The organism is Pseudomonas asturiensis (genome assembly GCF_900143095.1).
Taxonomy (GTDB): Bacteria; Pseudomonadota; Gammaproteobacteria; order Pseudomonadales; family Pseudomonadaceae; genus Aquipseudomonas; species Aquipseudomonas asturiensis.
Map to the genome: position 1 here is coordinate 1 of NZ_FRDA01000021.1, position 57,671 is coordinate 57,671.

The 57,671-nt window shown below is 58.7% G+C and carries 52 protein-coding genes and 2 tRNA genes (1 of these 54 running past the window's edge); 24 read left to right on the plus strand and 30 right to left on the minus strand.

Going from position 1 to position 57,671, the window contains the following annotated elements:
- Positions 1-92: 92 nt before the first annotated feature.
- The 6 genes from msrQ to BUB69_RS25055 form a co-directional block, all read right to left on the minus strand.
- Entirely contained in the window at positions 93-713 is a 621-nt protein-coding gene (gene msrQ / locus BUB69_RS25030) for a protein-methionine-sulfoxide reductase heme-binding subunit MsrQ (RefSeq protein ID WP_073172116.1), read from the minus strand.
- On the minus strand, positions 713-1,726 hold the full coding sequence (gene msrP, locus BUB69_RS25035; protein WP_073172120.1) for a protein-methionine-sulfoxide reductase catalytic subunit MsrP: 1,014 nt from the start codon (positions 1,724-1,726) through the stop codon (positions 713-715). Before msrP ends, msrQ begins: the two co-directional genes overlap by 1 nt.
- 63 nt (positions 1,727-1,789) lie before the next feature.
- A complete protein-coding gene (gene pssA / locus BUB69_RS25040; RefSeq protein WP_073172123.1) occupies positions 1,790-2,647 on the minus strand; it encodes a CDP-diacylglycerol--serine O-phosphatidyltransferase in 858 nt (285 codons plus the stop codon).
- A gap of 147 nt (positions 2,648-2,794) precedes the next feature.
- Positions 2,795-3,811: a ketol-acid reductoisomerase gene (gene ilvC, locus BUB69_RS25045; RefSeq protein ID WP_024689077.1), complete on the minus strand. Its 1,017-nt coding sequence runs from the start codon at positions 3,809-3,811 to the stop codon at positions 2,795-2,797.
- 46 nt (positions 3,812-3,857) lie between these two features.
- Entirely contained in the window at positions 3,858-4,349 is a 492-nt protein-coding gene (gene ilvN / locus BUB69_RS25050; protein WP_004879902.1) for an acetolactate synthase small subunit, read from the minus strand.
- 2 nt (positions 4,350-4,351) lie between these two features.
- Entirely contained in the window at positions 4,352-6,076 is a 1,725-nt protein-coding gene (locus BUB69_RS25055) for an acetolactate synthase 3 large subunit (protein WP_024689078.1), read from the minus strand.
- Between the two features lie 398 nt (positions 6,077-6,474).
- On the opposite strand from BUB69_RS25055, the gene BUB69_RS25060 reads away from it, so the two are divergent.
- Positions 6,475-6,906, plus strand: coding sequence for a DUF4124 domain-containing protein (locus BUB69_RS25060; RefSeq protein WP_073172126.1), 432 nt, complete (start codon positions 6,475-6,477; stop codon positions 6,904-6,906).
- Positions 6,907-6,918: 12 nt separating this feature from the next.
- Here the strand turns inward: BUB69_RS25060 and BUB69_RS25065 are convergent, their stop codons facing one another.
- Genes BUB69_RS25065 through mrcB form a run of 3 tightly spaced genes read right to left on the minus strand, consistent with a single transcriptional unit; the run spans position 6,919 to position 10,335 of the window.
- A complete protein-coding gene (locus BUB69_RS25065; RefSeq protein ID WP_073172129.1) occupies positions 6,919-7,248 on the minus strand; it encodes a YqcC family protein in 330 nt (109 codons plus the stop codon).
- Positions 7,248-7,958, minus strand: a complete 711-nt coding sequence (locus tag BUB69_RS25070; RefSeq protein ID WP_245825326.1) for a tetratricopeptide repeat protein — start codon at positions 7,956-7,958, stop codon at positions 7,248-7,250. Before BUB69_RS25070 ends, BUB69_RS25065 begins: the two co-directional genes overlap by 1 nt.
- 55 nt (positions 7,959-8,013) lie before the next feature.
- Positions 8,014-10,335 carry a penicillin-binding protein 1B gene (gene mrcB, locus BUB69_RS25075; protein ID WP_073172135.1) on the minus strand — a complete coding sequence of 774 codons (2,322 nt, stop codon included), beginning with the start codon at positions 10,333-10,335 and terminating at the stop codon, positions 8,014-8,016.
- A 131-nt stretch (positions 10,336-10,466) separates the two neighbouring features.
- Between mrcB and BUB69_RS25080 the strand changes: the two genes are divergently transcribed.
- Positions 10,467-12,005: a bifunctional aminoglycoside phosphotransferase/ATP-binding protein gene (locus tag BUB69_RS25080; RefSeq protein WP_073172138.1), complete on the plus strand. Its 1,539-nt coding sequence runs from the start codon at positions 10,467-10,469 to the stop codon at positions 12,003-12,005.
- Positions 12,006-12,101: 96 nt separating this feature from the next.
- Positions 12,102-12,446, plus strand: coding sequence for a pentapeptide repeat-containing protein (locus BUB69_RS25085; protein ID WP_073172141.1), 345 nt, complete (start codon positions 12,102-12,104; stop codon positions 12,444-12,446).
- 345 nt (positions 12,447-12,791) lie between these two features.
- On the opposite strand, the gene deoC is transcribed toward BUB69_RS25085, so the two are convergent.
- Positions 12,792-13,562, minus strand: coding sequence for a deoxyribose-phosphate aldolase (deoC, locus tag BUB69_RS25090; RefSeq protein ID WP_073172144.1), 771 nt, complete (start codon positions 13,560-13,562; stop codon positions 12,792-12,794).
- Between the two features lie 259 nt (positions 13,563-13,821).
- Between deoC and BUB69_RS25095 the strand changes: the two genes are divergently transcribed.
- On the plus strand, positions 13,822-14,160 hold the full coding sequence (locus BUB69_RS25095; protein WP_073172146.1) for a Rieske (2Fe-2S) protein: 339 nt from the start codon (positions 13,822-13,824) through the stop codon (positions 14,158-14,160).
- Between the two features lie 29 nt (positions 14,161-14,189).
- Here BUB69_RS25095 and sfsA read toward each other — a convergent pair whose 3' ends face one another.
- Both sfsA and BUB69_RS25105 read right to left on the minus strand, forming a co-directional pair.
- Positions 14,190-14,903, minus strand: coding sequence for a DNA/RNA nuclease SfsA (gene sfsA / locus BUB69_RS25100; RefSeq protein ID WP_073172149.1), 714 nt, complete (start codon positions 14,901-14,903; stop codon positions 14,190-14,192).
- Positions 14,903-16,075 (minus strand): pyridoxal phosphate-dependent aminotransferase, encoded by a 1,173-nt coding sequence (locus tag BUB69_RS25105; protein WP_073172151.1) that lies wholly within the window; start codon positions 16,073-16,075, stop codon positions 14,903-14,905. Before BUB69_RS25105 ends, sfsA begins: the two co-directional genes overlap by 1 nt.
- 350 nt (positions 16,076-16,425) lie before the next feature.
- On the opposite strand from BUB69_RS25105, the gene dksA reads away from it, so the two are divergent.
- From dksA to BUB69_RS25200, 19 genes are all read left to right on the plus strand, one after another.
- The gene (gene dksA, locus BUB69_RS25110; RefSeq protein WP_073172154.1) at positions 16,426-16,866 is read left to right on the plus strand and encodes an RNA polymerase-binding protein DksA; all 441 of its coding nucleotides are present in this window, start codon (positions 16,426-16,428) and stop codon (positions 16,864-16,866) included.
- A gap of 166 nt (positions 16,867-17,032) precedes the next feature.
- Positions 17,033-17,920, plus strand: a complete 888-nt coding sequence (gene gluQRS / locus BUB69_RS25115; protein ID WP_073172158.1) for a tRNA glutamyl-Q(34) synthetase GluQRS — start codon at positions 17,033-17,035, stop codon at positions 17,918-17,920.
- A gap of 98 nt (positions 17,921-18,018) precedes the next feature.
- A complete protein-coding gene (locus BUB69_RS25120) occupies positions 18,019-18,195 on the plus strand; it encodes a hypothetical protein (protein ID WP_004879930.1) in 177 nt (58 codons plus the stop codon).
- Positions 18,179-21,133 carry a sensor histidine kinase gene (locus tag BUB69_RS25125; protein WP_122697099.1) on the plus strand — a complete coding sequence of 985 codons (2,955 nt, stop codon included), beginning with the start codon at positions 18,179-18,181 and terminating at the stop codon, positions 21,131-21,133. The genes BUB69_RS25120 and BUB69_RS25125 overlap by 17 nt, the downstream gene beginning before the upstream one ends.
- Positions 21,134-21,155: 22 nt before the next feature.
- Positions 21,156-22,589, plus strand: coding sequence for a sigma-54-dependent transcriptional regulator (locus BUB69_RS25130; protein ID WP_073172166.1), 1,434 nt, complete (start codon positions 21,156-21,158; stop codon positions 22,587-22,589).
- 26 nt (positions 22,590-22,615) lie between these two features.
- On the plus strand, positions 22,616-22,966 hold the full coding sequence (locus BUB69_RS28695) for a hypothetical protein (RefSeq protein WP_141121909.1): 351 nt from the start codon (positions 22,616-22,618) through the stop codon (positions 22,964-22,966).
- A gap of 323 nt (positions 22,967-23,289) precedes the next feature.
- Positions 23,290-24,693 (plus strand): polynucleotide adenylyltransferase PcnB, encoded by a 1,404-nt coding sequence (locus BUB69_RS25140; RefSeq protein ID WP_073172173.1) that lies wholly within the window; start codon positions 23,290-23,292, stop codon positions 24,691-24,693.
- A complete protein-coding gene (gene folK / locus BUB69_RS25145) occupies positions 24,686-25,207 on the plus strand; it encodes a 2-amino-4-hydroxy-6-hydroxymethyldihydropteridine diphosphokinase (RefSeq protein WP_240033491.1) in 522 nt (173 codons plus the stop codon). The genes BUB69_RS25140 and folK overlap by 8 nt, the downstream gene beginning before the upstream one ends.
- Before the next feature lie 233 nt (positions 25,208-25,440).
- The gene (panB, locus tag BUB69_RS25150) at positions 25,441-26,241 is read left to right on the plus strand and encodes a 3-methyl-2-oxobutanoate hydroxymethyltransferase (RefSeq protein WP_073172179.1); all 801 of its coding nucleotides are present in this window, start codon (positions 25,441-25,443) and stop codon (positions 26,239-26,241) included.
- On the plus strand, positions 26,238-27,089 hold the full coding sequence (gene panC / locus BUB69_RS25155) for a pantoate--beta-alanine ligase (protein WP_073172182.1): 852 nt from the start codon (positions 26,238-26,240) through the stop codon (positions 27,087-27,089). The genes panB and panC overlap by 4 nt, the downstream gene beginning before the upstream one ends.
- A gap of 7 nt (positions 27,090-27,096) precedes the next feature.
- Positions 27,097-27,477, plus strand: a complete 381-nt coding sequence (panD, locus tag BUB69_RS25160; RefSeq protein ID WP_024685480.1) for an aspartate 1-decarboxylase — start codon at positions 27,097-27,099, stop codon at positions 27,475-27,477.
- Positions 27,478-27,674: 197 nt separating this feature from the next.
- Positions 27,675-29,339: a glucose-6-phosphate isomerase gene (gene pgi, locus BUB69_RS25165; RefSeq protein WP_024685479.1), complete on the plus strand. Its 1,665-nt coding sequence runs from the start codon at positions 27,675-27,677 to the stop codon at positions 29,337-29,339.
- Positions 29,340-29,537: 198 nt separating this feature from the next.
- Complete coding sequence (acs, locus tag BUB69_RS25170; protein WP_073172185.1) at positions 29,538-31,475, plus strand: acetate--CoA ligase; 1,938 nt, start codon at positions 29,538-29,540, stop codon at positions 31,473-31,475.
- 50 nt (positions 31,476-31,525) lie between these two features.
- Positions 31,526-32,392, plus strand: coding sequence for an oxygenase MpaB family protein (locus BUB69_RS25175; protein ID WP_073172188.1), 867 nt, complete (start codon positions 31,526-31,528; stop codon positions 32,390-32,392).
- A 125-nt stretch (positions 32,393-32,517) separates the two neighbouring features.
- The gene (locus tag BUB69_RS25180; RefSeq protein WP_073172191.1) at positions 32,518-33,696 is read left to right on the plus strand and encodes an acetyl-CoA C-acetyltransferase; all 1,179 of its coding nucleotides are present in this window, start codon (positions 32,518-32,520) and stop codon (positions 33,694-33,696) included.
- A gap of 521 nt (positions 33,697-34,217) precedes the next feature.
- A complete protein-coding gene (locus tag BUB69_RS25185; protein WP_073172194.1) occupies positions 34,218-34,676 on the plus strand; it encodes an REP-associated tyrosine transposase in 459 nt (152 codons plus the stop codon).
- 423 nt (positions 34,677-35,099) lie between these two features.
- Positions 35,100-36,116: a class I SAM-dependent rRNA methyltransferase gene (locus tag BUB69_RS25190; protein WP_073172198.1), complete on the plus strand. Its 1,017-nt coding sequence runs from the start codon at positions 35,100-35,102 to the stop codon at positions 36,114-36,116.
- Positions 36,117-36,225: 109 nt separating this feature from the next.
- Positions 36,226-39,216, plus strand: a complete 2,991-nt coding sequence (locus BUB69_RS25195; RefSeq protein WP_073172201.1) for a DUF748 domain-containing protein — start codon at positions 36,226-36,228, stop codon at positions 39,214-39,216.
- Complete coding sequence (locus BUB69_RS25200) at positions 39,176-39,550, plus strand: DUF2845 domain-containing protein (RefSeq protein ID WP_073172204.1); 375 nt, start codon at positions 39,176-39,178, stop codon at positions 39,548-39,550. The genes BUB69_RS25195 and BUB69_RS25200 overlap by 41 nt, the downstream gene beginning before the upstream one ends.
- Positions 39,551-39,688: 138 nt before the next feature.
- Here BUB69_RS25200 and BUB69_RS25205 read toward each other — a convergent pair whose 3' ends face one another.
- The 16 genes from BUB69_RS25205 to rlmE form a co-directional block, all read right to left on the minus strand.
- Entirely contained in the window at positions 39,689-40,042 is a 354-nt protein-coding gene (locus BUB69_RS25205; protein ID WP_073172207.1) for a BON domain-containing protein, read from the minus strand.
- A gap of 288 nt (positions 40,043-40,330) precedes the next feature.
- Positions 40,331-42,436 carry a polyribonucleotide nucleotidyltransferase gene (gene pnp / locus BUB69_RS25210; protein WP_073172210.1) on the minus strand — a complete coding sequence of 702 codons (2,106 nt, stop codon included), beginning with the start codon at positions 42,434-42,436 and terminating at the stop codon, positions 40,331-40,333.
- A 175-nt stretch (positions 42,437-42,611) separates the two neighbouring features.
- Entirely contained in the window at positions 42,612-42,881 is a 270-nt protein-coding gene (rpsO, locus tag BUB69_RS25220; protein ID WP_024684882.1) for a 30S ribosomal protein S15, read from the minus strand.
- A gap of 159 nt (positions 42,882-43,040) precedes the next feature.
- The gene (gene truB, locus BUB69_RS25225; RefSeq protein WP_073172216.1) at positions 43,041-43,958 is read right to left on the minus strand and encodes a tRNA pseudouridine(55) synthase TruB; all 918 of its coding nucleotides are present in this window, start codon (positions 43,956-43,958) and stop codon (positions 43,041-43,043) included.
- Positions 43,959-43,961: 3 nt separating this feature from the next.
- Positions 43,962-44,378: a 30S ribosome-binding factor RbfA gene (gene rbfA / locus BUB69_RS25230; RefSeq protein WP_073172219.1), complete on the minus strand. Its 417-nt coding sequence runs from the start codon at positions 44,376-44,378 to the stop codon at positions 43,962-43,964.
- A gap of 159 nt (positions 44,379-44,537) precedes the next feature.
- The gene (gene infB, locus BUB69_RS25235; RefSeq protein WP_073172223.1) at positions 44,538-47,069 is read right to left on the minus strand and encodes a translation initiation factor IF-2; all 2,532 of its coding nucleotides are present in this window, start codon (positions 47,067-47,069) and stop codon (positions 44,538-44,540) included.
- Positions 47,070-47,096: 27 nt separating this feature from the next.
- The gene (gene nusA, locus BUB69_RS25240) at positions 47,097-48,578 is read right to left on the minus strand and encodes a transcription termination factor NusA (protein WP_024684878.1); all 1,482 of its coding nucleotides are present in this window, start codon (positions 48,576-48,578) and stop codon (positions 47,097-47,099) included.
- A 59-nt stretch (positions 48,579-48,637) separates the two neighbouring features.
- On the minus strand, positions 48,638-49,096 hold the full coding sequence (gene rimP, locus BUB69_RS25245; protein WP_024684877.1) for a ribosome maturation factor RimP: 459 nt from the start codon (positions 49,094-49,096) through the stop codon (positions 48,638-48,640).
- 130 nt (positions 49,097-49,226) lie between these two features.
- A tRNA-Met gene (locus tag BUB69_RS25250) sits at positions 49,227-49,303 on the minus strand.
- Positions 49,304-49,399: 96 nt separating this feature from the next.
- Positions 49,400-49,485, minus strand: a tRNA-Leu gene (locus BUB69_RS25255).
- A 45-nt stretch (positions 49,486-49,530) separates the two neighbouring features.
- Positions 49,531-49,911, minus strand: a complete 381-nt coding sequence (secG, locus tag BUB69_RS25260) for a preprotein translocase subunit SecG (RefSeq protein WP_004879981.1) — start codon at positions 49,909-49,911, stop codon at positions 49,531-49,533.
- Positions 49,912-49,915: 4 nt separating this feature from the next.
- On the minus strand, positions 49,916-50,671 hold the full coding sequence (gene tpiA / locus BUB69_RS25265; protein WP_073172229.1) for a triose-phosphate isomerase: 756 nt from the start codon (positions 50,669-50,671) through the stop codon (positions 49,916-49,918).
- Positions 50,672-50,737: 66 nt separating this feature from the next.
- Positions 50,738-52,081 (minus strand): phosphoglucosamine mutase, encoded by a 1,344-nt coding sequence (glmM, locus tag BUB69_RS25270; protein ID WP_073172232.1) that lies wholly within the window; start codon positions 52,079-52,081, stop codon positions 50,738-50,740.
- Between the two features lie 16 nt (positions 52,082-52,097).
- Positions 52,098-52,949 carry a dihydropteroate synthase gene (gene folP, locus BUB69_RS25275; protein WP_073172235.1) on the minus strand — a complete coding sequence of 284 codons (852 nt, stop codon included), beginning with the start codon at positions 52,947-52,949 and terminating at the stop codon, positions 52,098-52,100.
- Between the two features lie 8 nt (positions 52,950-52,957).
- On the minus strand, positions 52,958-54,862 hold the full coding sequence (gene ftsH, locus BUB69_RS25280) for an ATP-dependent zinc metalloprotease FtsH (RefSeq protein WP_073172237.1): 1,905 nt from the start codon (positions 54,860-54,862) through the stop codon (positions 52,958-52,960).
- Positions 54,863-55,055: 193 nt separating this feature from the next.
- The gene (rlmE, locus tag BUB69_RS25285) at positions 55,056-55,706 is read right to left on the minus strand and encodes a 23S rRNA (uridine(2552)-2'-O)-methyltransferase RlmE (RefSeq protein WP_004879989.1); all 651 of its coding nucleotides are present in this window, start codon (positions 55,704-55,706) and stop codon (positions 55,056-55,058) included.
- 104 nt (positions 55,707-55,810) lie between these two features.
- Here rlmE and BUB69_RS25290 point away from each other — a divergent pair, with 104 nt between their 5' ends.
- A complete protein-coding gene (locus BUB69_RS25290) occupies positions 55,811-56,119 on the plus strand; it encodes a YhbY family RNA-binding protein (protein ID WP_024688916.1) in 309 nt (102 codons plus the stop codon).
- A 164-nt stretch (positions 56,120-56,283) separates the two neighbouring features.
- Here BUB69_RS25290 and greA read toward each other — a convergent pair whose 3' ends face one another.
- Positions 56,284-56,760, minus strand: a complete 477-nt coding sequence (gene greA, locus BUB69_RS25295; protein ID WP_024688915.1) for a transcription elongation factor GreA — start codon at positions 56,758-56,760, stop codon at positions 56,284-56,286.
- Positions 56,757-57,671, minus strand: partial view of a carbamoyl-phosphate synthase large subunit gene (gene carB, locus BUB69_RS25300; protein WP_073172240.1) — the end only. Its footprint extends 2,307 nt past the window's final position; the window shows 915 of its 3,222 coding nt (coding positions 2,308-3,222); the start codon falls outside the window, past its right edge; its stop codon occupies positions 56,757-56,759. The genes greA and carB overlap by 4 nt, the downstream gene beginning before the upstream one ends.

A 57,671-nucleotide genomic window follows, 5' to 3' on the forward strand; every position in this document is an offset into this window, starting at 1 on the left:
TAACTCATTGAATCTCAAGGCTTTTTCGTTTCCGTCTGCGCCGGAAGTGGGGCGAATTATAGACACATCACAGAGCGCGTCAACAGCTAATTTCAGGTTTTTACCGGCCGATTTGTCCTGAGTGCACCGAGACGGGGGATTCGCCTAGCAATCATTGGGATTCTAAGGATCAGCAGCCCGCCTCCGATGGCCGCATATAAGGCCCACTCCTTGAGATCGGCACGGACAATCCAGAACATATGCAGCAAACCCAAGCCAAGAATCACGTAGGTCAGCCGATGCAGCTTCTTCCATCGCGCGCCCAGTCGACGCTGACTATAGCGATTAGATGTCACTGCCAGCGCCAGCAGACAGAGAAATGCGAGCGCGCCAACAATGATGTAGGGCCGCTTGACCAACTCCACACCCAATTGCCCGAAATCCAGCCCCAGAACAAAAAGCGTGTACATGGTCATGTGCAACACGACGTAGGCAAAGCACCAAAGCCCTAATTGCCGGCGTACCACGATCCAGAAAGGCCAGCCGCTCAATCGCTGCAGCGGCGTCATGGCCAACGTGATCAGCAACAGTATCAGCGCCCCTAACCCGAAGTTCTCAACCAGCGCCTTGCCCGGATCAGGACCGAGCGCAAATATCCAGGCCTGATAGAGCCAGAGAACGGGCGCAACGCATGCAGCCAGAAATACGCAGAGACGCAGCAAGGGATAACGCATCAATAGTCCTTCCGCAGATCCATGCCGGTATATAGAGAGGCGACCTCTTCCTCATACCCGTTGAACATCTTCGTATCCCGGACATTAGGACTGAACAGACCGCTCGGCAGCCGCCGCTCACGGGCCTGTGTCCAACGGGGGTGATCCACAGTCGGGTTCACGTTGGCATAGAAGCCGTACTCATTGGCCGCAATGCTTTGCCAGGTCGTCTTGGGCTGCTCGCTGACCAGACTGATGCGCACAATCGACTTCACGCTCTTGAAGCCATACTTCCAGGGCACGACCAATCGTAGCGGCGCGCCATTCTGATTGGGCAACTCTCGCCCATACATGCCCACCGCCAGGATCGCCAGCGGGTTCATCGCCTCATCCAGACGCAGCCCTTCTACATAAGGCCAGTCGATAAGGGCGAAATCGGAACGCTGCCCCGGCATGGACTTGGAATCTTCCAGCGTCTCGAAACGAATGTACTTGGCCTTCGAGGTCGGCTCTACCTGCTTGAGCAAAGCCGAGATAGGAAACCCGATCCAGGGAATAACCATCGACCAGGCCTCGACGCACCGCAGACGGTAGATGCGCTCTTCCAATTGATAAGGCTTCATGAAGTCTTCGAGGGCATAGCGACCCGGCTTGCCGACCTCACCATCAATCACCACGCTCCATGGCTCGGTCTTCAGGGAGCCCGCGTTTTTTGCAGGATCGCCCTTGTCCGTCCCGAACTCATAGAAGTTGTTGTAGTGGGTCGCATCCTTGAAGGGTGTAATCGCCTCATCTCTGACGTTAACCGCCTGCCACTTCGTCGCGGGCAGTTTGTCGGCAAACCAGCCTGGCGCTTTGCCTGCTTCGACATCGGCGTAACGCGAGGGGTCGGCGGCACTGGCCCAGCGCGGCAAGGCACTCACCGCCAATCCGGCAAGCGAACTGGCCAATAGCGTGCGGCGAGAAAGGTAAATGGATTCAGGCGTTACGTCGGACTCTTTGGAGTCGGACGCAGAAGGAAGCTTGATTAGCATGATGACTCCGCAGCCTAGGGGAACTGATGCACCAATAGACTACGGAGTATGGGGGAAATTAGATCAATTTGAGGATTTGTGACGACGAAGGCGCAACAAATACTGAGCAGGGCCGGATAGCGCGTAGCCGAGGAATATCAGCAGCAGAATGCGAGGCGGATCACTGAATACCACCGCGAATACCAAAACCACTGCAAGAATGGCAACGAACGGCACGCGTCCTCTCAGATCCAGCTCCTTGAAGCTGTTGTACTTGATGTTGCTGACCATCAGCATGCCAGCACCGGCTACCAGCAGCGCGACCAGGAACGACAGCTTGGACCCTTGAATGCCGAAGTCACTGAACGCCCAGACAGTACCCGCCACCACACCTGCCGCAGCCGGACTGGCCAGACCGATGAAGTAGCGCTTGTCGGCCTTGCCCACTTGCGTGTTGAAGCGCGCCAGACGCAACGCCGCGCCTGCGACATAGATGAAGGCAACCATCCAGCCGACCTTGCCCATATCCCCGAGCGCCCAGCCGAATGCCAGCAAGGCAGGAGCCACACCAAAGGCGACCATGTCGGACAGCGAATCGTATTCGGCGCCGAAGGCGCTTTGCGTATTGGTCATGCGCGCCACACGACCATCAAGCCCATCGAGCACCATGGCCACGAAGATGGCGATGGCGGCAAAGGCAAAATACTTGCTGGCTCCAGCCGCATCGCCAGCACTCAAGGCACTTTGAGCGCTCATGGAACTGATGATGGAGTAGAAGCCCGCAAACAGATTCGCGGTAGTGAACAGGTTCGGCAGTAGATAGATACCGCGATGACGGACCTTGCGCCCTTCGGCGTCGTGCCCTTCTTCAACGTGTTCATCGATGGGTAGCAGACTTTCAGCGTCAGAGGCCTTGATCGGCTCTTCAGGACGTTCGCTCATGGACATTACCTTGCAGCGGTTTGAAAAGGTTCGACAGATGTCTGCGACGAGGGTTCGTCCGCAAACGATGCAGCTTTATACCAGAGCCTGACCCCATAACGAAAAAACGCGGCCCATTGGCCGCGTTTTTTCATGAACCGGAAAAGATCAGTTCTTTTCTTTGTCGACGATTTTGTTCGCCGCGATCCAAGGCATCATCGAGCGCAGTTTCTCGCCGATGATTTCGATGCCGTGCGCTGCGTTGTTACGACGCTTGGCGGTCATCGATGGGTAGCCGGTCGCGCCTTCGCTGATGAACATCTTGGCGTACTCGCCGTCCTGGATGCGCTTCAGAGCGTTACGCATGGCCTGACGGGATTCGGCGTTGATGACTTCCGGGCCGGTCACGTACTCGCCGTATTCGGCGTTGTTGGAGATCGAGTAGTTCATGTTGGCGATACCGCCTTCGTACATGAGGTCAACGATCAGCTTCAGCTCGTGCAGGCACTCGAAGTAGGCCATTTCTGGCGCGTAACCGGCTTCAACCAGCGTTTCGAAGCCAGCCTTGACCAGCTCGACAGTACCGCCACACAGAACAGCCTGCTCGCCGAACAGGTCGGTTTCGGTCTCGTCCTTGAATGTGGTTTCGATGATGCCGGTACGGCCGCCACCAACGCCCGAAGCGTAGGACAGAGCGACGTTCTTGGCGTTGCCCGAAGCGTCCTGGTAAACCGCGATCAGGTCAGGAATACCGCCGCCCTTGACGAACTCGGTACGCACGGTGTGGCCTGGAGCCTTCGGCGCGATCATGATCACGTCCAGGTCCGCGCGTGGCACGACCTGGTTGTAGTGAATGGCGAAACCGTGGGAGAAGGCCAGCGTTGCGCCCTTCTTCAGGTTTGGCTCGACTTCGTTCTTGTACAGCTGGGACTGGAATTCGTCCGGGGTCAGAATCATGACCAGGTCGGCAGCAGCAACGGCGGAAGCAACGTCAGTCACTTTCAGGCCATGAGCTTCAGCTTTGGCGACAGTGGCCGAACCTTTGCGCAGGCCAACAGTGACATCAACGCCGGAGTCTTTCAGGTTGCACGCTTGAGCGTGGCCCTGAGAACCGTAACCGATGATGGCAACTTTCTTGCCCTGGATGATCGAAAGGTCGCAGTCTTTGTCGTAAAAAACTTTCATGGAATTCCCCTGTTATCTTGGCCGTTCAGGCCATTTGCTTAATGAGTTAAACGCTCAGCACTTTGTCGCCACGGGCAATGCCCGTCACGCCACTGCGTACTGTTTCCAGGATGGCGGCGGTGCCGATGGCCTGAATGAAGCTGTCCAGTTTGTCGCTCGTACCGCTCAACTGCACGGTATAGACGCTGGCGGTCACGTCGACGATCTGCCCGCGGAAGATATCCGTGGTGCGTTTGATCTCGGCACGCTGCGCACCGGTGGCCTTGACCTTGACCAGCATCAGCTCACGCTCGATGTGCGCGCTTTCCGAAAGGTCGACCAGCTTGACCACTTCAACGAGCTTGTTGAGGTTTTTGGTGATCTGCTCGATCACCTCGTCATGGCCCACGGTGGTCAGCGTCAGACGCGACAGGGTCGGGTCCTCGGTCGGCGCAACCGTCAGGCTTTCGATGTTGTAGTTACGCTGCGAGAACAGCCCGACGACACGAGACAATGCACCCGGTTCGTTTTCCAGCAGTAAGGAAATGATGTGCCGCATGATTATGTCCGCTCCGTCTTGCTCAACCACATATCGCGCATGGAGCCGTCCTTGATCTGCATCGGATAGACGTGCTCGGTTACATCGACCTGGATGTCGAGGAAGACCAGACGGTCTGTCATGGCAAAGGCTTCTTCCATCTTCGGCTTCAAATCTTTCAGATCAGTGATGCGCATACCGACATGGCCATAGGCTTCGACCAGCTTGACGAAGTCAGGCAGCGATTCCATATAGGAATGCGAGTGACGTGCGCCATAGCTCATGTCCTGCCACTGGCGAACCATGCCCAGCACACCGTTGTTGAGCAGGATGATCTTCACAGGCAGACCGTACTGCAGGCAGGTCGACAGCTCCTGGATGTTCATCTGGATGCTGCCTTCGCCAGTCACACACGCAACGTGCGCATCCGGGAAGTTCAGTTTGACGCCCATGGCTGCCGGGAAACCGAAGCCCATCGTGCCCAGGCCGCCAGAGTTGATCCAGCGATTAGGCTTGTTGAAACGGTAGTACTGAGCCGCGAACATCTGGTGCTGCCCCACGTCCGAGGTGACGTAGGCGTCGCCCTTGGTGACTTCGCACAGTGTTTCGATCACGGTCTGCGGCTTGATCACCGAGCCATCGCCGCGGTTGTACGGGAACAGGTCGCCACCGGCGCGCCATTCGTCAATCTGCTTCCACCAGGCAGCAACGGAGGCTTTGTCCGGGGTCTCGCCGATTTCCTTCAACGTGGCGACCATCTCGGTCAGTACGCTTTCGACAGGGCCCACGATTGGCACGTCGGCCTTGATGGTTTTGGAGATCGATGCCGGATCGATGTCGATATGAATGATCTTGGCATTCGGGCAAAACTTGCTCGCTCCATTGATCACTCGGTCATCGAAGCGCGCACCGACTGCCAGGATCACGTCGGTGTGGTGCATCGCCAGGTTGGCGGTGTAGCTGCCGTGCATGCCAAGCATGCCGACGAACTGACGATCCGTGCCCGGATAGCAACCCAGGCCCATCAAGGTGTTGGTGACCGGCGCATTGAGCAGTTGAGCCAACTCGGTCAGCGGCGCCGAACCGTTGCCCATCACCACACCGCCGCCGGCGTAGATGATCGGACGCTTGGCGGCCAGCAGCATCTCGACTGCCTTGCGGATCTGGCCGGAGTGGCCACGAACCGCCGGGCTGTAGGAACGCAGCTTGGCTTTCTTGGGGAAAACGTATTCGAATTTCTCGGCCGGGTTGGTCATGTCCTTCGGAATATCGACGACGACAGGACCAGGACGGCCGGATTGCGCCAGGTAGAACGCTTTCTTCAGGACTTCCGGGATTTCCGAAGCGTGCTTGATCATGAAGCTGTGCTTCACGATCGGGCGGGAGATACCGATCATGTCGGTCTCCTGGAACGCGTCGGTGCCCACCAGCGTACTGGCAACCTGACCAGACAGAACCACCATCGGGATGGAGTCCATGTAGGCCGTTGCAATACCGGTAATTGCGTTGGTTGCTCCCGGACCGGAAGTCACCAGCACCACGCCCGCCTTGCCGGTTGCACGGGCATAGCCGTCGGCCATGTGCGTGGCAGCCTGCTCGTGACGAACAAGGATGTGGCTTACGGCCGGTTCTTTGAACAGCGCGTCGTAGACATGCAGAAGGGCACCACCCGGGTACCCGTAGATGTGCTCAACGCCTTCGTCACGCAAAAAGCGGACGATCATTTCAGCGCCAGATAAAAGCTCCACGTTGTTCACCTCTAAAACGCCAGAATACCGCCCACTCCGGGACGGGTCTTTATAGGTTTACTGCCAAGCAGAGCATGAGCGACGGTGGTCGCCGACTACGTCAGCACTGACTGAGCAAGTATTGGGATATCCCTGAGTGTTGCGGAACATTCCCACCCAGCGCGAGGTAACGCGTTGCGGGTGTTACAGGTCGGCGCGGGTGTGCGCCTCATGATCTACCGAGAGGGTCTGCTTCTGGCAGTCCTTCTACAGCGAACTTTGGATTGTTGTGATTCGCCCTCCTCAAGTCAAGTCATCGTTGAGCTTTCTTGCGACCAAGTTCCTGAAATTGCACTGTTTCAGACGCACGCGCACCGTTATGGTAGCGTTTGGGGGCATAGACATTTCAAGGAAACACCATGCAATGGATGATATTCGCTGCCGCACTGGCAATGTCAGCGAGCGCAACCACTCAGGCAGCGCCCATCTACAAGTGGGTAGACGCCCAGGGCGTGACGCATTTCGACGCCCAGCCACCCACCGGCAAAGACGCGCAACAGATCAATGTGCAGACACCCCAGCCTGCCGTGACACCTGCGCCACCTTCAGCACCTAAACGTCCAATCGACACGCAGCAGCGCGCCGCCGACGAAAAGGTGCGGGCACAGGTGAAAGCCGAGGAAGCGAAACGGGAAGAGAACTGCGCGACCCTGCGCACCAATCTCGCGCAGTTGCAAATCAATCCGCGGGTGCGCGAGCAGGTGGACGGTGAAACCAGGCGCCTGACGGACGAAAACCGCAAGACCCGTATTGCCGAGACCGAAAAGACCCTCTCCGAGTACTGCAACTAGGCCGTGGCCCGGTCAACGGGCTTCGGTGATCAACTGGTCGAATCGAGCCAGGCTTTGTTGCAGCAGGCGGGTTTCACCCAGACGCCCGGAATAGACCATCTCGGCCATTTCCAGAATGCCTGAGGCATTGGGCAGCGGAAGATCACGTTCGAGTATGATTTTCATCCTCGGCAGGAAAATCCACTGCAACCACTGCGCGAACTCAAGGGTGTCCACACAGAAAGGCTCCTGACTGGACAGCGCCTGTTCGCTGGGCGGCGTGGTATCCCACCAGCCCAGCACACGCAGTTCTCGCTCGATCAGCAACAACTGCTCTGCGACTTCAGGAAAACGCTTGTCCATCAGCGAGCCTTTTGACGCGCCAGCGCGGCGCCAGCCGAATCACCCTGCTTCTCGCGGGATTGAGCGATCAGCTCCCACAAGCTTGCCTGAAGACTCGCACGCCCGTTGGCGTAAGTCAGACCACGGCGAGCCAACTGCTCAGCCTGAGCGGCGTCGCCCTGGGCCAGCCGCACCTGCGCAAGGCGATAAAGCACTTGCGGCTCACGAGGGGCCACGCGTTGCGCACGCTCAAGGCTCGACGAAGCGCCGTTGAGATCACCGCCACTTTGTTGCTGCTGCGCAGTGGTCAGCAAAGCCAGCACAGGGCCATCAAGCTGCTCATCCTCGGAAAGCCCGCCGCCGCTATTACCGGATGGAATCCCGCTTGGCGCAGAGGCCGCAGGAATGCTGTAACTGTTGTTGTTCATCGGCGCGGAGTTGATCGGCGGCTGATTCACAGGCGCAGTGTCGACAGGCTGGCTATCCACGCTGAAAGGCGCCTGACTGGCCGGCGCTGAAAAGCTCTGCCCCGAATCGCTGCCACCTGCGCCCGGAACCATCACCACCACACCCGAATCCTGAGGCACGGCCTGAGGTTGCTGGGTCTGTACGGTGTTGGTCCGGTTCACGCCGCTACGGGATGCCGAAACACGCTCGCCGTTGGAGACTTTCGAGCTCGAATCCACAACCGGAATCGAGCCGCGTTGCACGCTGGCACAGCCGTTGAGCAATGCCAGAGCTGTTAAAGCGGGTATCCACCATTTATTCACTTCAAACCCTCATTGCTTAGTTCAACCAACCCTTGACCCAGTCCATCACCTCAGTGGCAGGTGCCGGAGTGCCGCCACATGTGGCGCCGGGCTGGGGTTCACTGCCGCGAATATACGGCATCTGTACAGCATTCGGGCAGCTGGCATCCGATCCCTGACCAGTCTGGGCGTTGACCCAGGCCTGAACCACGTTGTCCGGCATCGCCATGTCCAGCGGCAGTGGATCGGCTTTGCGCATGAAACTGGTCCAGACCTGCAAGGCACCAGTGGCACCGGTAAACGGCGTCTTGCCGTTGTCGTCGCGCCCCATCCATACCACGGCCAGTAAGTCCTGGCTGAAGCCTGCGAACCAGCTGTCACGAGAATCGTTACTGGTGCCGGTCTTGCCCGCCAGGTTCAACGAACTCGGCAATACGCTGTAGACCGACTTGCCGGTACCTTCACGCATGACGCGCTGCATTGCATTCTGGACCAGATAAATGGCACCCGGATCGAAGCGTTGTTCGATCTGGAACGGATAGCGCTTGAGCGGCTCGCCTTCGGCAGTCAGCACGCTGCGAATACCGCGCATTGGCGTGTTGAACCCGCCACTGGCGATGGTCTGGTACATGGTGGCGACCTCCATCGGGCTCAACCCGCCAGCCCCCAGCAGCATGGACGGATAGGCAGGCCACTCGCGCGTCACGCCAAGCTTTGCAAGGGTCTTGAAGACGTTTGGAATCCCCAGATCCAGACCCAGCTTGGCAGTGGACAGGTTGTAGGAATGCGCCAGCCCCTGATAGAGGAAGATATTGCCGTGGGATTTGCGATCGTAGTTCTGCGGCTTCCAGATCTGGCCATCCGCGCCCTTGACCTGGAACAGCTCGTCGGCGATCCAGCTGGTCAACGTGTACTGGCTCGGGCGCTCCAGCGCAGTCAGATAAATGGCTGGCTTGACCAGCGAGCCAATCGGACGGACCGCATCAATGGCGCGGTTGAAGCCCGCAAACCCGGCCTGACGACTGCCGAGCAGGGCTTGAACTTCACCGGTTTCAGGGTTGGTCACAACCATCGCGGCTTCGACTTCGTCCGCCCCCTTGCGCCCGGACAGACGCTTGAACGTATCGTCCATGGCCGCCTGAGACTTCATCTGCAGGATCGGATCGAAGCTGGTAAAGATACGCAGCCCTTCCTCGGTCAAGTCTTCATCGCGATAGTCTTCGCGCAGTTGACGCTTGACCAGATCCAGGAAGCCGGGGAACGAGCTGTCGGCCAGAGAGCCGGTCTTGGTCACGCCCAAGGGCATTTTCTTGGCGGCAGCCACGACGTCGGCCGTGGCAACGCCCTGCTGCTCGAACAGATCGAGGACCAGATTGCGGCGCTCAAGCGCTCGTTCGGGGTTGCGACGCGGGTTATAGAAGGATGGCCCCTTGACCAGTCCGACCAGCATCGCGACTTGATGAATTTTCAGTTCCGACAACGGCTGGCTGAAAAAATACTGGCTGGCCAATCCGAAGCCGTGGACCGCGCGCTGACCGTCCTGGCCCACGAACACCTCGTTGAGGTAAGCCTCCAGAATTTCCTGCTTGCTGTAATGAATCTCCAGCAAGACGGCCATCATCGCTTCGGTCAGCTTGCGCGTGAGGCTGCGCTCGTTGGTCAGGTAGAAGTTCTTGACCAACTGCTGGGTCAGCGTACTGCCGCCCTGACGCATCTGGCCTTGCGAGGTATTGACCCAGATCGCGCGGGCAATCGACTTGGGCGATACACCGAAGTGATGATAGAAATCGCGGTCTTCGACCGCCACCAGCCCATCGAGCAGATAAGGCGGGGCCTGATCGAGCTTGATGAGAATCCGGTCTTCCAGGTTTTTCGGATACAGGCCGCCAATCAGCAGCGGCTCGAGCCTTGCCACGGCGAGCTTGCCGCCGTTGCCCGATGACAAATCAGCGACATAGTCGCCTGAGAAACGCACACGAACCTGCTGTGCCGGGTCCGTTCCTTCATAGAACTGAAAACCTCGGGTATTCAGGTCGACGGTGTTGCCGTTGACCGCAGCCGCGCCCGGACCATTGGCTACGCTTTCGCGACGATAACCCAGCGCATCGAGTTCGATGAGAAAGTCATCGCGGCTCAGCTTCTGGCCGACGAACAGCTCCAGCGGCCGCGCATAGACCTTCGCGGGAATCGTCCAGCGCTTGCCGGAGAATTTCTCCTGAACAATCGCATCAAGGTAGATAGCCAGACCGGCCAGGAGCACCAGGCCGACAATACTGAGCTTCAACGCCCAGCCCAGCCACTTGCGCAGGCTGCCGGACGGTTGTTTTTTTGCGGGACGGGAAGTACGGGATCGAGTCATGGGCGCGGATTATACGCACTTTGCAAGGCTTCGACAGACACCCGACTCGCCGGTTTGCAGCCTTGCGTCAAGCGGCCATAATGGCGGCATAGAGCAGTTACATTTTTGAGTCCATTCTTGAAGGATCGTCCGTGAGCCAGTCTCTCATCGCAGCCCTGCAGAACCCCGCCCTCTTCCCCCATCCGGTTGAAGAGTTTCAGGTCATCGAAACGCACATTTCCTGGGTCCTGCTCACCGGACCTTACGTCTACAAGTTCAAGAAACCGGTCAACTTCGGCTTTCTCGACTTCACAACGCTGGCGCTGCGTGAACACTTCTGCAACGAAGAACTGCGTCTGAATCAGCGTCTGACCGACGATCTTTACCTTGAAGTAATACCGGTCACCGGCTCGGTCGAAGCCCCACAACTGGGCGGCAGCGGTGAAGTCATCGAATACGCCCTCAAGATGCGCCAGTTTCCGCAAAGCGGCCTGCTCAGCACGCTGCAGGCCAATGGAGAGCTGACAACCGGGCATATCGACGAGCTGGCAGCGCAGATTGCCGGGTTTCACCTGAAAGCTCCGCACGTGACCTTCGAGTCGGAACTGGGTTCGCCTGAAAGCGCGATGGCGCCAGTCGTGCAAAACTTTGAGCAAATTCGTCCTTTGATCAGCGAAAAATCTGATCTGACACAGCTGGATGCTCTACAAGCCTGGGCAGAGTCGAGTTTCGAGCGCCTCAAACCTCTGCTGGCACAGCGTAAAACGGACGGTTTCATCCGCGAATGCCACGGTGATATTCACTTGGGCAACGCCACGCTGATCGAAGGCCGGGTGGTGTTGTTCGACTGCATCGAATTCAACGAACCGTTTCGCAAGACCGACGTTTACGCAGACATCGGCTTTCTGGCCATGGACCTGGAAGATCGCGGCCTGAAGTCGCTGTCTCGGCGCCTGATCAGCCAATATCTGGAAAAGACCGGCGATTATGAAGGTCTGGAGTTGCTGAACTTCTACAAGGCTTATCGGGCCATGGTGCGTGCCAAGGTTGCGCTGTTCAGCCAACCTGCCGACGCCGATGGTGTGCAGCGCGCAGCAACCCTTCGCCAGTACCGCAACTACGCGAATCTGGCCGAAAGCTACAGCGCCATCCCATCGCCTTTTCTGGTCATCACCCATGGCGTATCCGCTGTCGGCAAAAGCCACGTCGCGATGCGCCTGGTCGAATCGCTGGGTGCGGTACGCCTGCGCTCGGACATTGAACGCAAGCGCATGTTCTCCCAGGAAAGCTCGGCACTCTATGGCGAGCAGGCCAGCAGCGCGACGTATGCCCGCCTTCACGAGCTGGCCGGCAAGACGCTACGCGCCGGGTTCTCGGTGGTGATTGATGCAACCTACCTTAAACATGAACAGCGTAAAGCCGCTGCCAAGGTCGCCGAGACCACGGGCGTTCCGTTTCTTATCCTCGACTGCGAGGCCCCGGATGCGGTAATCGCGGGCTGGCTTGAGCAGCGCCAGGCGCAAAACGATGACCCTTCGGATGCGACGATGGACGTCATCAAGGCCCAGCAAGCCAATCGCGAGCCACTCACCGCTGAAGAAATCGCCTGCAGCAAACAGGTGGCGACCCATCAGAGCGGCGACCTGGATCAACTGATCGAGCACTTGCGCCAACGCCTTCCAGGGCTCTGAGTCGCCGGCTCAGCCGTTGGGCAGGTAATGCTTCACGGCTAAACACTGGTGGCGATATACTGGCGCCATAATTCCAACGCAACCCTCGAGGCCATCATGAGCCAGCCCAAACAGATCGACTCACCGCTTTACATGATGTTGCGTAAAGACGACGTCGAAGGCTTCAACCAGGAGAGGCCGAAGACCGGCACGATCGACATGGCCGGCGGCGATTTTCGGGGTCTGGATCTGCGTGAACTGGACACCACAGGCATCGACTTCACCGACGCCTACTTCCGTTCCGCCGATCTGCGTGGCCTGGATCTGCGCAATACGCCGATGGAGGGCGCGAGCATCGCCCACGCTCAGATTTCGGGGGCATTTTTCCCGGCTGAGCTGACGGCTGACGAGATTCTGATGTCGGTGAATTTCGGTACCCGTCTGCGCTACCGCACTCGCTGAGCCCAATAGGTCCTGCCCCGGCATGCGCAACGCATGCCGGGGCAGCGCGGCTGCGTGTACCTTTACCTTGCAAACCTCTCTGCTTCAACGCTCCCTGATCCACTACCCGACCAGCGCCGTGCTATTGCACAGGTCTTGAGCTGACGGCCGCGCGCTGGAAAACAGGTGTTGACTTAGAAATGAGAATCGTTATGATTATCACATCCGGTCGCGAGACTGGACGATACCTGAAAGACCTTGGTTCGGACTTTCAGATTATCTCCTCATCAGGCTAATCACGGTTTTTGACCCGGCTTTTTGCCGGGTCTTTTTTTGCCCGCGAAATAGCCCCAGTCCACCGCCCCTTCAGTTGGCCGACTGATGCACACCCAGGTGTACCAGCAGATCATCCAGCAGACTCGACGCCCCCAGACGTACGCGATCAGCGCTTGTCCATTGTGCGCCGAAACGTGCCTGGGCCAATTGCATGAAAAGCCGGGCGTCTTCCAGCGTACGAATGCCACCCGCCGCCTTGAATCCGGCCTGCCCGCCCACTTCGGCAATGGACTCGAGCATGATGCGCGCCGCTTGGGGCGTTGCATGAATGACGGCCTTGCCGGTACTGGTCTTGATAAAGTCGGCACCTGCCTCGATCGCTGTCTGACCGGCAGTACGAATGAGCTGGGGATCACGCAACTCTCCAGTCTCCAGCGTTACCGTTAGTCTGATGCCCTTGGGGCAAACGGCCTTGCAGGCCGAGATCAGGTCCAGGCCTATTTGCAGATCACCACTGAGCAGTGCGCGAAACGGGTAGACCACGTCGATTTCGTCAGCCCCTGAAACAATCGCCGCACGTGTCTCGGAGGCAGCAGATTCGATAATCACTCCTCCATGGGGGAAATTGACCGCTGCCACGACGCTCACTGAATGAGCCATCAACCGATCCAGCGTCGTGCGCGCCAGGCACACGAAGCGCGGAGAAACGCAGACCGCGGCCACCGGCCCCAGAGGCGTCAATGCACGTTGGCAAATGCCCATGACGCGCTGCTCGGTGTCGTCATTGTTCAAGGCGAACAACTCCAGCAATGCAATGGCCTGACGTGCCAGTTGCTCGTTATCCGGGGTAATCGTATTCATGCCGTTTCACTCTTAAAAACATGAGCGGGACGATATATGACGCGCCGCTTGAAGGGCCCGCCGTCCGACACTAAGAGAGAGGTACTACGCCAACATGAGAAGAGTCCGACTCAATCATTGAGCGGGAGCCGAACCCATGACGTCCCGCTCCCCCTCAGGCCTGGAGGGGAAATCCGACAGCGCGATTCGTGCCTTGACCTGCCACACTAACCCGGTCTCGTCATAAGAAAACGTCGATGAACACCACCATGGAGGCCGTTTGAAATTACTTTGCCCATCAAGCTATCTGGCCGAGTCGCAGAGCCGAGGCCTTGAAGTCGATGACATCAGGTTGCTGGCGGTGCGTCGGCACGGCGAGGTCTTCGTCTACAAGAACCGCTGCCCGCATCGTGGCGTCGCCCTGGAGTGGCAAGCGGACCGGTTTCTGGACAGCAGCGCCAGCCTGATCCAGTGCGCCACCCACGGCGCGCTGTTCCTGATTGAAAATGGCGAATGTGTTGCCGGACCTTGTGAGGGGCAGTCATTGACAGCAGTGGCGTGCCGCGAGGATGAGCAGGGCATCTGGGTAGCCCTGCCCGCGAGCGCCGAGAACCCATAAAGCACGTGGAGGACGCGCTTCACGCCGGATCACCTCGTCCACTGCACCTGCAAGCGCCGATCGATGCGGATAGCCTGCGGCGTCAACTGCACGCCATAGGCCAGGATCTCCACGCCGGCGTCGATGGCATCGCGCAGCGCAGCGGCATAAGCCGGGTCGATCTCCTCTGCTGGGCGTACCGCTTCGATTCCCGTCAGATTGCAGCAATACAACAGCACTGCACGCACGCCTTCTCGCGCCAACGTCGCCAATTCACGCAGATGACGAGCGCCACGCTGGGTCACAGCGTCCGGAAATGCCGCAACGTCGGTGCCGTCGAAACCCAACGTTACACTTTTAACTTCAAGGTACAGAAAGCCTTCGGGGTATTCGAGCCGAAAGTCCACACGGCTTTTTTCCTGCCCGTAAGCCACCTCGCGCTTGAGCGCGGTGAACCCGGCAAGCTCGCTGATCACGCCTGCGCGCAGCGCCTCCTCTACCAGCGTGTTGGCGCGGCCGGTATTGATGCAGGCAAAACGTCCCTGCGGCGTCTCGCTGATTTCCCAAGTCCCTGGCAGCTTGCGTTTGGGGTCACTGGAGCGACTGAACCACACGCGCCCGCCCGGCATCATGCAATTGAGCATCGAGCCGGTATTGGGGCAGTGAATGGTCAGCAGCTCGCCGCTGTCGGTTTCGATGTCGGCGAGAAAACGTTTGTAACGAACAATCAGGCGACCCTGCTCCAGTTCAGGCGAAAAACGCATCAGGCACTCCAACTGCGCAGGCCGCGTGTGATGCGCTCGACGGCTTCCTGCAACCTGGGCAGGCTCTGCGTGTAGGCAAAGCGCACGTGATGCCCGGCCAGATGACGTCCGAAGTCCAGCCCCGGTGTGAACGCCACATGTTCGGTTTCCAGAAAGTGCCGGCAGAATGCGAACGCATCGCCACCGAAGGCGCTGATATCGGCGTAGAGGTAGAAAGCGCCCTCTGGCTCGACGGCGATACCAAAGCCCAGCTCACGCAACGCCGGTAACAGAAAGTCGCGGCGACGCCCGAACTCTTCGCGGCGCTGCTCCAGAATCTCCAGCGTTTGTGGCTCGAAACAGGCGAGCGCTGCGTATTGCGCCATGCTCGGCGCGCTGATGTAGAGGTTCTGAGCGAGCTTTTCCAGGTCCGCCACCGCATCGTCGGGCGCAACCAGCCAGCCCAGACGCCACCCTGTCATGCCAAAATATTTTGAAAAACTGTTGAGCACGAACGCGTCGTCATCCACTTCCAGCACGCTGCTGGCATCCACGCCGTACGTGAGGCCGTGATAGATCTCATCCACCACCAGATGCCCATCGCGCGCTTTGAGCGTCTGCGAAAGCGCCGCCAGCTCGTCGCGGTGCAGCAACGTGCCGGTCGGGTTGGCCGGCGATGCCACCAATGCGCCCACGCTGTCGCCATTCCAGTGCCGCTCGACCAGCTCGGGGGTCAACTGGTAACGCTCCTCAGGGCCTACTGGCACCAATTGCGCACCGCCTTCGACCAGCCGCAGGAAATGCCGGTTGCACGGGTAGCCAGGGTCAGCGAGCAGCCAGTGTTTGCCCGGATCGACCAGCAGACTGCTGGCCAGCAATAACGCACCCGAACCGCCTGGCGTGACGAGAATCCGTTGCGGGTCAATACTGATCTTATAGCGCTGCGCATAGAAACCGGAGATGGCCTCACGCAGCTCGGGCAGGCCCCGGGCAGCGGTGTAGCGCGTCTTGCCGTTGGCCAACGCGGCCTGACCTGCAGCAATGATCGGGTCGGCCGTGGTGAAATCAGGCTCGCCTATTTCAAGGTGAATGACATCGTGCCCCATGGCCTGCAGTTCGTTGGCCCGCGCCAGCAGCGCCATGACGTGAAAGGGTTCGATGGCACGACTGCGCGCGCTGTAAGGCTGGGCCATGGGTCTTCCTTTATGGAGAAGGCGTCTAGAAATATGTCTGTCATGACAGAGGGGCACGATTCTACCCAACCCCAGACCTGCGGTGCGCTAAATGATCCGCCAGGGCGTATCGATAAATCCGAAAGAAAAGAAAGCTACGACGGCCGCCAAAGACTAGAGTTCATTTAAGACACGGGCAGTTTCGTCACGGTCGTCCCTGCAAGCGGACCGCGTCGTCATGCTCGACAACCGGGAGTAGCGCACTCCGATTTGATCTGGTAAGTTCGCCCGCTTGCAGCTGCAGGGCCGACGGGTGTCGGTGATGGAACAATCCTGCGCAATAGATTAGAAGAGTGAGAGGCGGTCCCTACATGCCCACCCCAGAAAAGCAACAGAACCATCTAATCAGCGGCTTCGAACCCTACGTTGCAACGCAGGGTGAGGAGTACATGGGCAAGCCCATGCGTGCGCACTTCACCAAGATCCTGAACAAGTGGAAACAGGACTTGATGCAAGAGGTCGACCGCACGGTAGACCACATGAAGGACGAGGCAGCCAACTTCCCTGATCCAGCGGACCGCGCCAGCCAGGAAGAAGAGTTCAGCCTGGAACTTCGTGCCCGTGATCGCGAGCGCAAACTGATCAAGAAGATCGACAAGACGCTGCAACTCATCGAAGACGAAGAGTACGGCTGGTGCGAGTCCTGCGGCATCGAGATTGGCATCCGTCGCCTCGAAGCACGCCCGACCGCAGACCTGTGCATCGACTGCAAGACCCTTGCAGAGATCAAGGAGAAGCAGGTCGGTAAATGACCTGTCAGGGCCTGCCTTGAATGAAAAAGACGCTTCGGCGTCTTTTTGCTTTTAGCGGGTTAACCAGCGTGTTCGCGAACGCCCGGCCCGTGTCGGCCGGCCGGCTTCAAAAACGCCCTCCTGCCGCGCTTGATAGCCCAGCCTGAGCCCCAGTACCATCCGGCCCATGAAAAAATCTGCCTATATCGGGCGCTTTGCGCCAACGCCCAGCGGTTATCTGCACTTTGGCTCGCTGGTGGCGGCGCTTGCCTCGTACCTTGATGCACGTGCCGCAGGCGGCCAGTGGCTGATGCGCATGGAGGACCTGGATCCGCCCCGTGAAGTGCCGGGCGCACAAGTCGCGATTCTCGAAACGCTGGAGCGCTACGGCTTTGAATGGAATGGCGAGCTGATCCGCCAGAGCGAACGCCACGACGCGTACGCCGCCGTTATCGACCGTTGGTTCAGCCAGGGCCTGGCCTATGCCTGCACCTGCTCGCGCAAACAGCTCGAAGCGTATCAAGGCGTGTACCCGGGATTGTGTCGCAACGCAGGCCACTCGCCCCAGGACGCGGCCATACGCCTTCGCGTGCCGGAACTGGAGTATCGCTTCGAAGACCGGGTGCAGGGCACCTTCCGCATGCACCTGGGCAATGAAAGCGGGGACTTTGTGATTCGTCGACGCGATGGCCTGTACGCCTATCAGCTGGCCGTCGTCATTGATGATGCCTGGCAAGGTGTGACCGACATCGTGCGCGGCGCGGATCTGCTGGATTCGACACCGCGCCATTTGTACCTGCAGGAATTGCTGGGCATCGCTGCGCCGCGCTACCTGCATGTGCCCTTGATTACCCAGCCGGACGGCCACAAGCTCGGCAAGTCCTACCGCTCCCCGCCACTCCCTGCCGACCAGGCCACGCCCTTGCTGCTGCGCGCATTGCGGGCGCTGGGCCAGCCGACCGACTCACACCTGACTTATGGAACACCTCAGGAGGTGCTGGCCTGGGGTATTGCGCACTGGAACGCCGATCTGATCCCCCGACAGCGCAACATTGAAGAAGCCCGGATAGACTGAGCCAGAGCGGTTGCCGAAAACTACTGCTTATGGCTACTTGCAGCTTGTCACGCATCCGTTACCATGCCGCTCCTTATCTACCAGCGCAGGGAGACCAGATGTACATATACCGGTTGGTTTTGCTTCTGGTGGTAGGTATTTACCTTTTTTCTCCGGCCATCATGGATTGGTGGATCGACGCAACAGGCGCCTGGTATCGGCCCTACTTGCTGTGGCTGATCCTGATCGTGGTGACCTTCATTCTGCAAAGCCAGCGAGATGCCGATGAGCTTTAGCCTGTCGCAGATGTTGCTGGTGAGCGCCGGCTATCTGCTGGTGCTGTTTGGCGTGGCCTGGGTCAGCGAACGCGGCCTGATTCCGCGCGCAATCATTCGCCACCCGCTGACCTACACCTTGTCGCTGGGCGTGTACGCCAGCGCCTGGGCGTTTTATGGCACGGTCGGTCTGGCCTACCAATACGGCTATGGGTTTCTGTCCAGCTATCTGGGTGTTTCCGGGGCGTTTTTGCTGGCCCCCGTCTTGCTCTACCCGATTCTGAAAATCACGCGCACCTATCAGTTGTCATCGCTGGCCGACCTGTTTGCGTTCCGCTTTCGCAGCACCTGGGCAGGTGCGCTGACCACGGTGTTCATGCTGATCGGAGTACTGCCGCTGCTGGCGTTGCAGATTCAGGCCGTGGCGGACTCGATCAGCATCATGACCCGCGAGCCCGTACAGGATCGGGTGGCCGTGGCTTTTTGCGCGATCATCATGCTGTTCACGATCTTCTTCGGCTCACGGCATATCGCAACCCGTGAAAAACACGAAGGGCTGGTCTTCGCCATCGCTTTTGAATCGCTGATCAAGCTGATCGCTCTGGGCGGTGTCGGCCTGTATGCGCTGTACGGCGTGTTCGATGGCCCACAACAGCTGGAACTGTGGCTGCTGCAGAACCAGACCGCCCTCGCCTCGCTGCACACGCCACTGCAGGAAGGCCCGTGGCGCACGCTGCTGCTGGTGTTCTTTGCGTCAGCCATCGTCATGCCGCACATGTACCACATGACGTTCACCGAAAACCTCAATCCGCGTTCGCTGGTCAGCGCAAGCTGGGGCCTGCCGCTGTTCCTGCTCTTGATCAGCCTGGCCGTGCCGCTGATTCTCTGGGCCGGGCTCAAACTCGGTGCGACCACCAGCCCCGAATACTTCACCCTCGGCATCGGCATTGCCGCCAACAAACCGGCCCTGGCGTTGCTCGCCTACATTGGCGGACTGTCAGCGGCCAGCGGATTGATCATCGTCACCACGCTGGCACTGTCAGGCATGGCGCTCAACCATCTGGTGCTGCCGCTTTACCAGCCTCCGGCCGAAGGCAATATCTACCGCTGGCTGAAGTGGACGCGACGCGGACTGATCGTGGCGATTATCGCTGCCGGTTATGGTTTCTACCTGATGCTGGGGGCGCAGCAGGATCTGGCCAATCTGGGCATCGTCGCGTTCGTCGCAACCCTGCAGTTCCTACCGGGCGTGCTGTCAGTGCTGTATTGGCCAACCGCCAACCGGCGCGGCTTCATCGCAGGCCTGCTGGCCGGGATCGCGGTCTGGGTAGTGAGCATGCTGCTGCCACTGATCAGTGGCCTGCAGGGCTTCTACATTCCACTGCTGAACATGATCTACGTGCTGGACGACACCAGTTGGCACATGGCGGCCATTGCCTCGCTGGCCGCCAACGTGCTGCTGTTCACTCTGGTATCGCTGTTCACCAACGCCAGCGCCGAGGAAGTCAGCGCTGCGGAGGCCTGCGCTGTGGACAACGTGCGCAGACCGCAACGCCGCGAGCTACACGCCGTGTCCCCGCAGGAGTTCGCCACCCAACTGGCCAAACCGCTGGGCGCGAAGGCTGCGCAGAAAGAAGTCGAACAGGCCCTGCGTGATCTGTATCTGCCGTTCGACGAACGCCGGCCTTATGCACTGCGTCGGCTGCGCGACCGTATCGAGGCCAACCTGTCCGGCCTGATGGGCCCAAGCGTCGCCCAGGACATGGTGGAAACCTTCCTGCCGTACAAATCGGGCAGCGAAAAATATGTCACCGAAGATATCCACTTCATCGAAAGCCGGCTGGAAGATTACCACTCGCGCCTGACCGGGCTCGCCGCCGAACTCGACGCCTTGCGCCGCTACCATCGGCAGACCCTGCAGGAGCTGCCAATGGGCGTGTGCTCGCTGGCCGAGGATCAGGAAATCCTGATGTGGAACCGCGCGATGGAAGAACTGACCGGCATCGTCGCGCAGCGCGTCGTGGGCTCGCGTCTGGAAACCATCGCCGAGCCATGGAAAGGTCTGCTGACCGGGTTCATCAGCGTCCCCGACGAACACTTGCACAAACAGCGACTGGCCCTGGACGGACAGACGCGCTGGCTCAACCTGCACAAAGCGGCGATCAACGAACCGCTCGCCCCGGGCAACAGCGGCCTGGTGGTGCTGGTCGAAGACCTGACCGACACGCAGATGCTCGAAGACAAGCTGGTGCACTCGGAACGCCTCGCCAGCATCGGGCGACTGGCAGCGGGCGTCGCCCACGAAATCGGTAACCCGATCACCGGCATTGCCTGCCTGGCGCAGAACCTTCGGGAAGAGCGCGAAGAAGACGACGAACTTAAGGAAATCAGCAGCCAGATTCTCGAACAGACCAAACGCGTGTCGCGTATCGTGCAGTCGCTGATGAGCTTTGCCCATGCCGGTGCTCATCAGCACAGTGACGAAGCCGTCTGTCTGGCCGAAGTGGCGCAGGATGCCATCGGCCTGCTGGCATTGAACCGACGCAACTTCGAAGTCCAGTTCTACAACCTGTGCAACCCCGAACACTGGGTCGATGGCGACCCGCAGCGGCTTGCGCAAGTGCTGATCAACCTGCTCTCCAACGCGCGCGATGCTTCGCCCGCCGGCAGCGCAGTGAGGGTCAAGAGCGAGGCCTCCGAACACACTGTGGACTTGATCGTCGAAGACGAAGGCAGTGGCATCCCCAAGGCAATCATGGACCGATTGTTCGAGCCATTCTTCACCACCAAGGACCCCGGTGAAGGAACAGGACTGGGCCTTGCGCTGGTCTATTCCATCGTTGAAGAGCATTATGGACAAATCACCATCGACAGCCCGGCCGACCCCGAGCACCAGCGTGGTACCCGTATCCGGGTGACTCTGCCACGCCATGTCGACGCGACGTCCACCGCGAACTGAGACCGTCGAGAGAACTGAATCAATGCCGCATATTTTGATCGTCGAAGACGAAACGATTATCCGCTCAGCCCTGCGTCGCCTGCTTGAACGCAATCAGTACGAAGTCAGCGAAGCCGGCTCTGTTCAGGAGGCTCAGGAGCGTTTCAGCATCCCGTCGTTTGACATGATTGTCAGCGATCTACGACTGCCGGGCGCGCCCGGTACCGAACTGATCAAACTTGGCGAAGGCAAGCCGGTGCTGATCATGACCAGCTACGCCAGCCTTCGCTCTGCAGTTGACTCGATGAAGATGGGCGCGGTGGATTACATCGCCAAGCCTTTCGATCACGATGAGATGCTGCAGGCCGTTTCACGCATCCTGCGTGATCGCCAGACCGTGACCAGCCTGCAGGCTGAACGCAGCGCCATGGGCAAAGCCGGCGCTACCGAGAAAGGCGCCGCACCCAACAGCAATGGCGAGATCGGCATCATCGGTTCCTGTCCGCCCATGCTCGATCTGTACAGCAAGATCCGCAAGGTCGCGCCAACCGACTCCAACGTTCTGGTGCAAGGCGAGTCGGGTACAGGTAAAGAGCTGGTCGCCCGCGCGCTGCATAACCTGTCGCGTCGCGCCAAGGCACCGATGATTTCCGTCAACTGTGCCGCCATCCCGGAATCGCTTATCGAGTCCGAGCTGTTCGGCCACGAGAAAGGTGCATTTACCGGTGCCAGCGCCGGACGTGCCGGACTGGTTGAAGCCGCAGACGGCGGCACGCTGTTTCTCGATGAAATCGGCGAACTGCCTCTGGAAGCCCAGGCGCGCCTGCTGCGCGTGTTGCAGGAAGGTGAAATTCGCCGCGTAGGTTCGGTGCAGTCGCAGAAAGTCGATGTACGGCTGATTGCGGCAACCCACCGCGACCTCAAGACGCTGGCCAAGAACGGCGAATTCCGTGAAGACCTTTTCTACCGTCTGCACGTGATCGCGCTCAAGCTTCCGGCATTGCGTGAGCGCGGCAGCGATGTACTGGAAATTGCCCGTGCCTTTCTGGCACGCCAGAGCGCCAAGGTCGGCCGGAACGACCTGACCTTTGCCCCTGACGCCGAGCAAGCCATTCGTCACTACAGCTGGCCCGGAAACGTACGCGAGCTGGAGAACGCCGTGGAGCGTTCGGTCATTCTGTGTGAAAACCCGGAAATCACCGCCGACCTGCTGGGTATCGATATCGAACTGGACGGCCTGGGCGACGACGAGTACATGGGCCTTTCGCCCCTGTCCAACGGCGCGACCTCGACCAACAACGAGCCGACCGAGGACCTGTCGCTGGAGGATTATTTCCAGCACTTCGTCCTTGAACATCAGGACCACATGACCGAGACCGAGCTTGCCCGCAAACTCGGGGTCAGCCGCAAATGCCTGTGGGAACGCCGCCAACGCCTGGGGATTCCCCGTCGCAAAGGTGTGGCCAACGAAACCTGAGTGTCTGCGCAAGGCTCTGGCACGCAGTGCTCAGCGCTTTGCGCAAACTGTTACCTTCTTCGCCTCACGTAACAAAAGCCGGGTCTTACGGTAACGAAGCCCCGGCTTTTTTACGCCTGCCGTGGCCGGAAAAAACCAGCAAAGTCCCGGTTTACGGGGCTTTGCCAAAGTTGGCACAGGTTCTGCTATATCTCTGGTACAAGAAGAACAACAAGCAGTACGACACCCATAACAAGAACAACACGAATCGACTCACGCATAACAAGAACAACACGGCGGAGGCGCAGCTAACTGATTCTTTTGGAGAGGAGTTGTATTTGGGGCTAGCCCCGCAACCAGGCCGAGAACAACAAAAACTACCCTTAGGTAGCGCCTGAACTGGTTGGATCGAACGATCATTGCAACGCAGCGACCAAAGCAATCCGTTTGCTCTTGACTCCCGATTGGGAGGTTTCACAGACGAAAGTCTCGTGAATGGGCACTCAACAAAAACAAAAAGCCCGTACAGAAAACAATAATAAAGAGCACACACTTTGGGGGAGCTTCGGCTCCCCCAGTAGCTTCCACGGTAAAAGCAGACCGTACTTTCTCCCTTCCGCGACAGCTTCCTACACCATCCCTCGACTAAATGCTAGAATCCCCGCCCATCATGCGGTCATTCCACGTTTTTGGCCGAATATTCCTTCAAACAGTGCATCCCATGCTGAAGAAGTTGTTCCAGTCATTTCGTTCCCCACTGCGCAAGCCGCAGCAACACACGCGCACCACGCCTGAAGTGCTCAACAGCAGCCAGCATTCGCTGCAACGCAGCCAGTTCAGCCGCTATGCCGTCAACATCGTCGAGCGTCTGCAAACTGCAGGCTATCAGGCCTACCTGGTCGGTGGCTGCGTACGCGACATGATGCTCAATATCACGCCCAAGGATTTCGACGTCGCCACCAGCGCCACGCCGGAACAAGTGCGTGCAGAATTTCGCAACGCACGCATCATTGGCCGCCGGTTCAAGCTGGTGCACATTCACTTCGGTCGCGAGATCATCGAAGTCGCCACCTTCCGCGCCAATCATCCACAGGATGACGAAGAAGAGGACAGCAATCAGTCCTCGCGCAACGAAAGCGGTCGCATCCTGCGTGACAACGTATACGGCACCCTTGAGGAAGACGCCCAGCGTCGCGACTTCACGATCAATGCCTTGTATTACGATCCAGTGACCGAACGCGTACTGGATTACGCCAATGGCGTACATGACATCCGCAATCGTCTGATCCGCCTGATCGGCGATCCAGAACAGCGCTACAAGGAAGACCCGGTGCGCATGCTGCGCGCCGTGCGCTTCGCCGCCAAGCTGGATTTCGGCATTGAAAAGCACAGCGCCCTGCCGATCCGTCCGCTGGCCCCTATGCTGCGTGATATTCCGTCGGCGCGTCTGTTCGAAGAAGTCCTCAAGCTGTTCCTGTCCGGCCACGCCGCATCGACCTTCGAGATGCTGGTGGACCTTGAGCTGTTCGAACCGTTGTTCCCCGCCAGCTCCAAGGCGCTGGAATACAACCCGACGTACACCCATACCCTGATCAGTAATGCGCTGATCAACACGGACTTGCGCATCAAGCAGAACAAACCGGTCACCCCGGCGTTTCTGTTTGCCGCCTTGCTATGGCCAGCGTTGCCCGCCAAGGTGCTGCGCGCTCAGGAACGTGGCATGCCGCCGATCGCTGCAATGCAGGAAGCGGCGCACGAGCTGATCATTGAGCAATGTCAGCGCATCGCAATTCCAAAGCGTTTCACGATGCCGATCCGCGAGATCTGGGACATGCAGGAGCGTCTGCCGCGCCGTTCGGGCAAGCGGGCCGACCTGTTGCTCGACAATTCGCGCTTCCGCGCCGGTTACGACTTCCTGCTGCTGCGCGAATCCGCAGGCGAACAGACCGACGGTCTGGGCCAGTGGTGGACCGATTACCAGGAATGCAACGAAAGCGAGCGCCGCGAGATGATCCGCGACCTGAGCGGCAAGCCTGAAGCGGCCGGAGCAGCGCCACGCAAACGCCGGCGCAGCAGCGGCGCGAAGCGCAAGCGCACCGATGGCGAGACAGCCGGCGGTGAATAAGACGTTATCGAGTCCTGCATCGTTGACGGTCGAACGCGTCTACATCGGCCTGGGCAGTAATCTTGCTGACCCGGCGGAGCAATTGCGCAGCGCACTCAAGGCGCTGGAGCAGTTGCCGGACAGTCAACTGGCGGGCGTCTCATCGTTCTATGTCAGTGACTCGCTGCTCCCCGGCCAGCCGCGCTTCACCAACGCAGTCGCCGCGCTGGACACCACCCTTGCGCCGCTTGTCTTGCTCGATGCCCTTCAATCCATAGAACTGGATCAGGGCCGCGAGCGCCACGAACGCTGGGGGCCTCGCACGCTGGACCTCGACATCCTGCTGTTCGGCAATCGCCTGATCGACGAACCCCGCCTGAAAGTGCCGCATTACCACATGCAGGCCAGGCCATTCGTGCTCTATCCGCTGGCCGAACTGACCCCGCGGCTGACGCTGGCCGACGGCCGCGAACTGAATCAGATGCTGGATGATTGCCCCTTCGTCGGCCTGGAACGTTTACCCTCTCAGGCATAGTGTCTTACTGCCACTCGTTACCCGCGTTGTAACCGCCCCGGCAAACGGGTAACACCTGCATTTGACTTCATGCCCCCTCCTCACGAAGATAGGCCTCCCGCCGCCACCCCCGTGGCGAACGGGCGCGAAACAGGCCTTTGCAAAACACCGCGACACGACGGTGTGCCTGCTTTTCCAGGATGACTCTCACGCGCTGAGTGCCGCAGTTTTCAGCGCCTGATGGAGGACTTTACATGCCGAACATAACTGTTACGTCGCTGCTGGGTATGAAACAGAAAGGTGAAAAGATCACCATGCTGACCTGCTACGACGCAACCTTCGCCCACGCTGCCAGCCAGGCGGGCGTCGAAGTGCTGCTGATAGGCGACTCGCTGGGCATGGTCCTGCAGGGTCACGACAGCACGCTGCCTGTCACCACTGCGGAAATGGCGTACCACGTGGCCTGCGTCAAGCGCGGCAATCAGGGTGCATTGATCCTCGCGGACCTGCCGTTCATGGCCAACGCCACGCTGGAACAGACCTTCATCAACAGCACCACGCTGATGCAGGCTGGCGCGCACATGGTCAAGGTCGAAGGCGCTGCCTGGCTGGCGGAGTCGATCCGCCTGCTGGCAGAGCGCGGCATTCCGGTATGCGCCCACATGGGCCTGACCCCGCAGTCGGTCAATGTGCTGGGCGGCTACAAGGTGCAGGGTCGGCTGGAGACACAGGCGCGCCAGATGCGCGCTGACGCCATTACCCTGGAGCAGGCCGGTGCGGCGATGATCCTGCTTGAATGCGTGCCGAGCGAACTGGCCGAGGAAATCACCCAGGCGGTGAAGATCCCGGTTATCGGCATTGGCGCAGGCAGCGCCACCGATGGTCAGGTACTGGTACTGCACGACATGCTGGGCCTGTCCATCACCGGACGGGTGCCCAAGTTCGTGAAGAACTTCATGGTCGGCCAGCCTGACATCCAGTCGGCCATCCAGGCTTATGTAGCGGCTGTCAAAAGTGCCAGCTTCCCTGCACCCGAACACGGATTCTCGGCATGATCACTGTCTCCACTGTCACAGAACTGCGCGCAGCGGTTGCCCAGGCACGCCGGGAAGGCAAGCGCATCGGTCTGACGCCGACCATGGGCAACCTGCACAGCGGTCATGCCGCATTGGTGACCCGAGCGACCCAGTGCGCCGACTTCGTGGTCGCGACCATTTTCGTCAACCCGCTGCAGTTCGGCGCCAACGAGGATCTGGCCACGTATCCGCGCACATTGGCAGCGGATCAAGACAGGCTGGTGCAGGCAGGCTGTGACCTGCTGTTTACACCAACTGTCGACGAGATGTACCCCAATGGCATGGGCGAGCAGACGCTGGTCAGCGTGCCGGTCGTCTCCGAAGGCCTGTGCGGTGCCAGCCGTCCCGGCCATTTCGATGGCGTCGCGACCGTCGTCAGCAAGCTGTTCAACATGGTCCAGCCGGACGTGGCGATATTCGGCGAGAAGGACTTTCAGCAACTGGCGGTCATTCGCGCCATGGTGCGTGACCTGAACATGCCGATCCAGATCATTGGCGAGCCGACAGTGCGCGCCGACGACGGTCTGGCATTGTCCTCGCGCAATGGTTACCTGAGCGAAGAACAACGGGCTGCTGCCCCTGCGCTGTACCGGGTACTTCGCCAGACAGCTGACGCCATCAATGCTGGCGAGCAGGACCTGGACAGCCTGCTGCAGCGCGGCCGATCGGCGCTGGAGGCAGCAGGCTTTCGCATCGACTATTTCGAGATACGCGAAGCCGCCAGCCTGCGTCCAGCCTCTGTGCAGGACCGCGACCTGGTCGTGATCGCTGCCGCGTTCATGGGCAAGACCCGCCTGATCGACAATCTGCACCTGATCAAGGAATAACGACCCGATGCACACCGTGATGCTCAAAGCCAAACTGCACCGCGCCGAAGTCACCCACGCCGTACTCGACTACGAGGGTTCGTGCGCCATTGATGGCGAGTGGCTGGACCTGTCGGGAATTCGCGAGTACGAACAGATCCAGATCTATAACATCGACAACGGCGAGCGCTTCACCACTTACGCCATCCGCGGTGAAGACGGCTCACGCATGATCTCGGTAAACGGCGCCGCCGCCCACAAGGCAAAAGTCGGCGACCGGGTGATCATCTGCGCCTATGCTCACTACAGCGAGGCAGAGCTGGAGAATTTCAAGCCGCGCATGCTGTACATGTCGCCTGGCAATGAACTAAGCCACACCAGCAATGCCATACCGGTACAGTTTGCGTAACTGAAACCCGACAGCATTCGAGCGAAACGCCCCGCGTTCCGGTGTGAAATAGTACCGGGCTCAGGTATGGCGAAGCGCAGACAAACAGGTAGACGAGGGGGTAGTCTGCGTCATGTGGCCGAAGGGTCATTTCGCGACCTCGCTTCATATAGCCTGATAATGTCCAAGACAGACCCAGAGAAAGGAAACCCGCAGCGATGGCGTACTACCGCACTTCTTCCGACGTGACCGCCCTGCCCGCCTGGCAGGCGCTGAGTCAGCACCGCAAAGCCATGCAGGATTTCAGCATGCGCGACGCGTTCATCACCGATCCGCAGCGCTTCAGCCAGTTCACGCTCAGCAGCAGCGGCCTCTTTCTCGATTACTCCAAAAACCTGATTACTGCCCAGACACGCGACCTGCTGGTAAGCCTGGCCAACGAAGTGGGCCTGAAAGACGCGATAAAGGCACAGTATGACGGCGAACTGGTCAACGCCTCCGAAGGCCGCCCTGCGCTCCACACCGCGCTGCGTCGCCCGGTAGGCGACAAGCTGAAAGTCAACGGCGTCGATGTGATTCCGGATGTACATCGTGTTCTGAACCAGATGACCGAGCTGGTCGGGCGCATTCACGACGGCCTGTGGCGCGGTTACACCGAAAAGCCGATCACCGACGTGGTCAATATCGGCATCGGCGGCTCTTTCCTGGGCCCCGAGCTGGTCTCCGAAGCGCTGGTTGCCTACGCGCACAAGGGCGTGCGCTGTCATTACCTGGCGAACATCGACGGCAGTGAGTTTCATGAGCTGTCGATGAAGATTCGTGCCGAGACCACGCTGTTCATCGTTTCGTCGAAGTCGTTCAACACCCTTGAAACCCTGAAAAACGCTCAGGCAGCACGCGCATGGTATCTGGCGCAGGGTGGCTCCGAGAGCGAACTGCATCGTCACTTTATCGCCGTATCGAGCAACAACGCCGCAGCCGTAGCGTTCGGTATCCGTGAAGAAAACATTTTCCCGATGTGGGACTGGGTCGGCGGTCGTTACTCGCTGTGGTCGGCGATCGGTCTGCCTATCGCGCTGGCCATCGGCATGTCCAACTTCAAGGAACTGCTGTCGGGTGCCTACACCATGGACCAGCATTTCCAGAGCGCGCCGTTCGAACAGAACATGCCGGTGCTGCTGGCCCTGCTGGGCGTGTGGTACGGCAACTTCTGGGGCGCGCAGAGCCACGCGATCCTGCCGTACGACCATTACCTGCGCAACATCACCAAGCACTTGCAACAGCTGGATATGGAATCCAACGGCAAGAGCGTGCGCCAGGACGGCACGCCGGTGTCCACCGACACCGGTCCCGTGATCTGGGGCGGCGTGGGTGCGAACGGTCAGCATGCGTATCACCAGTTGCTGCACCAGGGTACCCAGATGATCCCGGCCGACTTCATCGTGCCGATCGTCAGCTTCAACCCGGTCGCCGACCACCATCAGTGGCTGTACGCCAACTGCCTGTCGCAGAGCCAGGCGCTGATGATGGGCAAGACCCACGCTGAAGCTGAAGCCGAGCTGCGCGAAAAAGGCATGAGCGAAGAAGAGGTGCAGAAGCTGGCGCCGCACAAGGTCATTCCTGGCAACCGTCCAAGCAACACGCTGGTCGTCGAACGTATCAGCCCGCGTCGTCTTGGCGCGCTGGTGGCCATGTATGAACACAAGGTGTTCGTGCAGAGCGTGATCTGGGGCACCAACGCCTTCGATCAGTGGGGCGTCGAGCTGGGCAAGGAAATGGGCAAGGCGGTGTACCAGCGTCTGACTGGCGGCACTGAAGAGCCGGCTGACGATGCATCGACTCAAGGCTTGATCAACTACTTCCGTGGTCGTCACCGCGGCTGATGGCTTGATCTGACAGCGCCCACACCGGGCGCTGTCAGAAAAGCTGGCTCAGTGAATCCAACACCCGTGGGAGCCTGCTGCCACGGGCGGCCTGGGCCGCCGCGCAGGGCGCAGGAAACGCCAAACCTCCTCTTGTATTGAACCCCTCTCCCCACGCATGACTCCCATTTCTGTGGATCACAGAATAAGGACGCCGTCATGTTCGATATCAGCGCTTTCCCCAAGGCCGACGCTGTACGCAAAGATGCGCAACTCAGTGAAGCCGACTATCAACGTCTCTACCGCCAATCGATAGATGACCCTGATACATTCTGGGCTGAACAGGCCAGACGCTTTATTGACTGGTCAGCGCCCTGGAGCCAGGTGCATCAGGCAGACCTGAAGACCGGAGAAGCCACCTGGTTCAAGGGCGGCACACTCAACGTCAGTCACAATTGCATCGACCGTCATTTAGCGGATCGGGCCGATCAGATAGCAATTATCTGGGAAGGTGACGACCCTTCTGAATCTGCAGAAATCACTTACAAAAAACTGCACCACCACGTTGCCCGCCTGGCAAACGTGTTGAAAAGGCGCGGTGTGAAAAAAGGCGACCGCGTGTGCCTTTACATGCCCATGATTCCCGAAGCCGCCTACGCCATGCTGGCTTGCGCACGAATCGGAGCGGTGCATTCGGTGGTATTTGGCGGATTCTCACCCGATGCCTTGCGCGACCGGATTCTGGACGCCGACTGCCGCACTGTCATTACCGCTGACGAAGGCATCCGCGGCGGCAAGTACATCCCGCTCAAGGCCAATGTCGACAAGGCACTCCAGAGCTGCCCGGATGTGAGCACAGTGGTGGTGGTAGAACGCACGCAGGGTGAGGTCGACTGGGTGAAAGGCCGGGACATCTGGTACCACGAAGCGATTCACGGGGTCGGCGACGACTGCCCGCCGGAGCCAATGGATGCTGAAGACCCGCTGTTCATTCTGTACACCTCCGGTAGCACCGGCAAACCCAAGGGCGTGCTGCACACGACCGGTGGCTACCTGTTGCAGGCGGCCATGACGCACAAGTACGTATTCGACTACCGCGACGGCGAGGTTTTCTGGTGCACCGCAGATGTCGGCTGGGTCACCGGGCACAGCTATATCGTCTATGGGCCGCTGGCCAATGGTGCAACCACGTTGATGTTCGAGGGAGTGCCCAACTATCCCGACACGTCCCGCTTCTGGAAGGTCATCGACAAGCACAACGTCAATATTTTCTACACCGCGCCCACCGCCCTTCGCGCCCTGATGCGTGAAGGCTCAGGCCCGCTGCAAGGCTCGTCCCGCGAGAGCCTGCGTGTGCTGGGCAGCGTAGGCGAACCGATCAACCCGGAAGCCTGGGAATGGTATTTCCATCACGTGGGCAAGGAACGCTGCCCCATCGTCGATACCTGGTGGCAGACCGAAACCGGCGGCATCATGCTGACGCCGCTCACGGCTTTCAGCAGGATCAAGCCCGGATGCGCCACCGCCCCGATGTTTGGTGTACAACCGGTGCTGCTTGACGAACAAGGTAAGGAAATCGACGGCCCCGGCAGTGGTCTGCTGGCGATCAAGGCCAGTTGGCCAGGGCAGATTCGCAGTGTGTACGGCGATCCGCAGCGGATGATCGACACCTACTTCAAGCCCTTCCCCGGCTATTACTTCACCGGCGACGGCGCGCGACGCGATGAGGACGGCGATTACTGGATCACCGGCCGGGTGGACGACGTGATCAATGTTTCCGGGCATCGCATCGGCACGGCCGAGGTTGAAAGCGCGTTGGTGTTGCATGACAACATTGCCGAAGCCGCCGTAGTGGGCTATCCCCACGACGTCAAAGGCATGGGCATCTACGCGTTCGTCACCCCCATCAACGGGATCGATCCCGATGAAGCCCTCAAAAAGGAACTGCTCAGCCACGTCAGCAAGGAAATCGGCAGCTTCGCCAAGCCGGATCATATCCAGTGGGCGAACGCACTGCCCAAGACCCGCTCGGGCAAGATCATGCGTCGTATCCTGCGCAAGATTGCCTGCAACGAACTCGACAGCCTGGGCGATACGTCCACACTGGCCGATCCGGGCGTTGTGGACGACCTGATCGACAAACGCTTGAATCGCTGAAGCGCGCAAGGCATGGTCAGCGCCGCACGCTGTATCGAGCATGAGGAAACATGGAATTCATCCGCAGTCGTATCGAAACGCAAGTCATCAGCCTGACCGGCCTGTCACTTGGGCAACTGGACCTGGAAAACCCCAAGGGTGATCCGGGTCTGTTCGGCCCGCAGAGTGTGTGCTGGCGAGTCCATAGTGACTTCACGAGTATGCTGGTCGGCGGCATCAGCGCCTTGATGTTACAGGCGCTGCATCCTTTGGCGCTGGCGGGGATCTGGGATCACTCCAACTTCCGCGATGACATGCTCGGGCGACTGCGGCGAACGGGGCAGTTTCTGTCCGGCACCACGTTCGGTTCGACGCAGGACGCCAACTGGCTGATCGAAAAAGTACGCACTATCCACCTGAAGATCACCGGAACCGCTCCAGACGGTCGTCCCTATGCGGCCAGCGACCCGGATTTGCTGACCTGGGTGCATGTGGCAGAAGTCAGCAGTTTTCTGGCCGCACACCTGCGTTACCTCAACCCTGGACTGTCCCTGCCTGATCAGGATGCTTATTACGCTGAAACGGCCTTGATCGCCGAGCGGCTTGGCGCGCGGAACGTGCCACGTTCGCGTCACGCCATCGCCGCCTATCTTGAGGGTGTGCGTGAACAGCTGGTGTGCGACGCGCGCAGCCGGGAAGTGCTGCGCCTGCTACTGAACGCCCCTGCGCCCAACTGGCTGGCCAAGCCCTTTGGCGTGCTGATGATGCAGGCCGGCATCGAGCTGCTGCCGGTCTGGGCAAGCGACCTGCTCGATGTGCCGCAAGGGCCACTGAAACGAAAGGTGATTCGCCTGGGCGTGAACCACTGCGCGCCGATTCTTCGCTGGGCCGTGCGCGACGGCTCGTCTCATCGGGCGAAACGACGAATGGGGCTTTGACCCGGACAGAAAGTGACCATCGGGTTCGCAGTTGGAAGGTTCATCCCCATCTGTGACACCATGAGCCATGTGATCACGGCAGGCCCGACAAGGCTCGCCCTCCAAAAACAATGAGGATCCGCACCATGCAAGACGTCGTTATCGTTGCCGCCACGCGCACCGCTGTGGGCAGCTTCCAGGGCTCACTGGCCACTGTTTGCGCTGTTGATCTGGGCGCGGCGGTCATTCGCCAGCTGCTGACACAGACCGGCGTGGACGGCGCGCAGGTCGATGAGGTCATCATGGGCCAGGTGCTGACGGCCGGTGCCGGGCAGAACCCTGCTCGTCAGGCCGCGATCAAGGCCGGGCTGCCGTTCGCGGTACCCGCCATGACCCTGAACAAAGTCTGCGGCTCGGGCCTCAAGGCGTTGCACCTGGCTACTCAGGCGATCCGCTGCGGCGACGCCGAGATCATCATCGCGGGCGGCCAGGAAAACATGAGCCTGGCCAACTACGTCCTGCCCGGTGCGCGGACCGGCCTGCGCATGGGCCACGCAACCATGGTCGACACCATGATCAGCGACGGTCTCTGGGACGCCTTCAACGACTATCACATGGGTATCACGGCCGAGAATCTGGCCGAGAAGTACGAAATCAGCCGTGAAGCCCAGGATGCGTTCGCCGCTTCATCCCAGCAAAAAGCGATTGCCGCCATTGAGGGTGGCCGATTTGTCGACGAAATCACCCCGATCCTGATTCCTCAACGCAAAGGCGATCCGCTGTCCTTCGCCACCGATGAACAGCCGCGCGCAGGTACTACGGCCGAGTCGCTCTCCAAGCTCAAGCCCGCGTTCAAGAAGGATGGCACGGTGACCGCCGGTAACGCGTCATCCCTCAACGACGGCGCTGCGGCCGTGATGCTGATGAGCGCCACGAAGGCCGAGGAACTGGGCCTTACCGTACTGGCGCGTATTGCAGGCTACGCCAACGCAGGCGTAGACCCTGCGATCATGGGCATCGGCCCGGTCAGCGCCACCCGCCGCTGCCTGGACAAGGCAGGCTGGACGCTGGAACAACTGGACCTCATCGAAGCCAACGAAGCCTTTGCTGCGCAGTCGCTGTCGGTCGGCAAGGAATTGGGACTGGATCCGGCGAAGCTCAACGTCAACGGTGGCGCCATCGCCATCGGCCACCCGATCGGTGCCTCAGGCTGCCGCGTGCTGGTCACCCTGTTGCACGAAATGGTCAAACGCGACGCCAAAAAAGGCCTTGCGACCCTGTGCATCGGCGGCGGCCAGGGCGTGGCATTGGCATTGGCGCGCTGAACGACGCGCACTCACTGAAGCAAGCCTGATCACCAGGGTTTGATTTTAAACGATACATCCTCGGCGCCCGCTCCGATGTCTTCATGGACAAGTCCATTCCCACCTTTGGAATACATTTCAAAGCGGGACGCGGACTTGTCCGCGAAGGCGTCATTCCTGGCGATGCATCCCGCCGTCTGCACCGGCCCTTTCGTGGACAAGTCCACTCCTACCCTTGGAATACACTTCAAAGTGGGATGCGGACTTGTCCGCGAAGGGGTCATTCCTGGCGATGCATAACGGCGTCTGTACCGGCCCTTGCGTGAACAAGTCCATTCCCAGCTTTGGAATACATTTCAAAGGTGGGATGCGGACTTGTCCGCGAAGGCGTCATTCCAAGCACCATATCCTCCGTGCAAACACCCTCTCTAGGGCAGAGGCTCCGCTGCGGCTTGGGCGCTTACACTCAGAAAGACTTTACTCCTACACCCGCAGAGTCATGGACTAACGTTTAGCTCCTGGAAAATACTGAGGGCAAGGGAATGCCTGCTCATGCTGAATCGCGACGCTTGCGCAAGGGTAGATACTCGGAAATTGGCCAGATTTACCTAGTGACCTCGGTGGTCAGAAAGCGCGAACCCGTATTCAATGATTTACTTATGGGCCGCTTGCTCGTACGTGAACTGAGGCGCTGCGAAGAACAGAAACTGGCAAGAACTTTGGCGTGGGTTGTGATGCCTGACCACTTCCATTGGCTTTTTGAACTTCAGGACAAAAGTTTGTCCGGGGTTGTACAGCAGTTAAAGGCGCGAAGCTCAATCGCAGTGGGAAAACTAAAGCCGGAGCAGACGCCATTATGGCAGCCGGGCTACCACGATAAGGCGATCCGCAAGGAGCAGGACCTTGTTGGAGTTGCGCGCTACGTTGTAGCCAACCCTATACGAGCCGGTCTGGTTACCAAGCTAGGCGACTATTCGTTGTGGGATGCCATTTGGATTTGATGACCTTTTTTGCCAAGGCCTCGTTTCAAGCGATGCATCCCGTCGTCTGCACCGGCCCTTTCGTGGACAAGTCCACTCCTACACCTGGAATACATCTCAAAGTGGATGCGGACTTGTCCGCGAAGGCGTCATGCCGGGCGATGCATCCCGTCGTCTGTAACGGCCCTTTCGTGGACAAGTCCATTCCCACCTTTGGAATACATTTCAAAGCGGGACGCGGACTTGTCCGCGAAGGCGTCATTCCGAACGATGCATCACGGCGTCTGTAACGGCCCTTTCGTGGACAAGTCCACTCCTACCCTTGGAATACATTTGAAAGTGGGATGCGGACTTGTCCGCGAAGGCGTCATTTGTAGCGATGCCTATCCAGCCTGTCAGTAACTGTTAAACTCCCGCGCCTCATTCCAGCCCGAGGCGCGTTGTATGTCTTCCTTGAATCAGGCGCTCAGCGTCGCCCTCGATAATCGTCAGCGTCTGTTAGCCGAACTGCACGAGCAAGGCACCGACTGCTATCGCCTTTTCCATGGCAGTCAGGAGGGTGCAAGCGGCCTGACCATTGACCGATATGGACCGCAATTGCTGGTGCAGAGCTTTCATACCTCTCTGGAGCGCGACACACTGCTGGCGCTGCACGCACAGGTCAATCGCTGGCTGGAGCTGGAAACCCTGCTGGTCTACAACGACCGTTCGCAAGGCAATTCACGCATCGACCGTCAGGACGCCGTGTACAAGGCCGAAGATGCCGCTCTGCAGGATCAGGTCGGTCACGAGTGGGGCCTGAACTATCGGGTTCGCGGTCGTCACGCAGGCCAGGACCCATTACTGTTTCTCGACCTGCGCAACACGCGTGGCTGGGTCAAGCAGCACAGTGCAGGCAAGCGGGTTCTGAACCTGTTCGCCTATACCTGCGGCGTCGGCCTGAGTGCCGCGGCGGGTGGCGCGAGCGAAGTGTGCAACCTGGACTTCGCCGAGGGCAATCTGGCCGTCGGCCGTGAGAATGGTGCGTTGAATCCGCAGTTGCCGACCATGCAATTCATCCAGTCGGACTATTTTCCGGCGATACGCCAACTGGCCGGCCTGCCGGTATCGGCGCGGCGAAGCCAGAAACTGCCCGATTACATCAAGCTGCAGCCACGTCAGTACGATCTGGTGCTCCTGGACCCACCCGCGTGGGCAAAGAGTGCGTTCGGCACCGTCGACCTGCTGCGCGACTATCAGAGCCTGCTCAAGCCTGCCCTGTTAAGCACCGCAGAGGATGGTGTGCTGATCTGCTGTAACAACCTGGCCAAGGTCAGCATGGACGACTGGCGCGAACAGGTGCTGCGCTGCGCCACGAAAGCAGGTCGTCCGGTGCGTGAGTGGCAGGTGATGCGGCCGGCCGAGGACTTTCCTTCCATGGACAACCAGCCACCGCTGAAAACCCTGATTCTGCAATTCTAGTTCGCACGTGATACCAGAAACTTCCTACGAGCAAGGTCGGCATTGCCTTGGGAACCGAACAGGCATGCCATACTCCAAGGACCTCCAAAAGAGCGAGATGTCGTAGCCCATGTCCAGAGGTTTGAAAATCACACTCGGCTCCCTGCTGACCGTGGTCGTGCTCTACAGTTTGTTGGGGTTTTTCATCCTCCCGGGGATCGCCTTGCGGGTCGCGAACCAACAGTTGGCCGCTTATTCGACAGCGCCGGCGAAAATCGAGCGACTTGAGTTCAACCCCTACACGCTGGAGGTGACCCTCTGGGGCCTGAACATCGGCACGCCCGGCAAGGAGCAGATCGCCTTCGAGAAGCTTTACGCCAATCTCCAGCTCGACAGTCTCTGGACCCGTGCCTTGCATCTGCAGCGCATTGAGCTTCTTCAGCCCAAGACCGAGCTGCTGTTCGACAAGCAAGGCAAGCTGAACCTGACGCAGCTGTTCACGTTTCCGGCCAGCGAGCCTGTCAAGGACGAGCCGCCGAGCAAACCTTTTCCGCTGCGTATCGACGAAATCAAGCTGGCGGGCGGCTATCTGCATTTTCGCGACCTGCGCCCCAGCGAGCCCATTGAATTCCTCTACGACAAGCTGAATTTCGAGCTGAAAAACCTCAGCACCCTGCCTGAAGACAATGCCGACATGACGCTGGTGGCGGCAGGCCCCGATGGCGGGCAGATCGACTGGGTGGGACGTATCAGCCTGGTGCCGATCACCTCCGAAGGCACCCTGAAGATCACTGACGGCAAGATGAAGCTCTGGTGGCCTTACGTACGTGACGCACTGCCGCTCGCTCTGCAGGATGGCGTACTGAATTTCAGCACCGCCTACTCTCTCAATCTGGCCAAAGACACCGAGCTCAAGTTGACCCAGTTGTCGGCAAGCGTTGCACCTTTCGGCCTGAATGCGCCCGATGGCCGCCCGCTGGTGCGCCTCAAACGCCTGGATGTCAGCGAAACAACGGTTGATCTGGCCAGACAGCACGTCAACGTCGGCAAGATCCGCAGTCAAGGTCTGGAAACCTGGGCCGCCCGTGAAGCGGACGGTCAACTGGACTGGCAGAAGCTGTTTGCCAGCAAGCCCGGCACGCCTGCGCCTGCGCAAAAACCGCCGGTGGATGAGAAAGCCGCCGAGCCCGCGCCGGTTACCGACACATCGGCCAAGGCGACGGCGACAGCCCGCTCCGAAAAACCCGGGAAGCCCTGGCAAGTCGTGCTGCGCGACGTGCAACTGCGCAACTATCAGGTCCATCTGGCCGACCGTGTGCCTACAGAGCCAGTGGCTCTGGACGTCGGCCCGCTAAATCTGGACGTGCAGAACTTCGACAGCCTGAACACATCGCCCTTTACCCTCAAACTTGATACTGGCCTGGGCAAGCAAGGCAATCTGGCGGCAGCTGGTGAGGTCAACCTCAACCCTGTCACTGCCCGCCTGAATGTCACCACGCGCGACATCGACCTGCGACTGGCTCAGGCTTACATCAGCCCATTCATAAAGCTGGAAATGCGCAGCGGCATGCTGGGCAGTGACCTTGCGGTCAACCTCAAAAGCACCGAGCCCCTGGCGTTCAGCGTGACCGGCAAGGCACAGGTCAATCAGCTTCATACGCTCGACACCCTGAAACAACGAGACTTCGTCAAGTGGGAGAAGCTTGAACTGGAAGGCCTGGACTATCAGCACGGCGCCATGCTGTCGATTGCCAAGGTCAACATGCAGCAGCCTTATGCCCGCTTCATGATCAACGACGACCGCACCACCAATGTCGACGACCTGCTGATCCCGCAGCCCGACGACGGGAAACCGGCTGCGAAGACGGCCGGTAAAACCACGGCCAAAAACACGTCCAAACCCGCCAACGAGAATCCGTTGGGCATTTATGTAGGTGAGGTGAACATCAAGGACGGTTCGGCCAATTTTGCCGACCTGACCCTGACGCCGAACTTCTCTACGGCCGTGCAGCAACTCAACGGACGCATTGGCACCATCGACAATCGCCAGTCGAAACCGGCTCCGGTGAACATCGAAGGCAAGGTCGATCGCTATGCGCCGGTCACGATCAAAGGCAGTCTCAACCCGTTTGATCCGATGGCCAGCCTGGACATCGCGACCAGCTTCAAACGGGTCGAGCTGACCACACTGACGCCTTACTCCGGCAAGTTCGCCGGCTTCAGGATTCGTAAAGGCCGACTGAACCTTGACCTGCACTACCTCATCACCAACGGCCAGTTGAAGGCACAGAACAAGGTGCTGGTGGAGCAGCTGCAACTGGGTGAGAAAGTCGACAGTCCGGATGCGGTCGATCTGCCGATTCGGCTGGCGGTCGCGCTGCTCAAGGATACCCAGGGGCGGATCTCCATCGAGCTACCCGTCGAGGGTGATCTGAACAACCCGCAGTTCAGCGTTATGCCGATTGTCTGGCAGACCCTGCGCAACCTGGTCCTGCGTGCGGCACAGGCGCCGTTCAAGATGCTGGGCGGTCTGGTATCGGGTGGCAGCTCAGAGGACCTCGGCAATGTGAGCTTTGCGCCTGGCTCCAGTGAGCTGAGCGCCGACACGCAAAAGGCGTTGGACAAGCTCTCGGCGGCCCTCAAGGAGCGCCCTGCCCTCAAGCTTGAGATCGAAGGCACCAGCGCGGCCAGCAGCGACGGTCCGCTGATCGCCCAGCAACGACTCGAGCGGGAATACCAGGCCACGTACTACAAGATTCTTCAGCGTCGTGGCGACAAGGTGCCTGCCCGTGCAGCGCTGCTGCAAGTACCGGATGGCGAGAAGCCACCGATGCTGGAAGGCATCTACAGAGCGCGTCTGAAGCAGCAGCCGCCGGCTGAGTGGGCAAATCTGGGCAAGGAAGAACGTAGTAATCAGATGCGCGCCGCGATACTGAAATTCTGGAGCGGCAATGAAGTGTTACTGCGTGAACTGGGCCAGGACCGGGCGAGCAGCATCAAGGACTATCTGGTCGATAAAGGCAAGCTGGAGGACGAGCGCGTCTACTTTGTCGATGCCCGATTGGGTCAGGCTCAGCCGGATGGTAAAGTCGTCAGCCCATTGCACCTGGATAGCGAATAACTCATTGGCCTTTTTCCGAAGCAAAGCGCTTGTCAGCCTGACCCTCGCCGTCGTTGCCGGGTCAGCGGTCCTCAACGTACAGGCGGCCTCCACATTGCGCTGTGGTAGCCAACTGGTCAGTGCAGGCGACAGGGCATTCGAGGTTCAGCAGAAGTGTGGTGAGCCTGTCAGCCAGGAGATAGTGGGCTCCAAGGAGACATTCAACAACACTTACCGGCGCTCGGAATCGGTCAACATCGAAGAGTGGATCTACGGCCCGAATAACGGCATGTATCAATATCTGCGTTTTGAAGGCGGCCGCCTCACGAGCATCGAGAGCAAACGCGGCAACTAAGCCTCCTCATATATTTTCCTTCCCCACAATAGAACAGGCCCCGACTCTAGAGTCGGGGCCTGTAATGGCTACATCCTTGTAGCCTCGCATGAACTTTCCATCGGTCAGATGACTGGGATGCTCATGGGCGAAATCCTGTTACTCGGCTTTCAGGCCAGCGGCCGAAACGTCACGAACGCCTTTGATTTTCTTGGTGATATCAACAGCCATTTTCTTTTGGCTCTCGGTCACAGCAACTGTCGAGGACAGGGAAACCACACCTTTGTTGGTCTCAACCTTGATGTCCGAACCCGGGATGCCTTTCTCGGTCAGCAGATCTGCTTTGACCTTGGTGGTGATCCAGGTATCAGAAGTGTCTTCTTTCACTTCTTGAGTGGTGGTGTTAGCTGCCAGAACCATTGGGGCTTGAACAGCGGTCTGGGCGAATGCAGCGCCAGCCATGGTCAGAGTCAGGGTAGTAGCGGTAGCAGCAGCGATAACGAACTTCTTCATACGATAACTCCTGTTTTTCTCGAAATCTGCGCCAGCATCGTGGCTGCAGGGTTATCAGGTATATCGCAAGCGCTGTGCCAATCTCTACTCAAACAAAAAAACCAATAAAATCAAAAGGTTATAAATATTCTATTTTCTCGGAATCGTGCAGATTGCCCGCTTGAGCGTGATAACACATGCAAGATGCATGTTTATGCCGTGCACTCTGCAGGGCCTCGCCTAACCCATTAATTGCGCTCATAAAAAAAGGACCCCGAAGGGTCCTTTTTCATGCAGCTAGCGGATCAATCAGACACCGGATGCTTTCGCAGCGGCTACGTCCTTGATCGACAGCTTGATACGGCCACGGTTGTCGACGTCCAGTACCAGCACTTCAACTTCCTGACCTTCTTTCAGAATGTCAGTCACTTTCTCGACACGAGCGTCGCTCAGCATGGAGATGTGAACCAGACCGTCCTTGCCAGGCAGAATGTTGACGAATGCGCCGAAATCGACGATGCGCTCAACCTTGCCGACATAGATCTTGCCGATTTCCGCTTCTGCAGTGATGCCCAGAACGCGCTGGCGAGCTGCCTCTGCCGCTTCCTTGGTTTCGCCGAAGATCTTGATCGAGCCGTCGTCTTCGATGTCGATCGAAGCCTTGGTCTCTTCACAGATGGCACGGATGGTCGCGCCGCCTTTACCGATAACGTCACGGATCTTGTCGGTGTCGATCTTCATCGCGATCATGGTCGGAGCGTTGGCCGACAGCTCGTTACGCGACTGACCGATGATCTGGTTCATCTGACCGAGGATGTTCAGGCGAGCTTCCAGGGCCTGCCCAAGAGCGATCTCCATGATTTCTTCGGTGATGCCCTTGATCTTGATGTCCATCTGCAGCGCGGTCACACCTTTCGAGGTACCGGCTACCTTGAAGTCCATGTCGCCCAGGTGGTCTTCATCACCCAGGATGTCGGTCAGAATGGCAAACTTCTCGCCTTCCTTGACCAGACCCATGGCGATACCGGCAACCGGCGCCTTCATCGGCACACCTGCGTCCATCAGTGCCAAGGATGCACCGCAGACCGAAGCCATGGAGCTGGAACCGTTGGACTCGGTGATTTCCGATACAACGCGGATGGTGTACGGGAAAACGTCAGCGCCCGGCAGCATGGCCTGTACGCTGCGACGCGCCAGACGACCGTGACCGATTTCACGACGACCCGCGCCGCCCATGCGACCACACTCGCCCACCGAGAACGGAGGGAAGTTGTAGTGCAGCATGAAGGGGTCTTTCTTCTCGCCTTCAAGGGTGTCGAGCAGCTGTGCATCACGTGCAGTACCCAGTGTGGCAACGACCAGCGCCTGGGTTTCGCCACGGGTGAACAGAGCCGAACCGTGAGTTTTCGGCAGAACACCGACTTCGATGTTCAGAGGACGAACGGTACGGGTGTCACGACCATCGATACGCGGCTTGCCGTTGACGATGTTTTCGCGAACGGTGCGGTATTCGATTTCACCGAAAGCGGCTTTGACTTCGCTGGCAGACGGGCTGCCTTCTTCGACGGCCAGCTTGGCAACGATCTGCTCACGCAGCTCGCCCAGACGCGCGTAACGGTCGGCCTTGATGGTAATGGTGTAAGCCTGGGAGATCGCTTCGCCGAACTCGGCACGGATCGCGCCCAGTAGCTCAGTGGCTTCAGGCTTTGGCTGCCAGGTCCAGGTTGGCTTGGCGGCTTCGGCAGCCAGCTCCTTGACGGCGTTGATCACGACCTGGAACTCGTCGTGGGCGAACAGCACAGCGCCCAGCATCTGGTCTTCGGTCAGTTCCTTGGCTTCCGATTCAACCATCAGAACGGCTTCGGAAGTACCGGCTACAACCATGTCCAGGCTCGACGCCTGAAGCTGCTCGTAAGTCGGGTTCAGCAGGTAGCCGGTGCTTTCATGGAAAGCAACGCGCGCAGCACCGACCGGACCGTCGAACGGAATACCGGAGATGGCCAGGGCAGCCGACGTACCGATCATCGCAGCGATGTCCGGATCGGTTTTCTTGCTGGTGGAAACGACGGTGCAGACAACCTGCACTTCGTTCATGAAGCCTTCAGGGAACAGTGGGCGGATCGGGCGATCGATCAGACGCGAGGTGAGGGTTTCTTTCTCGGAAGGACGGCCTTCACGCTTGAAGAAACCACCAGGAATTTTGCCGGCAGCGTAGGTCTTTTCCTGATAGTGCACAGACAGGGGGAAGAAGCCTTTGCTGGCGTCGGCTTGCTTGGCGCCGACGACAGTCACCAACACGCTGACGTCATCGTCAACGGTGACCAATACTGCGCCGGAGGCCTGACGGGCGATACGGCCTGTCTCGAGGGTTACGGTCGATTGACCGAACTGAAACTTCTTGATTACCGGGTTCACGGTTTCCTACCTTTCTTTGTGGCTCTTGGGGAACTGGTTTCTTGCGAATTCTTGGGCAGCGTGGGGAATCGGCCCCTTCCACAGCCCAGATAAAACTTGAGGCTGGGAGCCTGCCCGAACCGCCGGGTAAACCCGACGATTCGCGACAGACAACCAACCTCTAGCAACGTCGTTATTAGCGACGCAGACCCAGACGACCGATCAGGGTGCTGTAACGGCTAACGTCCTTACCTTTCAGGTAATCCAGCAGCTTGCGACGCTGGTTTACCATACGGATCAGACCACGACGCGAGTGGTGGTCCTTACCGTTGGCCTTGAAGTGGCCTTGCAGTTTGTTGATGTTGGCGGTCAGCAGTGCAACTTGCACTTCTGGCGAACCAGTGTCACCAACAGCTTGCTGGTAGTCGGTTACGATCTGAGCTTTTTCTTCAACGCTGAGTGCCATGTGGGCAATCCTTATCTTCAAGGGAACGCTTCAAAAGAAACGTTTCCAACAGGCCGAGGACAAATCCTCGTATTAAAAAATGAGGCATGACCGTGCCTGTTGACAGCCATCCTCGTTCCACCTCACCTGCAGGCTGGCCTGCGGATGAACTGGTTCCGGTCACTCTGACCGAATCAAGCGACGCGGCGCAATACGCCCGTCCTCACTGACTTCACCGATACCGATGAAGCGACCTTCATGATCCTGCACCCGCACCATGCCGAACTTCGGCGCGTCCGGTGCTCTGACTGGCTGACCATGCAACCAGTAGAACGAACTGTGCTCCGAAAACTTCAGGAGCGGCCAGTCCAGCAACCCGCTGTCCGATGGCATGAGGAAACGGTCAACTGCCTCATTGCCGCCGTCGGCGTGTACTTGCTCCAGCTCTTCCAGCGTGACTGTCTGGGCCAGGCTGAACGGTCCGGCCTGTGTACGGCGCAGTTCTGCGACGTAAGCACCACAACCGAGCTGCTCACCGATATCCTCGACCAGGGTCCGGATATAGGTGCCTTTGCTGCAATCGACCGACAAACGTGCCGTCTCGCCCTCGCAGGCAAGCAATTCCAAGCGCGCAATAGTAACAGAACGAGGCTCGCGCTCCACTACTTCCCCTGCACGTGCCAGCTTGTAAAGAGGCTGCCCGTCACGCTTGAGGGCCGAGTACATCGGCGGTATCTGGCTGATTTGTCCACGAAAAGCGGGCAATGCGGCTTCGATATCGTCACGACCAACGGTCACCGGGCGCGTCAGCAAAACCTCGCCTTCGGAGTCCGCCGTGGTGGTGGTCTTGCCGAGTTGCATCAGGGTTTCGTAGGACTTGTCCGAATCGAGCAGGTACTGCGAGAACTTGGTGGCCTCACCAAAGCACAACGGCAATACGCCGGTTGCCAGAGGATCAAGGCTGCCCGTGTGACCTGCCTTCTCTGCGTTGAGCAGCCAGCGGACCTTTTGCAAGGCCGCGTTGGAGGTGAAACCCAGCGGCTTGTCGAGCAGGATGATACCGCTGACGTTGCGCCGTATACGCTTGACCTGAGCCACCCTTTACTCCTCGGTACTTTCAGGCTTGACGCCTTGTGGCGCAGAACCTTCCTTGTGCTGCCCGTCTTCGGCGACTGCCCGCTCGATCAATGCCGAGAGATGAGCACCACGCACGACGCTTTCGTCGTAGTGGAAGTGCAACTGCGGCACGCTGCGCAGCTTCATCTCGCGCGCCAGCTGCATGCGCAGGAAACCTGCGGCCGCGTTGAGCACCTTGATGCTCTGCGCGATGTCTTCAGCGCTGTCCTGACCCATGACGGTCATGAAAATCTTGGCATGACCGACATCGCGGCTGACGTCGACTGCAGTGATGGTGACCAGACCCACGCGAGGGTCCTTGATTTCACGTCGGATCAGCTGCGCCAGCTCACGCTGCATCTGATCGCCAATACGTTGGGTGCGGCTATATTCTTTTGCCATGCTTGTTACCTGTTACTGATCAGGGACCAAACCCTGACAGTCTGAAAGCGGCAAACGCCCGGCCTGACAAAAGCCAGACCGGGCGTTGCGTTGAGAGCCCATGATGAAGACCGCGGCATTTGCATGCGATGTTTCACCATGGCTCCTGAAGCTCGCGATTTAGAGGCTGCGAGCCACTTGGACCTTCTCGAAGACTTCGATCTTGTCACCGACCTTGACGTCGTTGTAGCTCTTGACGCCGATACCGCATTCCATGCCGGCACGCACTTCGGCAGCGTCGTCCTTGAAGCGGCGCAGGGATTCCAGCTCGCCTTCAAAGATAACGATGTCTTCGCGCAGTACACGGATTGGACGGTTACGGTGCACAACGCCTTCCAGAACCATACAACCTGCGATCGCGCCGAATTTCGGCGAACGGAACACATCGCGGACTTCGGCGATACCCAGGATATTTTCCCGGACGTCGCTGCCAAGCATGCCGGTGAGGGCCTTCTTGACGTCTTCGATGATGTCGTAGATCACGTTGTAGTAACGCATATCCAGGCCTTCCTGCTCGACGATCTTGCGAGCACCAGCATCGGCACGCACGTTGAAACCGAACAGTACAGCGTTGGAGGCCAGTGCCAGGTTGGCGTCGCTCTCGGTGATACCACCGACACCGCCACCGACTACGCGCACTTGCACTTCATCGTTACCCAGGCCGCCGAGGGCGCCCTGCAATGCTTCCAGAGAACCACGGACATCGGATTTGAGGACGATGTTAAGCGTCTTCTTCTCTTCCTGACCCATGTTCTCGAAGATGTTTTCGAGCTTGCCGGCATGAGCGCGAGCCAGTTTGACTTCGCGGAACTTGCCTTGGCGAAACAGAGCGACTTCACGGGCTTTCTTCTCGTCAGCCAGTACAGACATCTCGTCGCCAGCGTCCGGCGTGCCATCAAGACCCAGGATTTCGACCGGAATCGAAGGACCTGCTTCTTTGACCGGCTTGCCGTTCTCGTCGAGCATGGCGCGGATGCGGCCGAAGTTCGAGCCGACCAGCACCATGTCGCCCTGACGCAGCGTACCGTCCTGAACCAGAACCGTCGCAACAGGGCCACGGCCCTTGTCCAGACGGGACTCGACAACCACACCACGACCAGGAGCCGATGGGGTTGCTTTGAGTTCCAGAACTTCGGCTTGCAACAGGACAGCTTCGAGCAGTTCGTCGACGCCGGTACCCATTTTCGCGGAAACCGATACGAACGGCGTATCACCGCCCCACTCTTCGGATGTCACGCCGTGAACCGACAACTCGCTGCGGATGCGATCGAGATCAGCGCCCGGCTTGTCAATCTTGTTCACTGCAACCACCAGAGGCACGCCAGCAGCAACAGCATGCTGAACCGCTTCAATGGTCTGTGGCATCACGCCGTCGTCTGCCGCAACCACCAGGATCACGATGTCGGTCGCCTTGGCACCACGGGCACGCATTGCGGTAAACGCGGCGTGACCCGGGGTGTCGAGGAAGGTGACCATGCCGCGCTCGGTTTCTACGTGGTACGCACCGATGTGCTGGGTGATACCACCGGCTTCGCCAGCAGCTACCTTGGCACGACGGATGTAGTCGAGCAGGGAAGTCTTACCGTGGTCAACGTGGCCCATTACGGTCACGACAGGTGCACGGGAGAACGTCTCACCTTCGAACTTCAACGATTCAGCCAGGGAATCTTCCAGGGCATTGTCGCTGACCAGCGTGACCTTGTGGCCCAGCTCTTCGGCGATCAACTGGGCAGTTTCCTGATCCAGTACCTGGTTGATGGTCACCGGGGTGCCCATCTTGAACATGAACTTGATGACTTCAGCTGCCTTGACCGACATCTGCGCAGACAACTCGCCGACAGTGATGGTCTCGCCGATGGCAACGTCACGAACCACAGGACCGGTAGGGCTCTGGAAACCGTGTGCATTGCGCTTCTTCAGCTTGGACTTGCCACGACCGCCACGACGGAAACCATCGCTTTCTTCATCGGTGGTGCGAGGGGCAACGCGTGGAGCCGGCGCCTTCTCTTTGACCGAAGCACGATGAGGCGCGTTTTTACGCTCGCCGTCGCCACCACCGCTGCGACGATTGTTATCGTCGGCGCGCGGTTTGTCCGGACGGCGCTGTTCGTTCTGCTTGTTGCGAACGTCAGCAGACGGTGCTGGAGCAGCAGCCGCAACCGGGGCGCTTTCACGCACTGGCTCGGCTACCGCAGCAGGCGCTGCGACAGCGTCGTTAGTCGTGGCTTGTGCAGCAGCAGGCTGGCGAGGCGCTTCTTCTTCGGCGCGACGCTTGGCTTCTTCTTCAGCCTTTTGACGAGCGGCATTTTCTACCGCACGGCGCTCATCCATCTCGCGCTTGCGCTCGGCTTCGATTTCTTCCGGGCTACGCTGCACGAAGACTTTCTTCTTGCGCACTTCAACGCTGATGCTCTTGCTGCCAGCAACGCGCAGGGTGCTGGTGGTCTTGCGCTGCAAAGTGATCTTGCGCGGCTCTTCCACCTTGGCCTTGTGACCGCTTTTCAAATGCGTCAACAGGGCTTGTTTCTCGTTATCGGTCACAACTTGCTCGGCGGCGGTGTGCGGCAGACCTGCCTCACGCATCTGCTGTAACAGGCGCTCTACCGGTGTGTCGACCACTTTGGCCAGTTCTTTCACCGTGACTTGCGTCATGCACTTCTCTCCTCAGGCCGCGCCTACTTACTCGAACCAATGGGCTCGGGCGGCCATGATCAACTTGCCGGCACGATCATCGTCAATGCCGTCGATGTCGAGCAGGTCATCTATAGACTGCTCGGCCAGGTCTTCGCGGGTAACTACGCCGCGCACCGCCAGTTCCATCGCCAAATCCTTGTCCATACCCTCAAGCGAGAGCAGGTCTTCGGCCGGATGGGCGTCTGCCAGCTTTTCCTCAGTAGCGATGGCTTTAGTCAACAAACGATCCTTGGCACGAGCGCGAAGCTCGTTGACGATGTCCTCGTCAAAGCCGTCGATGTTGAGCATTTCTTCCAACGGTACGTAGGCAATCTCTTCCAGGCTGGTGAAGCCTTCATCAACCAGAACCTGTGCCAGTTCTTCATCGACTTCCAGCTCGTCGATGAAATTGCGCAGGATGTCGCCGGTTTCAGCTTGCTGCTTGGCCTGGATGTCCGATTCGGTCATTACGTTCAGGGTCCAGCCAGTCAGCTGACTTGCCAGACGCACGTTCTGACCGCCACGACCAATCGCCTGGGCCAGGTTGTCCGCGCCAACCGCGATATCCATTGCATGCGCATCTTCATCTACGATGATTGCCGCTACTTCTGCAGGGGACATTGCATTGATCACGAACTGTGCCGGGTTATCGTCCCAAAGCACGATATCCACACGCTCGCCACCCAGCTCGCCGGAAACAGCCTGAACTCGCGAACCACGCATGCCGATGCAGGCGCCTTGCGGGTCGATTCGTTTGTCCTTGGAGCGAACAGCGATTTTTGCACGCGAACCCGGGTCACGGGAGGCAGCCATCACCTCGATCAGACCTTCGGCAATTTCCGGTACTTCGATACGGAAAAGCTCGATCAGCATCTCTGGCGCAGTACGCGACAAGATCAGCTGAGGGCCACGGTTTTCGGTGCGAATTTCCTTGAGCAGCGCCCGAACGCGAACACCCACCCGGAAAGTCTCCCGGGAAATGATGTCTTCACGAGCCAGCAGTGCTTCGGCATTGTTACCAAGGTCAACGATGACATTGTCACGTGTAACCTTTTTAACAGTACCGGAAATGATTTCGCCCAGACGCTCACGGTAGGCATCGACAACCTGAGCGCGCTCAGCTTCACGAACCTTCTGCACAATGACTTGCTTGGCGGTCTGTGCGGCAATACGGCCGAACTCGATGGAGTCGATTTTTTCTTCGATCAGATCGCCTGCAACGGCACCCGGCTTTTTGGCCTGGGCCTGATCAACGGCCAACTCGTAAGCCGGATCGTCCAGATCTTCGTCTTCGACCACTGTCCAGCGACGGAAAGTTTCGTAGTTACCCGTGTGACGGTTGATTTCCACACGCAGTTCAACTTCATCTTCAAAACGTTTCTTGGTAGCAGTGGCAAGAGCCAGCTCCAGCGCTTCAAAAATTACACCTGCCGGAACGCCCTTTTCATTGGACACCGACTCAACAACCAGCAGTACTTCTTTGCTCATCGTACGCCTCGCCTTTCGCAAGCCATTGGATCCGCGGGATCCGCAGTATCTGGCACGTCTCAGTCAAACGTGGGAATAATGTTGGCCTTGTCGATCAAGTCGATCGGCAACAGGAATTCATGGTCTTCTACCTGCACCACGACATCCTGCTCCTCCACCCCGCGGAGAAGGCCTTGAAAGTTGCGTCGGCCTTCAAAGGGCGAGCGCAGCTTTATTTTCACTTGTTCCCCAGCGTGCAAGGCAAACTGTTCAAGAGTGAACAGTGGGCGGTCCATGCCGGGAGAAGACACCTCAAGCGTGTATTCGGCAGCGATTGGATCTTCTACGTCCAACACACCACTGATCTGGCGACTGACGATTTCGCAGTCCTCCACCAGAACACCACCTTCCTTGTCGATATAAATGCGCAGCAGTGAATGTCGGCCCTGGGAAAGAAACTCTATTCCCCAGCATTGATAGCCAAGAGCCTCGACCACCGGGGCCAACAAGGCCTGCAACTGTTCTAGCTTGCTCGACACCTGAACCCCCTCGTGCATGCTTTAAAAATAAAAAAATGGGCAAAAGCCCATCCATGAGAACGCCGCTGAACATCGACGTCATGTACTGTCCAGCTAACAAAAAGCCCCTGAAAAGGGGCTCCGCTAAAACTGGTTGCGGGGGCTGGATTTGAACCAACGACCTTCGGGTTATGAGCCCGACGAGCTACCAAGCTGCTCCACCCCGCGACAAAGCTGGGGCGGAAGTATACGACCGATCCATCTATGGGTCAATCGAACATCCACCTACAAGAAAGCCCGCTAGTGCGGGCCTTCTTGTTAATTTGGTACCGAGAAGGGGACTCGAACCCCTACACCCTACGGGCACAACCACCTCAAGGTTGCGTGTCTACCAATTCCACCACCTCGGCATTACAACTCTTTTTGGCGACCTCATTAACATCGCCTGAATTCTTTTACTTCTGCTCTGGAGCTTGAGGTACGTCAGCTGGAACAACCGCTGGCTTTTGCCCTTCGAGCACCGGAACATCATCTGCTGCCGGCTTTTGCTTGACTTCCAGTACCGCTGGATCTGGCAACCCTACCTGAGTCAGCTGTTGAGCTTTCTCTTTAGCAAAGTAACCTAACCCCAAGCTGGTTATGAAGAAACAGGCGGCAAGTATAGCAGTAAACTTACTAAGAAAGGTAGAGGTTCCTTGCCCTCCGAAGACAGTATTTGATGCACCGGCTCCGAAAGACGCACCTGCGTCCGCACCTTTACCCTGCTGCAGCAATACCAGGGCAACAACGCCCAAAGCGCCCAACAGATGAAAAACGACTACGACTGTTTCCAGCATTTTTTCAGTTTCCCGCGGCGCGACAGATCGCACCGAACTCATCTGCATTCAGGGAGGCACCACCAATGAGCCCCCCATCGATATCCGGCATGCTGAATAGTTCGACCGCATTGGCCGACTTCACGCTGCCGCCATAAAGAAGACGCACGCCTTGTGCGACTTCAGCATTCTGTTTCGCCAGTTGCGCACGAATGGCTGCGTGCACTTCCTGCGCCTCTTGAGGCGAAGCGGTCAACCCGGTGCCGATGGCCCAGACTGGCTCGTAAGCGATTACTGCGTTGAAAAACACATCAACGCCCAACTCGGCGATGACGCTATCGAGCTGCTGCCCGACGACTTCGAGAGTCCGACCAGCCTGACGCTCTTCAAGGGTCTCGCCAATGCAGAGCACCGGCGTCAAACCACTTTTCTGAATAGCGGCAAACTTGCTGTTCAGAACATCATCACGCTCGCCAATCAACTGACGACGCTCGGAGTGCCCAACCAACACCAGCTTGCAACCCGCATCAGCCAGCTGACTGGAAGCGATTTCGCCTGTCAGCGCGCCCTGCTCAGCCTGTGTCGCCGCATCCTGAGCACCGACGATGATCGAAGTGGCTTCAAGCCCCTTGACCGCCTGCTCGATGAACAGAGTCGACGGCATTACAGCAACATCGACATTACCCGGCATCGATTGCAGGGCAAGACCCTTGATCAGCTCAGCGACGCTGGCGCGGGTACCGTGCATTTTCCAGTTACCAGCTACCATTGGGCGACGCATGCTACACCTCGTGGGTCAAAGTGGGCGCAGATGTTACCCAACAGTTCAGGCACTGGCAAGCCGAAATCAGGCGCAAACGTCAGCAACGAGTTTCGCGAGCTCTTCTGCGTAGGCCTTGACCTGCGCTTCGTCTTCGCCTTCGACCATCACACGCACCAACGGCTCAGTCCCGGACTTGCGCAAAAGAACCCGACCACGACCCGACATCTGCTCGGTAACCCGCGCACAGGCCTCTTGCACCGAAGGGTGTGAAACAGGGTCGACACCCTCACCACCGAACCGCACATTGATCAGTACCTGCGGGCATTTACGCAATCTCAGGCGCGCCTCTGCCAGACTGATGCCGCTGCGACGCAACGCCAGGATCACCTGCAGCGCCGCAATGATGGCATCGCCGGTGGTGGCGTGCTGGAAGCACACGATGTGCCCGGAGTTCTCACCGCCAATCTGCCAGTTGCGTTCAAGCAGCTCGGCAATGACGTAACGATCGCCGACATTGGCGCGCACGAACGGAATGTTCTGCTCGGCCAGCGCCAGCTCAAGTCCCAGGTTACTCATCAGCGTTCCAACCACACCGCCCTGCAAGCGACCTCGCTCATGCAGGTCACGCGCGATGATGTAGAGCAACTCGTCACCATCGACGATGGTGCCCGTGTGATCGACCATCAGGACGCGATCGCCATCACCATCGAAACCGATACCCATGTCGGCCTTCTCGGCCAGCACGGCAGCCTGCAGGGCCTCCATGTGGGTAGAGCCGCAGTTCTTGTTGATGTTGAGCCCGTCTGGCTGCGCGGAAAGCACAACAACCTGCGCGCCCAGCTCACGAAAGACGTTGGGCGCGACCTTGTAAGTAGCGCCATGCGCGCAGTCGATGACCACCTTGAGCCCGGCGAAGTCGGTACTGGTCGGCACGCTGCTTTTGCAGAATTCGATATAACGACCGGCTGCGTCGTTGATACGCGAGACCTTACCCAGGTTTTCAGACTCGGCAACGGTCATCGGCGCATCGAGCAATTCTTCGATCATCATCTCGATTTCGTCAGGCAGCTTCGTGCCCTGACCGGAAAAGAACTTGATACCGTTATCGTAATGCGGGTTGTGCGACGCGCTGATCACGATGCCCGCTTCGGCGTGAAAGGTTCGCGTCAGGTAGGCAATGGCAGGCGTGGGCATCGGACCCAGCAGCATCACGTCAGCGCCGGCAGCCGACAATCCGGCCTCGAGGGCAGACTCGAACATATAGCCGGAGATACGCGTGTCCTTGCCGACAAGAATCCGGCAGGTGCCCAGCTTACGGAAGGCCATGCCTGCCGCCCAACCCAGCTTGAGCATGAAGTCAGGCGTGATAGGGAACTGCCCCACGCGACCGCGAATGCCGTCGGTTCCGAAATATTTTCTGGTACTCATGGATGCCCCACTGTTGTTATTCAGCTGCTTCGACAGCTGCAATCATGCGCACCACGTCCACCGTTTCGGCGACATCGTGCACACGCAAAATTCTTGCACCTTTGGTCATGGCCAGTGCAGCCAGCGCCAGACCACCATACAAACGCTCATCCACCGGGCGACCCAGCACAGCACCAATCATGCTCTTGCGCGACACACCGACAAGCAGCGGGCGACCAAGGGCATGCAGGGCTTCCATGTGCCTGAACAGACTCAGGTTGTGGTCGAGGGTTTTCGCAAAACCAAACCCGGGATCAAGAATGATCCGGCTGCGGTCGATGCCGACGGCTTCGCATCGCTCAATTCGCTCCACAAGAAAAGCACCGACCTCACCGACGAGGTCTTCATAGCGTGGATTATCCTGCATATCGCCAGGCTCACCCAGCATATGCATCAGGCATACGGGCAAGCCCGTTGCGGCAGCCGCCTCCAGCGCTCCGGGTCGCCGCAGAGAGCGGACATCATTGATCAGACCCGCCCCCAGCCTGGCAGATTCGAGCATGACGCCTGGCGTAGACGTATCGACCGAGATGATCACGTCCAGCTCGCGAGCGATAAGCTCCACCAGCGGCGCGACGCGCTCCACCTCTTCAGCGGGTGAGACCGGACGAGCCCCCGGACGCGTTGACTCCCCGCCGATATCGATCAGCGTGGCGCCCGCAGCGACCATGGACTGGGCATGACGCAACGCAGCATCGAGCTGACTGTAGCGACCACCATCAGAGAACGAGTCGGGGGTAGCGTTGAGGATGCCCATCACGTGCGTATGGGCCAAATCAAGAACCCGGTTGCCGCAAGGCAACCGGGTCGGGTACAGCGCAGAAGTCATGTCAGGCCTTAGTGTTCAGCAGCAGGGCCGCCGATCGGCGCTTCCGGGCGAGGGTCTGGAGTGATCGGCGTACCCTTGGTACCCGAACCGCCTTCCCAGTCGCGCGGCTCACGCGGTGGACGACCCGACATGATGTCATCGATCTGATCCGCATCGATGGTTTCATACTTCATCAGCGCGTCAGCCATGGCATCCAGCTTGTCACGGTTATCCGTCAGCAGCTGCTTCGCGGTCCCGTAGCAGAGATCGATGATACTGCGAACCTCGGAGTCGATCAGCTTGGCTGTCTCACCAGAGAAGTTGGAGTTCTGACTGCCGCCACGACCCAGGTAACCGGAATCTTCGTCCTCGGAGTACATCAGAGGACCCAGCTTTTCCGACAAACCCCATTTCGTCACCATGTTCCGCGCAAGCTGGCTGGCACGCATGATGTCGTTGGAAGCGCCCGTGGTGACACCGTCAAAACCCAGGGTCATTTCTTCTGCGATACGACCACCGTACAGCGAGCAGATCTGACTGATCAGCGCGCGCTTGGACAGACTGTAACGGTCCTCTTCCGGCAGGAACATGGTCACGCCGAGGGCACGGCCACGAGGAATGATCGAGACCTTGTAGACCGGGTCATGCTCAGGCACCAGACGACCAACGATAGCGTGACCCGCTTCGTGGTAGGCGGTGTTCTGTTTTTCCTTCTCGGACATGACCATGGATTTGCGCTCGGCACCCATCATGATCTTGTCCTTCGCCAGCTCGAACTCTTTCATCTCGACGATGCGCTTGCCTGAGCGAGCCGCAAACAACGATGCTTCGTTGACGAGGTTGGCCAGATCGGCACCGGAGAAACCAGGCGTACCGCGAGCGATAACACCAGGATTGACATCCTCACCCATCGGCACCTTGCGCATGTGAACCTTGAGAATCTGCTCACGACCGCGAATGTCCGGCAGACCTACCACGACCTGACGGTCGAAACGGCCTGGACGCAACAGCGCAGGGTCGAGTACATCAGGACGGTTGGTTGCAGCGATGACGATGATGCCGTCATTCATCTCGAAACCATCCATCTCGACCAGCAACTGGTTGAGGGTCTGCTCACGCTCGTCGTGACCACCCCCCATGCCAGCACCGCGATGACGACCGACTGCGTCGATTTCATCGATGAAGATGATGCACGGCGCGTGTTTTTTGGCCTGCTCGAACATGTCACGGACGCGGCTTGCACCAACACCCACGAACATTTCGACGAAGTCGGAACCGGAAATGGTGAAGAACGGTACTTTCGCCTCGCCTGCAATCGCCTTGGCGATCAGCGTCTTACCGGTACCCGGAGGACCGACCATCAACACGCCACGGGGAATGCGACCGCCCAGGCGCTGGAACTTGCCCGGATCGCGAAGGAACTCAACGAGTTCACCCACTTCTTCCTTGGCTTCGTCACAACCTGCGACGTCAGCCAGGGTGGTCTTCACCTGATCTTCGGATAACAGACGGGCCTTGCTCTTGCCAAAGCTCATCGGACCGCCTTTACCGCCGGCCCCACCTTGCATCTGGCGCATGAAGAACATGAAGACGGCGATAATCACCAGAATCGGGAAGCTGGCAACCAGCAACTGGGTCCAGATGCTCTGCTGTTCAGGCTGCTTGCCTTCGACGACCACGTGGTTGTCGACCAGATCACCGATCAGACCGTTGTCCTGGATGGCCGGACGAATAGTCTTGAAGGTGTCGCCATCGCTGCGTTTGCCAGTGATGACGTAACCGTCGACGGAAACCTTCTCAACCTTGCCATCCTTAACCTGCTGGATGAACTCGGAATAATTGAGGGTCTGCGGCTCGTTCGGGCTGGAGAAGTTGTTCATCACCGTCACCAGGACAGCCGCGATGATCAACCACAGGATCAAATTCTTTGCCATATCGTTCAATTAGCTACCCTCTGAAGCAAGCTCCACGCAGCAAGCGTGCCTCGCATGATATTCACCGGCCTAACTTACTACAGAACCTACAGATGTGGCAGGCGCCGTCTGTAACCCTTTGTGAAACTTTGACTACGCGATGGTCGAACATGCTGCATCGATAACGCCATTTAAAAAAAGCTATCGCCTGGCATCAAAGACGCTCATCGCTGGCCGCGCCTTCGATACCCTTGAAGCCACGACCCAGCAGGTACTGCTCACGGGATCGATCACGCGACGACAACGGCTTTCGCATCTGCACCTTGTCGAACAGCTTGCGGATGTCTTTGTGATACACGTCGAAGCCTTCACCCTGGAAGACCTTGATGAGGAAATCGCCACCCGGACGCAAAACCCGGCCAGCCAGATCAAGCGCCAACTCACAGAGAAACATCGCCCGCGGCATATCTACAGCGCTCAATCCACTCATATTGGGGGCCATATCGGAAATCACAAGGTCTACCTGTGTATTACCGACCGCTTCCAGAATTTGTGCGAGCACGGCATCTTCCGTGAAGTCGCCCTGAATGAAGGTCACGTCAGGGATGCTGTCCATTTCAAGGATGTCGGAAGCGATCAGGCGGCCTTGACCGCCAATCAGACGACTGGTCACCTGCGACCAGCCTCCAGGCGCGGCACCGAGGTCGATCACGGTCATGCCGGGACGGATGATCTTGTCCTTTTCCTGGATCTCGAGAAGCTTGTAACTGGCACGTGAACGGTAACCGTCCTTCTGCGCCATTTTGACGTACTTGTCGTCGAAGTGTTCTTTGAGCCAGTTATGGCTTGTCTTGGAACGGGCCACGGGGCACCTCAAAAATAAACGAGTCGTGATTAACTGGGCGGTCCCGGACTCGCTCGGGTAAACTGGCCGCCGCTTTTTACAAGATCAGACGCAGAGGTCAGATTATGCCGCTCACTCAAGAGCAGAAGAAACAATACAAATCCATTGGCCACCACCTGAAACCGGTATTGATCGTGGCTGACAATGGTTTGACTGAAGGTGTGCTGGCAGAGCTTGAACGCGCACTGAGCGATCACGAGCTGATCAAGATCAAGCTCAACATCCTCGACCGCGAAAGTCGCTTGCAGGCCATTGCAGAAATCTGCAAAGCCGGCTCGGCGGATCTTGTTCAGGTCATCGGCAAAATGGCGTTGATCTATCGCAAGAACCCAAAGGTAAACAAGCTGTTGTCCAACGTCCACCGCGCAAACTAAAAAAACAGAAGCCAGGGCCGCAGATTGCGCGCCCTGCTCCTTTTTTACGCAACTTCGCTTGTCTTCAGGTCGTTCAGACCCGCTATCACACACTACCGCCAAGATCCTCAAGGCAGATGCCGAAAGGACCAGGCAGTTGCGCCCGCCAGAAGCGGGCACTGGTGTCAGACGTGGCGAACTTCGACGATTTCGTACTCGATGACACCGCTAGGCGTCTTCACGACCACGACATCGCCTTCTTCCTTGGCAATCAAGGCGCGAGCGATGGGCGATCCCACCGAAATCTTGCCTTTCTTGATATCCGCTTCATCCTCACCCACGATCTGGTAAGTGACGCTCTCGTCCGTTTCGACGTTGGCGATTTCAACGGTCGTGCCGAAAATCACCTTGCCAGTATGAGGAATGGTGGTGACGTCGATCACCACGGCATTCTGCATACGGCCTTCGATGTCACGAATACGCGCCTCGACCATGCCCTGCTGCTCACGCGCAGCATGGTATTCAGCGTTCTCCTTCAGGTCACCCAACTCCCGCGCCGTGCCGATATCCTGGCTCAGCTTGGGACGGATCACCTTGGTCAGGTGGGTCAATTCTTCTTCCAGGGCGCGAGCGCCCTGAACAGTCATTGGGTATTTGATCATGCCTTCAATCCTGCATGGAGATCCTGCAAGCGACGTACAGTCTTCTCTGGACCGAACTTGAGCGCTTCGCAGATGGCTTCGCCTGCTGCAATAGTCGTGGTGCAGTAAATCTTGTGCTGCAAGGCGTTGCGACGAATGGAGTAGGAATCCGCAATCGACTGACGACCTTCGGTGGTGTTGATGATCAGCGTGACTTCATCATTCTTGATCATGTCGACCACGTGAGGACGACCCTCGGTCACTTTGTTGACGCGGCGTACTTTCAAGCCAGCCGCTTCGATCAGCTTGGCGGTCCCCGCCGTGGCAACGATCTCGAAGCCCAGACCGATCAGGTCACGTGCGACACCCGCCACCAGAGGCTTGTCGTCATCACGGACACTGATGAATGCGGTGCCGCCAGTAGGCAGCACTTCGCTGGCGCCCATCTGGGCCTTGGCGAACGCTTCGCCGAAGGTATCGCCCACGCCCATCACTTCACCGGTCGACTTCATTTCCGGGCCGAGGATCGGGTCTACACCCGGGAATTTGGCGAACGGGAACACCGCCTCTTTCACGCTGTAGAAATTCGGGATGATTTCCTTGGTGAAGTTCAGCTCTTTCAGGGTTTTGCCAGCCATCACGCGCGCAGCGATCATGGCCAGGGAAACACCAATGCACTTGGACACGAACGGCACGGTACGCGATGCGCGCGGGTTCACTTCGATGACGTAGATGTCTTCACCCTGCAAGGCCAGCTGCACGTTCATCAGGCCGACAACGCCCAATTCCAGGGCCATTTTCTTGACCTGTTCGCGCATCTCGTCCTGGATGTGAGCAGGCAGCGAGTACGGTGGCAGCGAGCACGCGGAGTCACCGGAGTGAACGCCCGCCTGTTCGATGTGCTGCATGATCGCGCCGATGACCACGTCAGT

What these genes read in the sequence shown, in the direction of transcription:
- msrQ (WP_073172116.1), bottom strand. Translation starts at nt 713, where the DNA reads ATGCGTTATCCCTTGCTGCGTCTCTGCGTATTTCTGGCTGCATGCGTT.
- msrP (WP_073172120.1), bottom strand. Translation starts at nt 1,726, where the DNA reads ATGCTAATCAAGCTTCCTTCTGCGTCCGACTCCAAAGAGTCCGACGTA.
- pssA (WP_073172123.1), bottom strand. Translation starts at nt 2,647, where the DNA reads ATGAGCGAACGTCCTGAAGAGCCGATCAAGGCCTCTGACGCTGAAAGT.
- ilvC (WP_024689077.1), bottom strand. Translation starts at nt 3,811, where the DNA reads ATGAAAGTTTTTTACGACAAAGACTGCGACCTTTCGATCATCCAGGGC.
- ilvN (WP_004879902.1), bottom strand. Translation starts at nt 4,349, where the DNA reads ATGCGGCACATCATTTCCTTACTGCTGGAAAACGAACCGGGTGCATTG.
- BUB69_RS25060 (WP_073172126.1), top strand. Translation starts at nt 6,475, where the DNA reads ATGCAATGGATGATATTCGCTGCCGCACTGGCAATGTCAGCGAGCGCA.
- BUB69_RS25065 (WP_073172129.1), bottom strand. Translation starts at nt 7,248, where the DNA reads ATGGACAAGCGTTTTCCTGAAGTCGCAGAGCAGTTGTTGCTGATCGAG.
- mrcB (WP_073172135.1), bottom strand. Translation starts at nt 10,335, where the DNA reads ATGACTCGATCCCGTACTTCCCGTCCCGCAAAAAAACAACCGTCCGGC.
- BUB69_RS25085 (WP_073172141.1), top strand. Translation starts at nt 12,102, where the DNA reads ATGAGCCAGCCCAAACAGATCGACTCACCGCTTTACATGATGTTGCGT.
- deoC (WP_073172144.1), bottom strand. Translation starts at nt 13,562, where the DNA reads ATGAATACGATTACCCCGGATAACGAGCAACTGGCACGTCAGGCCATT.
- sfsA (WP_073172149.1), bottom strand. Translation starts at nt 14,903, where the DNA reads ATGCGTTTTTCGCCTGAACTGGAGCAGGGTCGCCTGATTGTTCGTTAC.
- BUB69_RS25105 (WP_073172151.1), bottom strand. Translation starts at nt 16,075, where the DNA reads ATGGCCCAGCCTTACAGCGCGCGCAGTCGTGCCATCGAACCCTTTCAC.
- dksA (WP_073172154.1), top strand. Translation starts at nt 16,426, where the DNA reads ATGCCCACCCCAGAAAAGCAACAGAACCATCTAATCAGCGGCTTCGAA.
- gluQRS (WP_073172158.1), top strand. Translation starts at nt 17,033, where the DNA reads ATGAAAAAATCTGCCTATATCGGGCGCTTTGCGCCAACGCCCAGCGGT.
- BUB69_RS25120 (WP_004879930.1), top strand. Translation starts at nt 18,019, where the DNA reads ATGTACATATACCGGTTGGTTTTGCTTCTGGTGGTAGGTATTTACCTT.
- BUB69_RS25125 (WP_122697099.1), top strand. Translation starts at nt 18,179, where the DNA reads ATGCCGATGAGCTTTAGCCTGTCGCAGATGTTGCTGGTGAGCGCCGGC.
- BUB69_RS25130 (WP_073172166.1), top strand. Translation starts at nt 21,156, where the DNA reads ATGCCGCATATTTTGATCGTCGAAGACGAAACGATTATCCGCTCAGCC.
- BUB69_RS25140 (WP_073172173.1), top strand. Translation starts at nt 23,290, where the DNA reads ATGCTGAAGAAGTTGTTCCAGTCATTTCGTTCCCCACTGCGCAAGCCG.
- panB (WP_073172179.1), top strand. Translation starts at nt 25,441, where the DNA reads ATGCCGAACATAACTGTTACGTCGCTGCTGGGTATGAAACAGAAAGGT.
- panC (WP_073172182.1), top strand. Translation starts at nt 26,238, where the DNA reads ATGATCACTGTCTCCACTGTCACAGAACTGCGCGCAGCGGTTGCCCAG.
- panD (WP_024685480.1), top strand. Translation starts at nt 27,097, where the DNA reads ATGCACACCGTGATGCTCAAAGCCAAACTGCACCGCGCCGAAGTCACC.
- pgi (WP_024685479.1), top strand. Translation starts at nt 27,675, where the DNA reads ATGGCGTACTACCGCACTTCTTCCGACGTGACCGCCCTGCCCGCCTGG.
- acs (WP_073172185.1), top strand. Translation starts at nt 29,538, where the DNA reads ATGTTCGATATCAGCGCTTTCCCCAAGGCCGACGCTGTACGCAAAGAT.
- BUB69_RS25175 (WP_073172188.1), top strand. Translation starts at nt 31,526, where the DNA reads ATGGAATTCATCCGCAGTCGTATCGAAACGCAAGTCATCAGCCTGACC.
- BUB69_RS25180 (WP_073172191.1), top strand. Translation starts at nt 32,518, where the DNA reads ATGCAAGACGTCGTTATCGTTGCCGCCACGCGCACCGCTGTGGGCAGC.
- BUB69_RS25185 (WP_073172194.1), top strand. Translation starts at nt 34,218, where the DNA reads ATGCCTGCTCATGCTGAATCGCGACGCTTGCGCAAGGGTAGATACTCG.
- BUB69_RS25190 (WP_073172198.1), top strand. Translation starts at nt 35,100, where the DNA reads ATGTCTTCCTTGAATCAGGCGCTCAGCGTCGCCCTCGATAATCGTCAG.
- BUB69_RS25195 (WP_073172201.1), top strand. Translation starts at nt 36,226, where the DNA reads ATGTCCAGAGGTTTGAAAATCACACTCGGCTCCCTGCTGACCGTGGTC.
- BUB69_RS25200 (WP_073172204.1), top strand. Translation starts at nt 39,176, where the DNA reads ATGGTAAAGTCGTCAGCCCATTGCACCTGGATAGCGAATAACTCATTG.
- BUB69_RS25205 (WP_073172207.1), bottom strand. Translation starts at nt 40,042, where the DNA reads ATGAAGAAGTTCGTTATCGCTGCTGCTACCGCTACTACCCTGACTCTG.
- rpsO (WP_024684882.1), bottom strand. Translation starts at nt 42,881, where the DNA reads ATGGCACTCAGCGTTGAAGAAAAAGCTCAGATCGTAACCGACTACCAG.
- rbfA (WP_073172219.1), bottom strand. Translation starts at nt 44,378, where the DNA reads ATGGCAAAAGAATATAGCCGCACCCAACGTATTGGCGATCAGATGCAG.
- infB (WP_073172223.1), bottom strand. Translation starts at nt 47,069, where the DNA reads ATGACGCAAGTCACGGTGAAAGAACTGGCCAAAGTGGTCGACACACCG.
- nusA (WP_024684878.1), bottom strand. Translation starts at nt 48,578, where the DNA reads ATGAGCAAAGAAGTACTGCTGGTTGTTGAGTCGGTGTCCAATGAAAAG.
- secG (WP_004879981.1), bottom strand. Translation starts at nt 49,911, where the DNA reads ATGCTGGAAACAGTCGTAGTCGTTTTTCATCTGTTGGGCGCTTTGGGC.
- tpiA (WP_073172229.1), bottom strand. Translation starts at nt 50,671, where the DNA reads ATGCGTCGCCCAATGGTAGCTGGTAACTGGAAAATGCACGGTACCCGC.
- glmM (WP_073172232.1), bottom strand. Translation starts at nt 52,081, where the DNA reads ATGAGTACCAGAAAATATTTCGGAACCGACGGCATTCGCGGTCGCGTG.
- folP (WP_073172235.1), bottom strand. Translation starts at nt 52,949, where the DNA reads ATGACTTCTGCGCTGTACCCGACCCGGTTGCCTTGCGGCAACCGGGTT.
- ftsH (WP_073172237.1), bottom strand. Translation starts at nt 54,862, where the DNA reads ATGGCAAAGAATTTGATCCTGTGGTTGATCATCGCGGCTGTCCTGGTG.
- BUB69_RS25290 (WP_024688916.1), top strand. Translation starts at nt 55,811, where the DNA reads ATGCCGCTCACTCAAGAGCAGAAGAAACAATACAAATCCATTGGCCAC.
- greA (WP_024688915.1), bottom strand. Translation starts at nt 56,760, where the DNA reads ATGATCAAATACCCAATGACTGTTCAGGGCGCTCGCGCCCTGGAAGAA.